The following is a 56,170-nucleotide window of genomic DNA, read 5'->3' as shown; positions in this document are numbered from 1 at the left end:
CTTCGTGATGGAGACGCCGGACCAGGCGCGCGCGATGGCGCGCGACGCCGACGCGAAGATCAATAAGGGCGAGGGCGGTCCGCTGGCCGGCATTCCCCTGGGGATCAAGGACCTGTTCGCGACCAAGGACGTCCGCACCACGGCCTGCTCGAAGATTCTCGGCAATTTCGTACCGACCTACGAATCGACAGTGACCTCGCAGCTGTGGCGCGACGGCGCGGTCATGCTCGGCAAGCTCAACAATGACGAGTTCGCGATGGGCTCGTCGAACGAGACCTCGTGCTTCGGCCCGGTCGGCAACCCGTGGCGCCGCGAGGGCTCCAACACGACCCTGGTGCCGGGCGGCTCGTCCGGCGGCTCCGCCTCGGCGGTGGCGGCGCTGCTCTGCATGGGCGCGACAGCGACCGACACCGGAGGCTCGATCCGCCAGCCGGCGGCGTTCACCGCCACCGTCGGCATCAAGCCGACCTATGGACGCTGCTCGCGCTGGGGCATCGTCGCCTTCGCCTCGTCGCTCGACCAAGCCGGTCCGATCGCGCGCACCACGCGTGACGCCGCGATCCTGTTGCGCTCGATGGCCGGCCACGATCCGAAAGACACCACCTCGGTCGACATCCCCGTGCCGGACTACGAGGCCGCGATCGGGAAGTCCGTGAAGGGCATGAAGATCGGCATCCCCAAGGAGTATCGTCTCGACGGCATGCCGGCCGAGATCGAGAGGCTGTGGAGCGAGGGTGCGGCCTGGCTGAAGGCGGCCGGCGCCGAGCTGGTCGAGGTGTCGCTGCCGCACACCAAATACGCCCTGCCGGCCTATTACATCGTGGCGCCGGCGGAGGCGTCCTCGAACCTCGCCCGCTACGACGGCGTCCGCTATGGGCTGCGCGTGCCCGGCAAGTCCATCGGCGAGATGTACGAGAACACCCGCGCCGAGGGCTTTGGGCCTGAGGTGCGCCGCCGCGTCATGATCGGCACCTATGTGCTGTCGGCCGGCTATTACGACGCCTATTATCTGCGGGCGCAGAAGGTCCGCACGCTGATCAAGAAGGACTTCGAGGACTGCTTCGCCAGGGGCGTCAACGCGATTCTCACGCCCGCGACGCCGTCGGCGGCGTTCGGTATCGGCGAGAAGGGCGGCGCCGATCCGGTCGAGATGTATCTCAACGACATCTTCACGGTGACGGTGAACATGGCGGGGCTTCCCGGCATCGCGGTGCCCGCCGGCAAGGATGCGCAGGGGCTGCCGCTGGGCTTGCAACTGATCGGCCGTCCGTTCGACGAGGAGACGTTGTTCTCGCTTGGCGAGGTCATCGAGCAGGCGGCGGGACGCTTCACGCCCGTTCGGTGGTGGTAGGCTTCACCGTATTCAAGGACAGCCTCGCGGGCGACGCGCCCGCGGCCGGCCTGACGCCGGTGCTTGCCGGCCTGTGGTGGCTCGCGAAGGGCGACTGGGACCGGGCGCACAGGATCGTTCAGGACGAGACTGGCCGCGACGCGGCCTGGGTCCACGCACATCTGCATCGCGTCGAGGGCGATCTCGGCAACGCCGCCTATTGGTACCGCCAGGCGGGCCAGCCCGTGGCGACCGATGCATTGGATATCGAATTTGAGCGGATCGTCTCCGCGCTGATGGGGAGTTCAGAGCCATGACGGCAACCAGCGGCAAGCTGATCAAGGGCGCCACCGGCGACTGGGAGGTCGTGATCGGCATGGAGGTCCATGCCCAGGTCACCTCGAAGTCGAAACTGTTCTCGGGCGCCTCCACCGCGTTCGGCGGCGATCCCAACAGCCACGTCTCGCTGGTGGATGCCGCGATGCCGGGCATGCTGCCCGTCATCAACGAGGAGTGCGTGCGCCAGGCCGTACGCACCGGGCTCGGCCTCAACGCGCAGATCAACCTGCGCTCGGTGTTCGACCGCAAGAACTATTTTTATCCGGACTCGCCGCAGGGCTACCAGATCAGCCAGTACAAGTCGCCTGTCGTGGGCGAGGGCGAGATCACGGTCGAGCTCGACGGCGCCAGGACCGCGACCATCGGCATCGAGCGGCTGCATCTGGAGCAGGACGCCGGCAAGCTGCTGCACGACCAGTCGCCCAGCCTGTCGCATGTCGACCTCAACCGCTGCGGCGTCGCGCTGATGGAGATCGTGTCCAAGCCGGATATCCGCGACGCCGAGCAGGCCAAGGCCTATGTCAGCAAGCTGCGCTCGATCCTGCGCTATCTCGGCACTTGCGACGGCGACATGGAGAAGGGGTCCCTGCGCGCCGACGTGAACGTTTCCGTGCGCAAGCCGGGTGGACCGCTCGGCACCCGCTGCGAGATCAAGAACATGAACTCGATCAACTTCATCGGCCAGGCGATCGAGTACGAGGCGCGGCGCCAGATCGAGATCATCGAGGATGGCGGGGTGATCGAGCAGGAGACCCGGCTCTACGACCCCAACAAGGGCGAGACGCGGTCGATGCGCTCCAAGGAGGAGGCACACGACTACCGTTATTTCCCGGATCCGGACCTGCTGCCGCTCGAGTTCTCGCAGTCCTTCGTCGACGAGCTGAAGGCCGATCTGCCGGAACTGCCCGATCAGAAGCGGGCGCGCTTCGTCGCCGATGTCGGCCTGTCGCCTTACGACGCCAGCGTGCTGGTGGCCGAGCGCGAGAGCGCGGCGTTCTATGAGAGCGTGCTGGCGGCGCTGTCCGACCGGGCGCGCGACGGCAAGCTCGCCGCCAACTGGGTGATCAACGAGCTGTTCGGTCGGCTGAACAAGGAGGGGCGCGACATTGCGTCCTCGCCGGTGTCGGCGGCGCAGCTCGCCGCGATCGTCGCGCTGATCGGCGAGGGCACCATCTCCGGCAAGATCGCAAAGGACCTGTTCGAGATCGTCTGGAGCGAGGGCGGCGATCCCCGCGCGCTGGTCGAGAGCCGCGGCATGAAGCAGGTCACCGATCTCGGCGCGATCGAGAAGGTGGTCGACGAGATCATCGCCGCCAATCCGGACAAGGTCGCGCAGGCCAAAGCGAAGCCGCAGCTGGCCGGCTGGTTCGTCGGTCAGGTGATGAAGTCGTCGGGCGGCAAGGCCAATCCGCAGACGGTCAACGATCTCTTGAAGAGCAAGCTCGGCATCTGAAACGACGATCGCTCGTCTTCGTTCCTGCGGCGCGCACATGGTGCGCGCCGTTTTGTTTGGCGCTCGCGTCCGGCGAATCGCCGCCTGCGATTCGCAAAAAAGCCACCTTTGCCGAGCGTTCGAACGCGCACGGCGGTGTGTGCAATGAAAATTTTTTCGTTGCCAATTTTTGCGACTCGGAGTCCGCGCGCCGGCCCCTCGATGTGAGTCTGCGCGTCGCCATACTCACGCGATCGCTCTCGTCTCATCTCGCTGCAGTTCAGGAAAATGCTTGCAGCATAGGCTTTTCCTGCAATCGCGATGAGTAGCAAGCGCGCCGTCGCGCGTGGGCGCGTCGGCATTTTCGATATCGATCGTCGCGTTGCTTCGCGCGTTGCGTCGGATGAACACGCGCGCGCCTGTCAACACTTCCTTAAGCCGGAAGCTGTTTTTTTTCACTCGTTGGTGTATCGATGAGGAGTGCATCTCGATTCCCGAGTGCACGCATCGACTAAGCCAACTCATATCGGAGGGCAACATGGCCAAGAAAGCGAAGAAGGCGAAGAAGGCAGTGAAGAAGGTCGCGAAGACCGCGGCGAAGAAGACTGCCAAGAAGACCAAGAAGGTCGCCAAGAAGAAGTAACTCTCGCAGTCCTCTGCGAGATCCAGTCCGGCAGATCGATGCCGGCACGTCGTTGGAACGCAGGAGCGCCCGGCTCTCACCGAGCCAGGAAGTTTCTCCTCAAACTCCAACAGACGATAGAGGGTGTCGGCGAGACATCAGGTCAACGGTCGGATCGAACTCAAGGCGGCTTTGCTGCCGCGGGCCGGTCCGGCAGAAGAAACGGGATTTCTTCGTTCGGTGCAGATCGCTGTTCGGTCTGCAATCTCACGAGCGGCCGATCGCCAGAGTGAGATCTGATCCTGACGTGTTCGCCGACGCCCTCGATCCCCCGAGCATCACGCCTCGGGCGACAGCGTCTTCCTGATCTCCTCATCACTGAACGCATCACCGCCGGCCGCCGCCAAGTGAGTCGAAGCGCTGGAGCCGTCGTGCGCGCTCGCGCCTTGGCGAGCGGATCCCCCAGCCATTCACGCCACGCGCTCATGGTCCGCGCGCATCACGCGCGCCGCGCCATCGCGCGCCCGCGGCTTTCCGGGATGGTTAGAGGTTTGCCAAACAGAACGGTAAACCGGTCTTTGCCGGGTCGGAAAATCCAAGGCGATTCAATGCATTGCGGCGCGGCCCGGAAAATCCGGGGGGCCGCGTTCAGGGCTCGTTCAGCACGATGTTTAAACTGCCTTTCAAACTTGATCGGTCATCCTTCGCGCATAAGCCGCGAGACGGCACGGGGACTAACCAGGCGTTGAACAGTTGGACGGGGGCTGTGCTCGGTTGACGGGCCGCCTCCTCGAGTGAAGGAGAGCGACGATGTTTCAGGGACAACTCAATCTCGATGACGTGACGACCGCGGAGCTGGGCGCCAATGGCGACGTGCTGTTCGAGCTCGGCATGCTCTATGCGAGCGGCCGCGACGGCGTGGTCGATCTGATCGCCGCGCACAAATGGTTCAACCTCGCCGCCCTCAGGGGCCGGGTCGACGCGGTGGCGATGCGCCGCGAGGTCGCCGAGCAGATGTCGGACGCCGAAATCGCGGCTGCGCAGCGCGAGGCGCGGGCCTGGATGAGCGCGCGCTGATCATTGCCATGCTGCGCGGCCGTTCCGGCGCTGCGCCTCGGTCTTGCATTCGTGCCGCGAACAAGTCTCGTCGCGCGGCCATAAATCTCCTATCTGTCGTCGCATGGACGCAGGCAGCGGGATCGATGGCATGGGTCAGGCGCAGCGGCGACAAGCGAGACGGCAGGAACTGATCGACTGCCATGACTGCGGGAACGGCGTGTCCTTCAGTGCGACCGCGTGTCCGCATTGCGGGTCGACCGAGCCCGCTGGGCCGGCGGTGCAAAACCGGCGCGAGTTGAAGCGGCTGCGGGTCGAGGCTCACAATGACCGGCGTCTCATCGTGGTGACGGCGCTATGCGCAGGTCTCGGCACCTTATACGGAGCGGTGATGGGAGCAGGGGGCGCGGCGTCGTGGTGGTCGGCGCTCGGCTACGGCTTCGTCGGCACTGTCATCGGCGTGCCCGCTGCCTTCGTGATCAACATCAGCCGCAGCCTGTTCGATTGAGCCGCGCAGGCTCGCGCTGCAGCGGTGATCGCGGCGGGGCCCATGTTCATCGATGCCCGGCAGGCGCAGGCGCGGCCCGGGGCGTCGATGCTCGTCATTGGCAGGGAAGAAGGGAGCGGTCCGTCGCGCCAGCGGGCGTCTGGCGGAGACGGAGGGATTCGAACCCTCGATAGGGCTTTACAACCCTATAACGGTTTAGCAAACCGCCGCCTTCAGCCACTCGGCCACGTCTCCGGCTAGGGTCGGTATGCCCGACGACGCGCTGAGCCGCAAGCGGCAGATTGCATGCGGTTTCGAAATCCTCACAGGCCAGCCGCTTTGGGGCGGCGCCGTGCTCCGCGGTGCTGTCCGGAGAGGCTCTCTTCCTGTGGAGCGTCATCATGGAGCGCATCCGAAAGCGGAGAGCGGCTGTCACCCGGCGATGCGTGATGGGTCCCGATCGGCGCGAATCTCGCCGAGCGCAGGGCAGGATTCGACCTTGGCCGGCGCCTGACTTGCGGCCGGTTCCTGGCGGGCGAGTGCGAGGCGCGGAGGTCACCCAAGATTGCGTTGTTGCAAAATCATAACATCATCAGCAGCTTAGGTGTTCCCGTAGAACCACGCTTTCGTGCCTTTTGTGCAACACCGCTCCGAAAAGGCGCCTCCCGGGCGCCGCAATGATGGTTCCTTTGTTGCGTGTGCAAAGGCCTTCGGTAATTCTGCTCACACGACGAAGGGGGGCATCCCGACGTCGTCCCGTTTAGGTCGTTCGCTCAAGTCCCTCGCGTTCATGCGGGTGTGTCCGATAGCGCGACGCGGCTGAGCGACGGGTCGAAGAGGGATAACGGGTCCAACCCCAAGGGTGTCTCACACCCGGCGGGAGGCGGAACCTTCCCTGACTGAGCAACTTGGAGGTTTAACACTATGAACATGATCAAGAGCCTTGTCCTGGGCTCGGCGGCCGCTCTCGTCGCCATGTCTGGGGCTCAGGCAGCTGACCTTCCGATCAAGGCCAAGGCGGTCGAGTATGTGAAGGTCTGCTCGCTTTACGGCGCCGGCTTCTATTACATCCCCGGCACCGACACCTGCATCAAGCTCGGCGGCTATCTGCGCGCCGAAGCGTCGTTCGCCTCGAACGGCCAGTTCAACAACGCTGTGAACGGTTCGGCTGGCGCCAACAACCGCCTCAGCAACTACTACTACAGCCGCGCTCGTCAGGACCTCAACATCGACACGCGCACCGCGACCGAGTACGGCGTGGTCCGCACCTATGCCGACCTGACCTTCACCTGGACCACCGGCAACACCGCGGGCTCCGCTCCGTCGGCCTACACCGGTGACGGCGTCGCCGGCGGCACGCTCGGCGTCTACTACGCCTTCATCCAGTTCGCCGGCTTCACCCTGGGTAAGGCTGTGTCGCAGTTCGACACGCCCTGGACCAACTATCCGGGCAACAACTTCGACGGCCTGTGGGGCGGCGGCGGCACCGTGACCGGTGTCAACCAGTTCACCTACACCGCCGACTTCGGCTCGGGCATCACGGCTGCGATCTCCGCTCAGGATCAGACCGCCTACACCCAGACCAACATCTGGAACACGGCTGGCTTGACCGCTGCGAACGCCGCGACCGTCATCGGTTCGTACGGCACCGCCAGCTACGGCGGCAACGTCGCTCCGGACATCGTCGGCATGGTCCGCGTCGACCAGGCTTGGGGTCTGTTCCAGGCGTCGTTCGCGGCGCATGACAACCACACCGCCTACTACGGCGCGAGCGAAGCCACCGGTCACCCGGCTGACAAGTGGGGCTGGGCTGCCCAGCTGGCCTTGTCGATCAAGAACATCCCGACCGGCCCCGGCGACACCATCAACATCCAGGGCGTCTACACCAACGGCGCAAGCCGCTACAACGCTCAGAGCCTGGTGCCCACGTCGTACGCCATTTACGGAGGCGGCAACACGCTCGGCTTCGCCAACCTGGGTGACTCGGTCTTCACGACCAATGGCGACCAGCAGCTGACCACCACCTATGGCTTCCGTGGTGCCTATACCCACAACTGGAGCCCGACCTGGAACTCGGCGATCTACGGTTCGTGGGCTGCCGTGTCCTACAACAACACCGCCAAGGGTCTGATCTGCGGCAGCGCCGCGATTACGACGCTGGCTGGTCCGGGCTTCACCTGCAATCCGGACTTCAACATCTCCTCGCTGGGTGTCATCACCCGCTGGACCCCGGTCAAGAACCTGACCTTCTCGGCCGACGTTGCCTGGACCAACCTGGACCAGAAGCATTCTGGTAACATCGTGATCCCGGCCACGATCGCCTCGGTCGCGAAGCCGGCTGGTACCTACCAGCTCAAGGACCAGAACTCGGTGTCCTTGCTGCTCCGCGCTCAGCGCAACTTCTGATCCTGATCGACAGATTGGGTTCAATGACCCCCGGCAGGCAACTGCCGGGGGTTTTTGTTTGCCTCGGGAAGACAGCGGATGGTCCAGTCCGTGTGCCTCATTGGTGCATCGCCATAGCCGGGGCGGGACCTCGCTTCGTTGCGCGTGTGCCGTCGCTCTCGATAGCTGTGCAACTGCGCTCGGCAGGTCGGCCCGCTGTGCGACTGGCGAACGCAGGATCGGGCGCTGATTCTGAAAGTTGTTTTCGGAGGGCTTTGCCCGGCTCGCCGCGCGGGACGTTCGGGGGGGCGAGGGCAGTTCCCGGCCGGACAGTCCGTGGCCGACGAACGGGAAAATCGTTATCGAACGGCTGCTTATAAGAAAATTGTCGATTCCGAAGATTTGGTATTGAAATTAGATGAGTTGATAAGATAATTTTGTAAGCGTGCAGCTTAGGGATGAGTGTGCGCAGGCTAGATGAAACTGTTCAAGGTTGACCTCCGAAACCCTCGACGATGCCCCGTCGGGGGTTTCTTCATTGCAGAGCGATTTTTTCGCGTCCTGGTGCCGCGCCGAAAACCGTGACCCAGCCCACCATTGAGTACGGATAGGGACCAGCGTGGCCGGATCCCCAGAGCTTCCATCATCTAAACTGTATTTGGCCACCTTCCGAAAGCACGGCATTTGGCAGACGGGCGCAAAAAAGTCTCGGCCTGACTTGACCGCAAATTCGCGGTTCATCACAGTCTAACGAACAGATGACGGACACAAAACGTCACGGGTCGAGGAAGCGGTGCAAGATGAGGTCGGAAGGCTTTCTGAAGGCGTTGGGACCGTGGTCTGAAAGAGAAGAGCTCTCCGACGCGTTCGAGCGGTTGCTGGACACGACGCCGAAAGGTGAGGGAGAACTCGCCGAGTGCCTGGCGGTTGTCCAGCGCATTTGCCACGGCGACGAGGAGTCCTGGTATCGGGAATGGGTGCGGTCTGCTGAAATGATGCGGATGGCCGCGCTTGCCGTCGCCGACGCAGGGGCGCTCGAAGCGGGGCGGCGGAAATGGCTTCGTGCGATCGAATATTACGATGTCGCCGCATCTCCGATCGGAACCTGTGTCATGCGGCGGCAAGCCATTGCGGCCGGCATCCGCGCATGCGCATCGGACTATCTCGGGCTCGCCGTCTCCCAAGGCGAGGTTGTCACGATTTCCTGGCGGGACGACTATCCGCTCGAAGCCTACTTCCTGCCGGCATCCGATAGGGACGGGCCGGTGCCGACCGTCATTTGCGTTTGCGAGCCCGGGCAACGCAAGGAGAGGTCGTTGCTCAGGCTTGCCGGGCATGCCGCGGAGCGCGGGCTGTCCTTGCTCGTCGTCGATCTGCTCGGACCCGGCCCCGACAGCCGATTCGACGAGATCGTCGGGCATCATGACCTCGAGTCTGCGATCGGCAGCGTGATGGACTATGCTTGCGATCGCGACGATGTGGATGACCACAGGATCGCGATCCTGGCCGACGATTGGTGCTCGTCCTTCGTGGCTCGCGGCATCGCGTGTGATCCGCGCTATGCGGCGGCCGTTTGCGATGCCGGCCTATGGGACATTCACGAGCGTGTCTGTCTTTCGCATCGGCTGACGCCTGACGAGCGGGCCGGCCTGCCGGGTGCCAGTGACTGCCGCGTCGCGCGGCAGATCATGTGTCCGCTCCTCGTCGCGCTGCCGAAAGCAGGATGGCTGCGTGCCGACATCGCCTCGCGTCTGGTCGCTCAGATGAAGCGCGAGCATCTCGACGTCACGCTCGAGGTCGTTGCCAGCCATCAGGGATGCGCGGCTGACAACGCGCAGGCCAACGCTGCCGTCTTCGACTGGATTGCGGCCCGTCTCGCCTCCTCGCCGCAACTGCGGAGTTGACGGCTTCAAGGCTAAGATCCCTCAAGGCTGAGATTCCCGAGGCGCGGCCGGTCGACCGCGGCTTGACGACTCAGCCATGAGTTCGCGTGCCTGATCAGACCCCGAGCGACACGCGGGCGCTGGCTTTTTCGAAGCGCTCCTTGAGGGCAGCGAGCTTGTCCGTGAAGATGGACAGCTCGCGTGCATCAAACTCTTCGAAGATGAATCCGAAGATCTGCGCCTGATGCACTTCGAGCTCGGCAAAATGCTCCAAGGTCTTGGCCGACAGCGACATCCTGACCACGCGCGCATCGTCCGCGGCGGGCTTGCGCTGCACGAAGCTCTTCTTCTCGAGCAGCTTGGACTGAGTCGTGACAAAGGACGGGTCGACGTGCAGCCGCTTGGCCGCTGCATTCACGGCGACACCCTCACCCTGATCGAGCTCGGCGATCGCCATGAGGATCATCCATTGCGGTCCGCTGATACCGATGCGCTTGGCCCAGAAGTACCTCAACTCCTCAAGATGGACGTTGATGGTGACGATCTCTCGGGCGAAGCGCAGAACGGCGTCGCGATTCTTTGGCAGACGTTCGGCCATCTGCTCTTGCTCGGCCGCTTCCACAGGTGCGGCAGACATATTCTGGGAAGGCGGCATTGCTCAACACAGTTCATAATCGAAGTCCGACCCTAATGAAAAAAAATCCGTAGCAAAATCACTTATCTAGGAGGTGGTCGGTCAGGCCCCTCGCGGTGCACAACAAGCTGCCTCGGTGTTGCCCTCAAGACACATTTCGGCTTCATTCAATTACCTGACTGCATAAACTATTTTGATTACCGAATGAGCGAAGGCATAGTTCCTGACGACGGTGGGGGGTTACTCGATCGTCCCGTGACAGGTGGTTCGCTTAAGTCCCTCGCGTGATGCGGGTGTGTCCGATGGCGCGAAGCGGCTGAAGCGGTTTTTCGGGAGCGGAGGAAGCGGGTCGTCCTGGGGGATTTTGATCCGGTTCTTCTCAAAAGAGCAACTTGGAGGTTTAAATGAAGACGGTTAAGAGCCTTGTCCTCGGCTCGGCGGCGGCTCTGCTCGCCATGTCCGGGGCTCAGGCGGCCGACCTTCCGATCAAGGCCAAAGCGGTCGAGTATGTGAAGGTTTGCTCCCTGTATGGTGCGGGCTTCTACTACATCCCCGGCACCGACACCTGCATCAAGCTGGGCGGCTATCTGCGCGCTGAAGCCGCGTTCAACACCAACAGCGACTTCAACGGCGCATTCAGTGGTTCGGGCGGTGCCCGCAACCGCCTCAGCAACTACTACACCTCTCGCGCTCGTCAGGATCTCAACATCGACACGCGCACCGCGACCGAGTACGGCGTGGTCCGCACCTTCGCCGACCTGACCTTCTCTTGGACCTCTGGTGGCTTCGCCGGCTCGGCTCCGTCTGCCTACGGCGCGACGGACAACGGCATCGCCCAGGGCTCGCTCGGCGTGTACTACGCCTTCATCCAGTTCGCCGGCTTCACCATGGGTAAGGCCGTGTCGCAGTTCGACACGCCGTGGCAGAACTATCCCGGCAACAACTTCGACGGTCTCGCCGGCGGCGGCGGCACGGTCACCGGCGTCAACCAGTTCACCTACACGGCGGACTTCGGTTCGGGCATCACGGCCTCGATTTCGGCTCAGGAGGCGACGGCCTACTCCCAGAACAACCTCTGGAACACGACCGGCAATACGGTTGCCAACTACGTGACCGGTGTGTACGGCACCGGGAGCTACGGCGGCAACGTCGCTCCGGACATCGTCGGCATGGTGCGCGTCGATCAGGCCTGGGGTCTGTTCCAGGCGTCGTTCGCGGCGCATGACAACCACACCGCATACTACGGCGCCACCGAAGTCACCGGTCATCCGGCCGACAAGTGGGGCTGGGCGGCCCAGCTGGCCCTGTCCATCAAGAACATCCCGACCGGACCTGGCGACACCATCAACATCCAGGGCGTCTACACCAACGGTGCAAGCCGCTACAACTTCCAGAGCCTGCTGCCGACCACTTACGCGATGTACGGCGGCACCGGCAATCCGGCGGCCTATCAGAGCCTCGCGGTGGCTGGTATCGCTGACTCCGTCTTCGCGACGGGCGGCGACCAGCAGTTGACCACGACCTACGGCTTCCGTGGTGGCTACACCCACAACTGGAACCCATATTGGAACACTGCGGTGTATGGGTCTTGGGCCGCTGTGCGCTACAACAGCACGGCTCAGGGTCTGATCTGCAGCGGTGCCGTGCTGGCTGCTTACGGTGCCGGTTCGACCTGCAACCCGAACTTCGATCTGGCGACCGTCGGCGTGATCACCCGCTGGACTCCGGTCAAGAACCTGACCTTCTCGGCTGACTTCGCCTATACTTGGCTCGACCAGAAGAACTCCGGCACCATCGCTGCGCCGGCGGTTGCCGCGGTGGCCAAGCCGGCCGCTGTTTACGAGTTCAAGGATCAGCAGTCGGCCGTGTTGCTGCTCCGCGCTCAGCGCAACTTCTGATACAGATCGTCTGACGACGGTTTGACCAGCCCCCGGCAGGCAACTGCCGGGGGCTTTTTTTAGGCCGAAGCGTCCAGCGATGCGTCCAAGCGTGAGCATATCGGACTCCGCGACTTTCCTCCGAGAGCGTTTCGTTCGCGTCTTGATATGGCTTTCCCGGCGAGGTGCGCTCGTATTGGCGCGATGAGCGTCGATGCGCGCCATCGGAGTGCGGTTTCGCGTCCGGCTCGTGGCGACTCGGCTCAAAGATCCGTGATGTTGCGATGAAGAGGATCTCATGCGGAGGGTCTTCAGCCGTCGGTTTGCGGCTCTGCTGGAAAATTGAGCGAAGCCGGCCGCGATGCGGGGACAGCAAGGCGGCTTTGGTCTCGAGTGCGGCTTGCCACACGTTCGCAAGAGCGAATGGTTGCTCCTGTCCCGCTTCATTCCTGCCACCACATCGGCACCCCAGCGACGCCGTTGATCGGTCCAGCCTCTCTATATGTGCGGCTTGGCCGACGTCCGGCTCGCCATCGTACCGCCACAGGCGCGGTACGGCCCCGTCACGAGAATGGTCCGATAAAACACCAAAATGGCCCTGCGATCGTTCCGACTGCAACGCTATGCGCGGGCACTGTTGATCGGCTGGTGATGAGCTGACTCGTCGAATGCGGACAATCGTCCCGATTCAGGTCGTGTCCGACGTGAGCAATTTGGAGGTTAGTATGAAGACTGTGAGGAGCCTTGTTCTGGGCTCAGGGGCGGCGTTGCTCGCCATGAGTGGGGCTCAGGCAGCCGACCTTCCGATCAAGGCCAAAGCGGTCGAGTATGTGAGGGTCTGCTCCATGTACGGCGCCGGCTTCTTCTACATCCCCGGAACCGACACCTGCATCAAGCTCGGCGGCTATCTGCGCGCCGAGGCGGGCTTCGGAACGAACACGATCTTCCAGAATGCTGTGAATGGCCCCGCCGGCGCGCGCAATCGCCTCAGCAACTACTACACGACGCGTTCGCGTGCCGACCTGAGTATCGATACGCGCACCGCCACCGAATATGGCGTGGTCCGCACCTTCTTCGACGGCGTGTTCCAGTGGACCGGCGGCAGCACGACCGGTTCCAACCCGTCGACCTACACCGGTGACGCGATCGCCGGCGGCACGCTCGGCGTCTTTTATGCCTTCATCCAGTTCGCCGGCTTCACCATGGGTAAGGCCGTTTCGCAGTTCGACGCGCCTTGGGCCAACTATCCCGGCAACAATTTCGACGGTCTGACCGGCGGCGGAGGCACCATCACCGGCGTCAACCAGTTCACATACACTGCGGACTTTGGCTCTGGCATCACGGCGGCCATCTCGCTCCAGGATGCAACGCAGTACTCGCAATCGCAGATCTGGAACACGGCCGGACAGAACGCTGCCGGCGTGATCACGGGCGCCTATGGTGCATCGAATTTTGGTGGCAATGTCGCACCCGACATCGTCGGCATGGTGCGCGTCGACCAGGCCTGGGGCCTGTTCCAGGCGTCCTTCGCGGCTCACGACAATCATGCCGCCTTCTTCGGCGCCAACGAAACCACCGGGCATCCTGCCGACAAATGGGGCTATGCCGGTCAGCTCGCGCTGTCGATCAAGAACATCCCGACCGGTCCAGGCGACACGCTGAACGTGCAAGGCGTCTACACCAACGGCGCCAGCCGCTACAACTTCCAAAGCCTCTCACCAATCAACTACGCGATGTATGGCGGCACGAACGTGGCCGGCGCTTTCCAGAGCCTTGGCTTCGCCGGCGTGTCCGATTCGGTGTTCGGAGCAAATACCCAGCAGCAGCTGACGACGACCTACGGTGCCCGCGGTGCCTTTACCCACAATTGGGATCCGTTCTGGAACACGGCGGTTTACGGCTCCTGGAGCGCCGTCAGATACAACGCAACGGCGAAGGGCCTGATCTGCAACGGCGCCGGCATGGTTGCGCTCGGCATCGTCGGCGCGAACTGCAACCCGGACTTCAACATCTCGACGTTGGGCGTGATCACGCGCTGGACCCCGGTCAAGAATCTGACCTTCTCGGCGGACGTCGCCTGGACACGGCTGGATCAGAAGTTCGCGGGCGTTGCCAACGCGCCGGTGGCTGCGGCCGTCGCCAAGCCGGCCACGACCTATCAGCTGAAGGACCAGGACTCGGTCTCGCTGCTGCTGCGCGCCCAGCGCAACTGGTGAGTCCGGCGAATGGCGAATAGGGAGTAGCGAATGGCGGTTGACGGATAAGCGAAAGCTCGTTTCGCTACTCGCTACTCGCTACTCGCTACTCGCTACTCGCTACTCGCTACTCGCTACTCGCTACTCGCTACTCGCTACTCGACAACCGCACCGCGGCGCAGATCGGCCTCGATCTGTAGCCGCGAGCCGCCGCCGAAGCGGGCGCGGTAGACCTGCAGGTTCTCCATCACGCGCTGCACGTAGTTGCGGGTCTCCGCAAACGGGATCAGCTCGACCCAGTCCACGGCATCGACCTTGGGATCGCGCGGATCGCCGTAGCGTTCGACCCACTTCCTCACGCTGCCGCGGCCGGCATTGTAGGCCGCGAACGTCATGATGTAGGAACCGCGATAGTCCTCGAGCAGGCCGCCGAGTTCGGCCGCGCCGAGCTGGGCGTTGTAGACCGGGTCGGTCTTCATGCGATTCAGGTCGAAGCTGACGCCGGCACGCTTGCAGACATAGCGGCCCGCATCGGGAGTGACCTGCATCAGTCCATAGGCCTGCGCCGGCGAGACCACGGCCTGGTTGAAGGCGCTCTCCTGGCGGACGATCGAGAAGATCACGCTCTGCTCGACCTCCGGGCCGAGTGACCGGAACGCGGGGATTCCGGTGATGGGATAGGCGTAATGATCGAACGGCAGCCCGCGATTGAGCGCGGCCTTGCCGACCAGCAGCATCGCCCGCGCGTCGCTGTTGCGGCCCGCGATTTCAGCGAGGCCCACCAGCATGTCCGGATCGCCATTGTCACCCATATCGGCGAACATCGGGATCGCGACCGCGCCCTCGTCGAGTTCGTAGAGCAACTGCGCCGCACGGACCACTTCCAGCCGTTCGACGCCGCGTCCGCGGCCGGTCGGCGCAGCGTTGAGGCCGAGCTGCGGCAGCCCGAGCTTGGCCCGCGCCAACTGTCCGTAATAGCTCGTGGACTGCTCGGCCGCCGACACATAGGCCGCGCGCGCCTCCTGCATGCGGCCCAATGCCTCCGCGGCGCGGCCCTGCCAATAGCCGGCCCGCGCCAGCGTCGTCGGGTTGACGCTGCCGACGCCGATGCGGGCGAAGTGCTGGGCCGCGGTCGCCGGGTCTTTCAGGAACCGCAGCGCGATCCAGCCGGCGGTGAATTCCTGCTCGGTCTTGTAGATGTCGCGATTCGGCAGCGCGGCGTCGCGGGCGATCAGATAGGCGCTGCGGTATTCGCCGGTGTCGATCATCTTGCGCGCCAGCAGCCGGCGCTCGATCCACCATTCGTCGAGATTATAGAGCCGGCCCGGATCCTTCGGCGCGCTCAGCATCAGCTGCGCCGCATCCGTGAATTTTTCGTCGCGCCGCAGCAGCTGGATGCGAGCGAACACGTAGCCGGCATCGCCATGCAGCTCGCGCGGCACGGCGTCGAGCAGCGCGCCGCTGTTGGCGGCCTTGCGATAGACCGCGATCCGAGCCTTGGCCAGCGCCACATGGCCCGAGCCGAGCCGCTTGGCCGCGCGCATCGCCGCCTCGTGCTCGCTGCCATAGAGCAGCGTGTCCATTCGCGCCTTGTGGTCGCCGCCGGAGAGCAGGGCGCCGAACTGGTCGAGGATGGTGTTCTCGGTGTCCTCGGACATCGTGTCGTTGCGCCAGGCTTCGCGCACCAGGCGCTCGGCATTGGCGCGGTCGCCGCGATTGAGCATGACACGGGCGAGGGCGAACCGGCCCTTCGCCGACAGGGGCGATTCGTTCTCGAACCACGACCAGACGACGGCGTCGTCACGCTTGTCGTCCCACAACGCAGCTTCGAGGCGGCGGCGCAGGAACGTCTGCGACGGCCAGCTCGGATTGGCCGTGATGAAGGCGCGGTAGCGCTCGACGGTGGCATTGTTGTTGTCGCTGCGCAGGATCACCCATTCGGCGAGCTTTCGGGCCACCGGGTCGGAGATGGCCTGCTCGACCTGGGTGGCGTCATCCGGCTTGCGCTTGCGCACCAGCTCGATCACGTTTTCGAGCGCGTCCTTGTCCGATTGCGAGGTCGACGCCGTCGCGGCGATGGCCGCAGGGGTGATCGATTTGCGGGAGGCGGGAAGGGCGGCCTGCTGGCGCGGCGGCAGGCTCGCCGTCGCGGCCGGCGTGATGTCGCGGGGGGCAGCCCGGGAGGATTCGCCGGAAGTCTTGCCACTGGACGTCTTGTCGCCGGACGTCTTGCTGCCTGACGTCGTGCCGACCTTGGCCTCGGCGCGGGCGTCCGCCTTGGTCCTGGCTTCGACAGTGTCTTTGGTTGCGGTATTCGGCGCCGAGCTGCGCGCGATCGGCCGCGCTTTCGGCAGCGGAACCTTGTCCTTGGCGATGGCGATGTCAGCGCCGAGAGCCAACCCGAGCGTCAGGCCGGCGGCCACAGACACCGAGACGGACATCGACAGGGCAGTCGATCGCAATGCGGCAGCGCGGGCAAAGACGGGCACGGCGTTCCTTTGCGGCAGATGGCTTCGATCCCAGACGACCTTGGTCTATCGAAAAGGTGAACAAATACTAAATATGCAGGGGGCGGTTGCAACCTGCGCCAACACCGCGGCGAAATCACGACCGAAGGGCGGCGGTGCGGCCCTGCGACGCGGTTGGGCCCGGCCCGACGACGGCTCTTGGCAGGCGCAGGCAGGTCGGAGCCGCCGTAGGACAGGCGGGATCGAGGTTCGGCGGGCCGATTCGGTCGGCGCGCCTGCCTGTTGAGAAGGCAGCCGGCATCAGAGCGGGCCTTCCGCCTTGTGTCCAGACCCGTTATGAAGTGCGCTTCGTACTGGGGCAACACGCGTTGGGAGGGAGTTTTCATGGCGGCCAAGACGAATTTCCGAGGCTCTTTCACCGCCTTGGTGACCCCCTTCAAGAACGGATCCGTGGACGAGGCGGCGTTCCGCAGCCTGGTCAACTGGCAGATCGACGAGGGCACCAACGGCCTCGTGCCGGTCGGCACGACCGGCGAGAGCCCGACGCTGAGCCATGACGAGCACAAGCAGGTGGTCGAGTGGTGCATCGCCGAGGCCAAGGGCCGCGTTCCCGTGGTCGCCGGTGCCGGCTCCAATTCGACCAAGGAGGCCGTCGAGCTCGCAGAGCATGCCGAGAAGGCCGGGGCCGATGCGGTCCTGGTGGTGACGCCCTACTACAACAAGCCGACTCAGGAAGGTCTGTATCAGCACTTCAAGGCGATCAACGACGCCATCGGCATCCCGATCATCATCTACAACATCCCGCCGCGCTCGGTGATCGACATGTCGGTCGACACCATGAAGCGGCTGTTCGAGCTGAAGAACATCGCCGGCGTCAAGGACGCTACCGCCAGCATGGTGCGGGTGTCGCAGCAGCGCGCCGCCCTGGGCGAGGACTTCAACCAGCTGTCGGGCGAGGACGCCACCATCATCGGCTACATGGCCCATGGCGGCCATGGCTGCATCTCCGTCACCTCGAACGTCGCGCCGCGGCTGTGTGCGGAATTCCACAAGGCCTGGCAGAAGGGCGACGTGGCGACCGCGCTCCGGATCCACGACAAGCTGATGCCGCTGCATACCAACCTGTTCATCGAGTCCAATCCGGCGCCGGTGAAATACGCGCTGTCGCTGCTCGGCAAGATCGAGGAGAAGCTGCGGCTGCCGATGGTGCCGGTGTCGGAGCCGACGCGGATCGCCGTGCGCGAGGCCATGGTTCACGCTGGCCTGATCAACTGAGCAGGTCGCGCGCGCGAGAATTTTCTCGCAAGTCTGAGGGAGATGCAGGCATGCTGAAGGAATTCCGCGAATTCGCCATGAAGGGCAACGTCGTCGACCTCGCGGTCGGCGTCATCATCGGCGCGGCCTTCGGCGCCATCGTCAACTCGCTGGTCGCCGACGTCATCATGCCGATCATCGGTGCGATCACCGGCGGCCTCGATTTCTCGAACTACTTCATCCCGCTGTCCAAGACGGTCAACGCGGGCAACCTTGCCGATGCGAAGAAGCAGGGCGCCGTGCTGGCCTATGGCAGCTTCCTGACGATCACGCTCAACTTCCTGATCGTCGCCTTCGTGATGTTCATGATCATCCGTCTGATGAACAAGTTGAAGCGGAAGCAGGAGGCAGCACCCGCAGCTCCGACGAAGCCGACAGCCGAGGTCGAGCTGTTGACCGAAATCAGGGATCTCCTGAAGAAAGCCTGACGTGGCAGAGAAGAAAGAGCCCAAGATCACGGTCGCCGCCGAGAACCGCAAGGCGCGGTTCAACTATGCGATCGAGGACACCATCGAGGCCGGCATCGCGCTGACCGGCACCGAGGTGAAGTCGGTGCGCAGCGGCAAGTCGACGATCGCGGAATCCTATGCGGATTCGCGCGACGGCGAGATCTGGCTGATCAACGCCAACATTCCCGAATATCTGCAGGCGAACCGCTTCAATCACGAGCCGAAGCGGCCGCGCAAGCTGCTGCTCCATCGCAAGCAGATCAACAAGCTGATGGGGGCCGTCGACCGCGAGGGCATGACGTTGATCCCGCTGAAGCTCTATTTCAACGAGCGCGGCCGCGCCAAGCTGCTGCTCGCGGTCGCCAAGGGCAAGAAGCTGCACGACAAGCGCGAGAGCGAGAAGAAGCGCGATTGGAGCCGCGAGAAGGGGCGGTTGCTGCGGGCGCGCGGGTAACGAGGTTTTAGGCGCCGCGGCGCTCTCCTCGCCGGGACGCCTAAGCCTCAGGGAAGCATCCGATGAATCAGAAGAACCTGTTGGACGTCGACTGGAGCCTCATCCCGGCACCGACCGACGATGGCGCGGCCGATCATCTGGCCGGGATGACCATTCCGGCGATCGGGCTGCGCGCGACCGACGACACGCTGGTCAAGCTGTCCGAACTGCCGGGGCGCACGGTGGTGTTCGCCTATCCGCGGACCGGCGAGCCGGGCAAGGTGTCTCTGGTCGAGGACTGGGACATGATTCCCGGCGCGCGCGGCTGCACGCCGCAGGCCTGCAGCTTTCGCGACCTGTTCGGCGAACTGAAGGCGGCCGGTGCCGCGCATGTGTACGGCCTGTCGACGCAGAGCAACGCCTATCAGACCGAGATGGCCTCGCGCCTGCACCTGCCGTTTCCCGTGCTGTCCGACGAGACGCTCGAGCTGGCCCATGCGCTGCGCCTGCCGACGATGGAGATTGCGGGGCTGACCATGATCAAGCGCCTGGCGCTGATCGTGGACGATGCGCGCATCACCCACGTCTTCTATCCGGTGTTCCCGCCCGATCGGAATGCAGGCGACGTGCTGGCGTGGCTGAAGCAGAATCGCGCGTCTGCAGCCTAGTTCAACGCCAGGCGGAGTAGGGTGGGCAAAGCGGCCGCCGCAGGCGGCGGCGTGCCCACCGCCGATCGGCGGACTCATTAGCAGGATGGTGGGCATGGCGCCATCGCGATGTCGCGTGGGGAGAAAGCAAGGCAGCGCCTTTGCCCAGCCTACGCGATGACCACCGCAACTACCAACTAATCCAGATCCGCCTTCACCCGCGCGAACACGGCATGAAACATCTCGGTCGTGAGCACGCCGGTGTTCGTATTGTAGCGCGAGCAGTGATAGCTGTCGTACAGCCTGATCCCTCCGGCCTGATGCACGGCGCCGTGGGCGAAGGGGGCCGCGACGGCGCGTAGGCCGAGCAGCTTCAGCAGCGTGTCGTGCGAGATGCGGCCGAGCGCGACGATGCTGCGCAGGCGCGGCATCGCGGCGATGCTGGCGCCCAGGAAGCTGCGGCATTGGTTGATCTCGGCCGGCAGCGGCTTGTTCTGCGGCGGCACGCAGCGCACGGCGTTGCTGATCCGGCAGTCGACCAGCGTGAGACCGTCGTCAGGGCGGGCCTCGAACCGGCCCTTGGCGAAGCCGTAATGCAGCAACGTCCCATACAGCAGTTCGCCGGCATAGTCGCCGGTGAACGGCCGGCCGGTGCGGTTGGCGCCCTGGAGGCCCGGGGCCAGGCCGACGATCAGCAGGCGCGCGCCCGGATCGCCGAACGACGGAACGGGCGCGTTGAACCATGACGGCTCGCGCGCCCGTTGCGTGTTACGGAAATCGACCAGACGAGGACACAGCGGACAGTCGCGATCGGGATCGGTCGGATGCGCTGCTGATGGACGCACGTTCGGATCAGACTTTCGGGCGCCGCTTGCGGCAGCCCTAGTCCTCGAAATCGTCATCGTTGGCGGTGGTCGTGGTCGTCGTCGTGGGGGCGGTGCGTGCGGCCGGCGCGGTCGAGCGCTGCAGGAATTGCGGTGAATGGTGGCGCGGCTCGCGCGGGGCGGGACGTTCGGACGGATCGCGGCCGAGCTTCGACTGCAACTCGACGAGGTCGGTGAAGACGTCGGCCTGACGGCGGAGCTCGTCGGCGATCATCGGCGGCTGGCTCGAGATCGTGGAGATCACGGTGACGCGAACGCCGCGGCGCTGCATCGCTTCCACCAGCGAGCGGAAGTCGCCGTCACCCGAGAACAGCACCATCTGGTCGATGTGCTCGGCGAGCTCCATGGCGTCGACGGCCAGCTCGATGTCCATGTTGCCTTTCACCTTGCGCCGGCCGCTGGCGTCGATGAACTCCTTGGTTGCCTTGGTGACGACCGTGTAGCCGTTGTAGTCGAGCCAGTCGATCAAGGGACGAATCGACGAGTACTCCTGATCCTCGATGATCGCCGTGTAGTAGAACGCACGCAGCAGCGTTCCGCGGCTCTGAAACTCCTTGAGCAGGCGCTTGTAGTCGATGTCGAAGCCGAGAGTCTTGGCTGTGGCGTACAGGTTTGCGCCGTCAATGAAGAGCGCAATTTTGTCGGTCGAAGATGACATTCAGTGTCTCGCGTTAGGTTAGCTTCTGTTTTTTGGCGCGACTCACGTCGTTCGCGCATTCCACTTTCAAGATACTGCCGAGGATACTGCCAAGGCTCGCGCGGTCGGTCTGGTGTGACGATACCGCAAACAGGCGTGATCGGGGCAACAAAGGCGCAGTTGTGAAGGCGCAATGAAGCGTTTTCTTGTCCAAAACCGTGTCGACGGATCGGGAAGGGCTGCCGGAAGGAATCCCGGATTTCGACACTCCTTACCGGTTGTCGAGACCGGCCGCCAGTTTGGCCTTGCGAAAACCGGTTAGTCTCTATAACTAGCCCAGCATAATCAGCATATTAAGCACACAAAGGACCGGAGCGACAATGGCGCGCGTCACCGTGGAAGATTGTATCGACAAGGTCGACAACCGGTTCGACCTGGTGCTCTTGGCCGCGCATCGCGCGCGCATGATCTCGTCGGGATCGCAACTTACGATTGATAGAGATAACGACAAGAATCCCGTCGTGGCACTCCGGGAGATTGCGGATTCGACCATTTCCCCCGAGGATTTGAAGGAGGAACTGGTGCATTCGCTGCAGAAGTTCGTCGAGGTCGACGAACCCGAGCCCGACACGGTGCCGCTGATCGGTTCGGCCGGTGCCAGCGTCGATGCCGACGATACCGAGGTCGCGGTCGAGCGGATGACCGAAGAAGAATTGTTGAAGGGCCTGGAAGGTCTGGCGCCGCCGGAAGAGCAGCCGGAAGAAGACGAGTGAGCCCGCCTGTCGCGCTCCGTCCGATGTGAAGTTAACCTATGAGAATTTGAAGGCCCGGACCGCGTCCGGGCCTTTGCATTTGAACGTGGTTTCGTGATTACCATAGGACCGCGGTAATGGGTTGGCGGTCGCCGGATTCGGCCCAAACGATAAAGGTTTAGACATTTTTCATGGTGGTCTCGCACCACACTCCTCCACAGATGCAGGCGGCGGCCGAATCGGCTGCATTGGCGCCGCCGCCTCCGGCTGAGCGGACACGGCCGCAGAAGCCGCGCTCGCGCATGATGCGGCAGTACGATCTCGTCGAGCGGGTCCGGTCCTACAATCCGGATACGAACGAGGATCTGCTCAACCGCGCCTATGTCTATGCGATGAAGGCGCACGGGTCGCAGACCCGGGCCTCGGGCGATCCCTATTTCACCCATCCGCTCGAAGTGGCGGCCATTCTGACCGACCTCAAGCTCGACGATGCCACCATCGTCGCGGCGTTGCTCCACGATACGATCGAGGACACCGAGGCGACCCGCGCCGAGATCGACCGATTCTTCGGACCGGAGATCGGCGCCCTGGTCGAGGGCCTCACCAAGCTGAAGCGGCTCGAACTCGTCTCGCGCGAGGCCAAGCAGGCCGAGAACCTCCGCAAGCTGCTGCTGGCGATCGCCGACGACGTGCGTGTGCTGCTGGTCAAGCTTGCCGATCGATTGCATAACATGCGCACGCTCGAATTCGTGCCCGAGGCCTCGCGCCGGCGCATCGCCGAGGAGACGCTCGACATCTACGCGCCGCTCGCCGGCCGCATGGGCATGCAGGAGATGCGCGAGGAGCTCGAGGACCTCTCGTTCCGGACGCTCGATCCGCAGGCCTATAGCGTCGTGATGCAGCGGCTGGACGCGCTGGCTGAGCGCAACCGCAACCTGATCGGCGAAATCGAGAGCCAGCTGGCGCGCAAGTTTCGCGACCATGGTCTGACGGCGCGCGTGTTCGGCCGCCGCAAGCGCCCATTCTCGATCTGGACCAAGATGGAGCGCAAATCGATCGGGTTCGAGCAGCTGTCCGACATCTTCGGCTTTCGCGTCATCATGCCGGACCTCGAATCCTGCTATCGGGCGCTGGGCATCGTGCATACCACGTGGCCCGTCGTGCCGGGGCGCTTCAAGGACTACATCTCGACGCCCAAGCAGAACGATTATCGCTCGATACACACGACTGTGATCGGTCCTGGCAAGCAGCGGGTCGAACTGCAGATTCGCACCGAGGAGATGGACCAGATCGCCGAGCTCGGCATCGCCGCCCATGCCTTCTACAAGGACGACATCGGTTCTCCGACGGAGCGGCTCAAGCGCGAATCGAACGCATTCGCATGGCTGCGCCACACCATCGGCATCCTCTCCGAGAGCGCCAATCCGGAGGAATTCCTCGAGCATACCAAGCTCGAGCTGTTTCACGATCAGGTGTTCTGCTTCACGCCCAAGGGCAAGCTGATCGCGCTGCCTCGCCACGCAAATGTGATCGACTTCGCCTACGCCGTCCACACCGACGTCGGCAACAGCGCGGTCGGCTGCAAGATCAACGGCAAGTTCGCGGCCCTCTCGTCCGAGTTGCAGAACGGGGACGAGGTCGAAGTCCTGACCTCGGATGCACAGTCCGCGCCGCCGTCGGCGTGGGAGACGCTCGCCATCACCGGCAAGGCGCGGGCGGCGATCCGGCGCGCCACGCGTACCGCCGTGCGCGATCAATATGCCGGGCTCGGCCGGCGCATCGTCGAACGCCTGTTCGAGCGCACCAAGCTCGAATATGCCGACGACAAGCTCAAGGGCGCGTTGCCGCGCCTGGCGCGGGCCTCGATCGATGACGTGATGGCCGCGGTCGGCCGCGGCGAGATCAAGGCCTCCGACGTCGCGCGTGCGATGTATCCGGACTACAAGGAAGAGCGCGTGGTGCGCTACGGCGCCAAGAAGACCGCCGCGCCGGCAACCGCAACCAAGGCCGCGCCGGCGCCGACCGCCGAGCCCCACCGCGGTCCGTTCGCGATTCCGATCAGCGGCCTGAACTCCGGCCTGCCGGTCAAGTTCGCGCCCAATGGCGGCGCCGTTCCGGGCGACCGCATCGTCGGCATCGTGACGCCGGGCGAAGGGATCACGATCTATCCGATCCAGTCGCCGGCGCTGAAGGATTTCGAGGAGGAGCCGGAGCGCTGGCTCGACGTGCGCTGGGACGTCGACGAGACCACGCCGCAGCGCTTCCCCGCGCGTATCCGGGTCGAGAACGTCAACGAGCCCGGCAGCCTCGCCCAGGTCGCGACCGTGATCGCCGAGCATGACGGCAACATCGACAACATCAGCATGAGCCGCCGCTCGCCCGACTTCACCGAGCTCACGATCGATCTCGAAGTCTACGACCTCAAGCATCTCTCGGCGATCATCAACCAGCTGCGCGCCAAGACCATCGTGGCGAGGGTCGACCGGGTGAATGGCTAATCTGCCGCTTTGGCGGCAGCGTTTGATCTCGTGATGCGCTAAAGCAGCCACGTCACTCTCGAGAGTCCTGCGAGCCGGACCATGTCAGATCCTACGAAGCCCCATCCTCCGAAGTTGCGCCTCGGCGTCAATGTCGACCACATCGCGACGCTGCGGAATGCGCGCGGCGGCCGCCTCCCGGATCCGGTCCGCGCGGCGCTGCTGGCGATCGAGGCGGGGGCCGACGGAATCACCGCGCATCTGCGCGAGGACCGGCGGCACATCCGCGACGACGACATGGCGCGTCTGAAGGCGGAGATCGCCAAGCCGCTCAATTTCGAGATGGCGGCCACCGAAGAGATGGTACGGATCGCGCTCGCGATCCGGCCGCACGCCTGCTGCCTGGTGCCGGAGCGGCGCGAGGAACTGACCACCGAGGGTGGTCTGGACGTGGTCGGCCAGCACAATGCGCTGGCGCCGGCGATCGCCCGGCTCAACGATGCCGGAATCCGGGTGTCGCTGTTCATCGCCGCCGATCCCGCCCAGATCGAGATGGCGGCGCGGCTGCGTGCGCCCGTCATCGAAATCCACACCGGCGGCTGGTGCGATGCCGTCACCGAGGGGCACCATGCCAAGGCGGACGCGGAGTGGCAGCGGATCGTGACCGGCGCCCGGCTGGCCTATGCGGCGGGGCTCGAGGTGCATGCCGGCCATGGCCTCGATTATGCGACCGCCGAGCAGATCGCGGCGCTGCCGGAGATCGTCGAGCTGAACATCGGCTACTTCATGATGGGCGAGGCGCTGTTCGTCGGCCTCGCCGAGAGCGTGCGGACCATGCGCGCGGCGATGGATCGCGGCCGCGCCCGGCTGGGGACATCGGCATGATCATCGGCATCGGCTCCGACCTGATCGACATCCGCCGTGTGGCCGAGGTGCTGGAGCGTCACGGCGAGCGCTTCCTGGAGCGCATCTTCACCGCGGCCGAGCGCGCCAAGGCCGAGCGGCGGTCCAAGAACGAGAAGATGGTCGTCGCCACCTATGCCAAGCGATTCGCCGCCAAGGAGGCCTGCGCCAAGGCGCTGGGCACCGGCATCCGGCACGGGGTGTGGTGGCGGGATATGGGCGTGGTCAATCTGCCGGGGGGGCGGCCGACCCTGCAATTGACGGGCGGGGCGGCCGAGCGGCTGAAGGCGCTGACGCCCGAGGGGCACGAGGCCCGCATCGACCTGTCGATCACCGACGACTGGCCGTTGGCCCAGGCCTTCGTCATCATCTCGGCCGTGCGCCGCGAGCCATCCTGAAACCGCGCCCGCAGAAAAACAAAAAATGTGATAGATTGCAGATAGTTATGTAGTTTTGATGCGGCCATTGATTGCGCGGCCCCGCGCAGTCGTCTAAAACCCGCTGGGATCGAAGCGGCTGCGCCATGGGCGGATTCTGGGTCAAACCGGAGTTGGCCTTAACCACCAGAATCAGGACAGACTTCTCCAGGCCGCGGAACGGTACGTTGTTCGCGGACGGGGGGTGTTATGCAACGGCTGGCGAATCGTCGGATCATTCGCCCAGGGACATTGAAGAGCGATGAGCGTGACCTCCGGAACCAAGACTGAGAGCGGCCTCGGTGAAACCGTTCGGGTCGTCGTTCACGCCCTCCTGATCGCGCTTGTGATCCGCACCTTCCTGTTCCAGCCGTTCAACATCCCCTCCGGCTCGATGAAGGCGACGCTGCTGGTCGGCGACTATCTGTTCGTGTCGAAATATTCGTACGGCTATAGCCACTTCTCCATTCCGCAGTCGCCGAACATCTTTTCCGGACGCGTCTTCGGCTCCGAGCCGAAGCGCGGTGACATCGTGGTGTTCCGGCTGCCGAAGGACACCGAGATCGACTACATCAAGCGTGTGATCGGTCTGCCCGGCGACCGCATCCAGATGCGCGATGGTCTGCTCTACATCAACGACGTGCCCGTGCAGCGCGAGCGGCTGAAGGACTTCGTCGGGGAGGACCCTTGCGGCACGGCCGACTCGATCGCGCGCGTGAAGGCTTGGAAGGAGACGCTGCCGAACGGCGTCAGCTACGAGACCTTGGATTGCTTCGATCACGGGCCCTACGATAATACGGACGTCTACACCGTGCCGCCCGGCAACTTCTTCATGATGGGCGACAACCGCGACAATTCGACGGACAGCCGCGTGCCGCTGGCGGTCGGCTACGTGCCGTTCGAAAACATCATCGGCCGCGCCCAGATGATCTTCTTCTCCATTCGCGAAGGCGAGCACGCCTGGGCGTTCTGGCGCTGGCCCATGTCCATCCGCTGGGACCGTCTGTTCAAAATCGTGCGATGATCGACGATTCACCCGAGATCCAGACGACGCAGGCCGCCACGGCGAGCCAGCAACCCGGCGCGGGCACGCTCGAGGCGGCGCCGAAGGCCGCGTCGCGTCCGAAGCCTGAGATGAAGGCGGAGCCCAAGGTCGAAGCCAAGGCGGAAGCGAAGAACGAAGGCGGCGGCGAATCGATCGCGGCTGCTGAGAATGCGCCGGACCTCGCCGTGCTTGGCGCTGAAGCCGATCCCGAGGGGAAGCCGCGCAAGGCCAAGGGCGGTCGCCGCACCAAGAGCCCGGGGACAGGCGCCGCGAAGAGTGCCAAGGCCGCCGAGAAGGCGGCGAATGCCGCCATCGAGGCGCGCATCGGCCACCGCTTCGCCGATCCCTCGCTGCTCAGCACCGCCTTCACGCATGTGTCCGCGCTGAAATCCTCCAAGAAGCGCGGCGACAGCTATCAGCGGCTCGAATTTCTCGGCGACCATGTCCTCGGCCTGATCGTCTCCGACATGCTTTATCGCTCGTTTCCGAGCGCCGACGAGGGCGAATTGTCGAAGCGGCTGGCCGATCTCGTGCGCAAGGAGAGCTGTGCCGACGTCGCCAAATCGCTCGGGCTGCTCGACGACATCAAGCTCGGCGCGGTCGGAGCAGGGGCCGGAGCGCGGCTGCGCAAATCGGTGCTGGGCGATGTCTGTGAAGCGGTGATCGGCGCGATCTTCCTCGATGGCGGTTACGCCGCTGCGGCGAGCTTCGTCGAGCGCAACTGGACCGAGCGCATGCACAAGCCCCGGCGTCCGCTGCGCGACCCGAAGACGGTGCTGCAGGAATGGGCCCAGGGCAAGGGACTGCCCACGCCGGTCTATCGCGAGGTCGAGCGCACCGGTCCTCATCATGATCCGCAATTCCGCGTCGCCGTCGATCTGCCGGGCCTCGAGCCGGCCGAAGGTGTCGGCGGCTCCAAGCGGGCGGCAGAAAAGGTAGCGGCATCGGTGATGATCGAACGTGAAGGCGTCAGCGGCGGCAGCAATGACGGCTGAGCAACAGGCCGCGCGCGGCGCCGAGACCCGCTGCGGCTTCGTCGCGCTGATCGGCGCGCCGAACGTCGGCAAGTCGACGCTCGTCAATGCGCTGGTCGGCTCCAAGGTCACGATCGTCTCGCGCAAGGTGCAGACGACGCGCGCGCTGATCCGCGGCATCGTCATTGAGGGGGCGTCGCAGATCATCCTGGTCGATACGCCCGGCATCTTCTCGCCCAAGCGCCGGCTCGATCGCGCGATGGTGACGACGGCCTGGAGCGGCGCCCATGACGCCGATCTCGTCTGCGTGCTGCTCGACGCCAAGAAGGGCATCGACGACGAGGCGCAGGCGATCATCGACAGGGCAGCCTCGGTCGCGCACGAAAAGATTCTGATCGTCAACAAAGTCGACCTGGTGCCGCGCGAAAAACTGCTGGCGCTGGTCGCCGCGGCCAACGACAAGCTGCCCTTCGCGCGGACCTTCATGATCTCGGCGATCTCGGGCGACGGCGTCGACGATCTTAGACGGACGCTGGCGGAGATGGTGCCGCCGGGGCCGTTTCACTACCCCGAAGACCAGATGTCGGACGCGCCGATGCGGCACCTTGCGGCCGAGATCACCCGCGAGAAGATCTATTCGCATCTGCATCAGGAGCTGCCGTACCAGTCCACGGTCGAGACCGACAGCTGGACCGAGCGCAAGGACGGCTCGATCCGGATCGAGCAGACGATCTTCGTCGAGCGCGACAGCCAGCGCAAGATCGTGCTCGGCAAGGCCGGCGCGACGATCAAGTCGATCGGCGCGCAGTCGCGCAAGGAGATCGCCGAGATCACCGGCGTGCCTGTGCACCTGTTCCTGTTCGTGAAGGTGCGTGAGAACTGGGGTGACGATCCCGACCGCTATCGGGAAATGGGGCTCGAGTTCCCCAGGGAATGACAATGAGCGTGCCGCGCAACGTGTTGTGGTTCGAAGTGCTGCTCTACATCTCGCTGATGCTGGATGCGCTGTCGGTTGCCGTGTCGGACCGCACGCCGAACCCCGAGATGACCGAGGCCATGCTCACGCAGCAGACGATTTTCAGCGGCGGCGTTATCCTGCTGCTGCTCTATTTCGTCCACCTCGCAGCGCAGCGGCGCAAGAACTGGCCGCGCTGGGTGCTGCTCGGCGCGCTCGTTTTGTCCGACATCGGACTGATCCAGGTCATCAGCCAGAAGGGCATGACCCTCGACGCCGGCATCGAGGTGATTTCCTGCGCGCTGACGACGATGGGATTGTACTACTCGTTCACCGGCGACGCCCGCGGCTGGTTCAACGCGTGACGAAGCGGGTGTAGGGTTGCTGTTGCGCGGCCCGGCTCCGGCCCGCGAATCCGTGGAGACCGTTCACGCGATGGAATGGACCGATGACGGCATCGTGTTGGGGCTGCGGCGACACGGCGAATCCTCCGCCGTGCTCGAGCTCCTGACCCGCGAGCACGGCCGCCATCTCGGTCTCGTCCGCGGCGCCAGCGGCAAGCGCATGCGGCCGGTCCTGCAGCCGGGCAACACCGTGCGCGCGGTCTGGCGTGCCCGGCTCGACGAGCACCTCGGCATGTACGCCATCGATGGACTGACCTTGCGCGCGGCCGAACTGATGTCCGCCTCGCACGGCGTCTATGGCGTCACGCATCTGGCGTCGCTGGCGCGGCTCTTGCCCGAACGCGATCCGCACGAGGACATCTATCTCAGGCTCGAACACGCGCTGGATGATTTCGAGGATGCGGGCGGCGCCGCCGCCCACATCGTACGCTTCGAGCTCGCGATCCTGGCCGAGCTCGGCTTCGGACTCGATCTGGAAGCTTGTGCCGCCACCGGCGAGACCTCCGACCTGATCTACGTCTCGCCCAAATCGGGCAGTGCGGTCTCGCGCACGGCCGGCGCGCCCTGGGCCGACCGGCTGCTGCCGCTGCCGCCGTTCCTGCGCGACGCCGAGCAAGACCACGGCTGGTCCGATCAGGATCTCGTCGACGGCTTCCGTCTGACCGGGCTGTTCCTGCTGCGTCACGTGCTGGAGCCGCGCGGGCAGGGCCATTCCGATGCCCGCGAGGGCTTCATCAATGCGGTGACGCGGGCGCGGGCGCGGCTGGCGCGGGCGTAGGAGAACGATCATGGGACTGCTCGTCGACGGCCAATGGCACGATGTCTGGTACGACACGTCGGCCTCGGGCGGCCGCTTCGTCCGCAAGGATTCGGCCTTCCGCAGCTTCGTCACGCCAGATGGCGCTCCCGGCCCAAGCGGCGCCGGCGGCTTCACGGCGGAGGCCGGTCGCTATCATCTCTATGTCAGCCTCGCTTGCCCATGGGCGCACCGCACCCTGATCATGCGCGCGCTGAAGGGGCTCGATCGCATGATCTCGGTGTCGGTGGTGCACTGGCTGATGCGCGAGCAGGGCTGGACGTTTGCCGACGGACCCGGCGTCGTGGCCGATGCGATCAATCGCGCGGAGTTCTTGCATCAGGTCTACACCGCGGCCGATCCGCGTTACTCTGGGCGCGTCACGGTGCCGGTGCTGTGGGACAAGGCGCAGCGCACCATCGTCAACAACGAGTCCTCGGAAATCATCCGCATGCTGAACTCGGCCTTCAACGGCATAGGCGCGGAGCCCGGCGACTATTATCCGGAGGCGCTGCGCGGCGAGATCGACGCGATCAACGCCCGCGTCTACGACACGGTCAACAACGGCGTCTACAAGAGCGGCTTTGCCACCACGCAGGCGGCCTATGAGGAAGCGGTCGCGCCGCTGTTCGCGACGCTCGACTGGCTGGAGGAGCGGCTGTCGACGCGGCGTTTTCTGCTCGGCGATGCCATGACCGAGGCCGACATCCGGCTGTTCACGACCCTGATCCGCTTCGATGCCGTCTATGTCGGCCACTTCAAGTGCAACATCCGCCGCATCGCCGACTATCCGCATCTTTCGGCCTACACGCGCGACCTCTACCAATGGCCGGGCATAGCAGCGACGGTGAATTTCGAGCACATCAAGCGGCACTATTACGAGAGCCACGTCACCATCAATCCGACCGGCATCGTCCCGGTCGGACCGCTGCAGGATTTCACCGCGCCGCATGGCCGCGAGCGGCTGTAGGGGGCGGGTTCATGTCTGCCGAGCGTGATCTGGACACGCTGCTGCGGACCATGACGCCGGAGCTGCAGGACGGCGTCTTCGTGTTCTGCAGCATCGCCGCCGAGGACGGCTGTCCCGCCACGCTGACGCCGCTGCTGCTGTTCCGCGAGCGCGAAGGGATCACGCTGGTCGTTCGCCGCGAGGAGGCTGAGCGTGCAGGGCTGCCATATCAGTTCGCCTCACGCCTGATCACGCTCTCGGTGCAGTCCGCATTGGACGCGGTCGGCTTCCTGGCCGCCGTCACGACGGAGCTGGCCGCCGCCGGCATCAGCGTCAACGCGGTCTCGGCGTTTCACCACGACCATCTGTTCGTGCCCGAGCATCGGGCCGCTGAGGCGTTGCAGCTGCTGCGCGATCTGTCTGCACCGTCGGTCGTGGACTGAGGCTGACGGTCCAGCTCCGACCGTGCAGCGCCGAAGCTTCGCGCGGTGGACCGATCGATGATCCCGGACAGCGATCGAGGCAAGACAAATTCATTGCATTTTCGACAGCGGCAATCCCACAATGCGTGCAACTTGGGGGAGCGTCGAAGCGAAGCCGGTCGGTCGCGAGCCGTCGGGACGTGGCGTACGGACGAGGGGCGGCCATGCGCGTGATCGATTTGGCGGGACGAAAGCCTGTGCGACTCGATAGCGTTCAGGCCGCGTTGCGCATTCTGCGTCAGCCTGCCCAAGGTCTGTCGATCACGTGGGAATAGGCCTTTCATGCCCAACGGCGCGCAAGCTCTGATACGGACCCTGGTCAATTGCGGCATCCGGGTCTGCTTCACCAATCCCGGCACCTCCGAGATGCATTTCGTCGCCGCGCTGGATTCCGCAGCCGAGATGCGCGCCGTGCTCTGCCTGTTCGAGGGCGTCGCGACGGGCGCCGCGGACGGCTATGCCCGGATGACCGGCATGCCCGCGGCAACCCTGCTGCATCTCGGCTGTGGTCTCGGCAACGGCCTTGCCAACCTGCACAATGCGCGCAAGGGCAAGGTGCCCGTCGTCAACATCGTCGGCGACCACGCCACCTACCACGTCCAGTATGACGCGCAGCTGCAGTCCGATATCGAGACTGTCGCGCGCAACGTCTCCCCGGGCTTCGTCTGGACCTCCCAGGTCACCTCAGAGCTGTGCCGCGACGCGGTCGCCGCTGTGAAGGCGGCGTGCTCCCGGCCCGGGCAGGTCGCCACCCTGATCCTGCCGGCCGATGTCTCCTGGGGCGAGGGCGGCGTGGCCGAGCCAGCGCCGGTGATCGAGCCGCCGCCGGCTGCCGACGACGCCACCGTGCAGGCCGTCGCTGCCACCATCAAGGCCGGCGGCCGCAACGCTCTTCTGCTCGGCGGCACGGCGCTGCACGAGGAGTCGCTGCTGGCGGCCGCGCGCATTGCTGCGACGTCAGGCGTCAAGGTCTATGCGGAAACGTTTCCGACCCGCATGCAGCGCGGCGCGGGCCTGCCGCAGGTCGATCGCATCGCCTATCTCGCCGAGATGGCGCAGGTCCAGCTCAAGGAGATCGACACGCTGATCCTGGTCGACACCAAGGCGCCGGTGTCGTTCTTCGCCTATCCGGGCAAGAAGAGCTATCTGCCGCATGACGGCTGCAAGGTTCTGACCTTGTCGACGCCAGCCGAGGATCCGGCAGGGAGCCTGGCGAAGCTCGTCAAGGCGCTGGAGGCCGAGCGCGCCACGCCGGCGCTGTCGCCGCCCGCGCGGCCCGGACGCCCGCGCGGCAGGAAGCTCACGGCGGAAAAGGTCTGCAAGGCCGTCGGCCATCTGCTCTCCGAGAACGCCATCATCATCGACGAGGCGATCAGCTCCGGCCTGATGCTGTCGAAGTTCACGGCCGGCGCGCCGCGGCATGATCTGATCACCTTGACCGGCGGCGCCATCGGGCAGGGGCTGCCGAACGCGATCGGAGCGGCGATCGCCTGTCCCGACCGGCCGGTGATCGCGCTGATCGGCGACGGCAGCTCGATGTACACGATCCAGTCGCTGTGGACGATGGCGCGCGAGCGGCTCGACGTCACCGCCATCATCTTCAACAACGCGTCCTACTCGGTCCTCAATGTCGAGCTCGAGCGGGTCGGCGCCGAGGAGATCGGACCGAAGGCGAAGGCGCAACTCGACCTGCACGGGCCGGTCTTGAAGTTCGCGCAGATCGCCGACGCCATGGGCGTGCCATCGAGCCGCGCCGCCACGCCCGACGAATTCACCGACGCCCTGGCGCGGGCGCTGACGACGCCGGGACCGCACCTGATCGAAGCGATGGTGCCGCCCGCGCTCCGTGGTCTCAAGCTGAAGCTGCTGCCGCATCTCTTGGGATCGCTCGACCGCCTTCCGTTGTCGGTGGCGCGCATGCTCAAGCGCAAGATCGCACCGTGAGCGTGACGCTGCAATCCGACGTCGTCATTGCCGGCGGCGGTCTCGCCGGCATCGTCACCGCGCTGGAGGCGTTGCGCGCCGGCAGGTCGGTTGTGATCGTCGATCGTGATACGCCGGAGCGGTTCGGCGGGCTGGCGCTGTGGGCATTCGGCGGCATGGCGCTGGTCGGCACGCCGCTGCAGGCCCGGATGAAGATCCCGGACACGCCGGAGATCGCGCTGCGCGATTGGATCAGGTTCGGCGAACTCGATCCATCCGATCACTGGCCGCTGCAATGGGCGCGCACCTACGTCGAGCATTCGCGCAGCCACGTCTATGACTGGCTCTCGTCGCACGGCGTGACCTTCATGCCGGCGGTCAACTGGGTCGAGCGCGGCCTGCAGGGCGACGGCAATGCGCTGCCGCGCTATCACATCGTCTGGGGCACCTCGCAGCGCCTGACCCGCGTAATGATCGCAGCGATGCGCGCGGCTGACACAGGCGGCAGGCTCACGCTGCTGCACCGCCATCGCGTCGTCAGCCTCGGTCGTGGCGGCGGCGCCGTGGCGGGTGTCGTTGCCGTCGACGAGCAGACCGGCACCGAACTCCGCATCGCCGCGCCGGTGGCGGTGCTGGCGATGGGCGGCATCAACGGCGGTCATGAGGAGGCCCGCGCCAATTGGGTGAAGGGCCGACCGCTGCCGGCGGCGATGCTGAACGGCGCGCATCCGTTCGCGGACGGCAAGCTGCATCACCATGCCGCCGAGACGCTTGGCGCCGAGATCACGCATGCCGGCGAGATGTGGAACTACGCCGCCGGCATCCCGCATCCATTCCCGCATTTCGACGGCCATGGCCTGTCGCTGGTGCCGTGCAAATCGGCGCTGTGGCTGAACCACAAGGGCGAGCGCATCGGACCGGAGCCGCTGGTGACCGGCTTCGACACCCACATGCTGTGCCAGCGCGTCGCCGCGCAGGAGAAGCCGTATACGTGGCATCTTCTCAACTGGCGCATCGCCGCCAGGGAGTTCGCCATCTCAGGCGCCGAGCACAATCCGCGCATCCGCGACCGGCAGATGCCGATGTTCCTGAAGGAGACGCTGCTCGGCAACCACCGCCTGGTCAGGCAGATGCAGCGCGAGAGCCGGCATTTCCTGGTCGATGCAACGCTTTCGGGCCTCGCCGCCAAGATGAATGCGCTGACGCAGACCAGCGACGTCAAGCCGGAGGTGCTGCAGGCGACCGCCGATGCCTTCGATGCCAACTTTGAGAACGGCGACAAGCTCCACAATGACGATCAGCTGCGCCGCATCGTTCACGCGCGGCAGTGGGGGCCCGACAAGCTCCGCACCTGCAAGCCGGCACCGTTACAGGCGCCGGGGGCGGGGCCGTACATCGCGATCCACATCCAGCTGATCACCCGCAAGAGCCTCGGCGGCCTCAAGACCGACCTGCAGAGCCGGGTGCTCGATGCCACCGGCGCGCCGATCTCCGGCCTTTACGCGGTGGGCGAGGCCGCCGGCTTCGGCGGCGGCGGCGCCTCGGGCAAGCGCTCGCTCGAGGGCACGTTCCTGCCCGGCTGCATTCTCACGGCACAAGCGGCGGTGCGGGCGATGTGATCCCGCTCGGGACTGTGTCGATCGACGCTGCGTGTGGTGCGGTGGAACCGGCGACGATTTTCTTTGGACGGCTGTCGATCCCGGGCTGATACATTCGTCTTCAAGGCACAGGGAGATGGAGACCCGTCATGAAGATCTATTGGATCAAGGCCCAGGCCCCGCGCCGCGTGCTGGCGCTGGTCAAGCATCTCGGCGTACCGGCCGAGTTCATCGACATCAGCCGCGGCCTGAAGACGCCGGAGTTCGCCGCGCTCAATCCCAACATGAAGGCGCCGGTGCTGGTCGATGGCGACATCGTGCTGTGGGAGTCCACCGCCATCATGGCGCATCTGTGCATCCGCGAGAGTTGCGACATGTGGCCGTCGCGCGATTCCTTGGAGCAAATCGAGGTGCTGCGCTGGTTGGCCTGGACCGACAGTCACTGGAATCCGGCCGTCAGCCCGTTCTATTTCGAGCATATCGTGCGGAAGAATTTTGGCCTCGGCGTGCCCGATCGTGCGTCGCTGGTCGGCAAGGTTGCGCCGCTCAAGACCTTCGCATCCGTGCTCGACGCGCATCTGCGGTCGCACAGCCACATCGCCTGCAACCGGCTGACCATCGCCGATTTCGCGGCGGCTTCGATGGCAACCGACTGGCGCGAGGCGGAGATGCCGCTGGAGTCGTACCCCAACGTCGTCCGTTGGCTCGACGCGCTGATGCGGCTGCCGGCATGGGCCGAGCCGTGGCCGGAGAAGCGCTCCGCCGCAGCCTGAGCCTCAGGGTTCCACGGTGCCGTGGCCGAGCTGCTTGGAGATCTCGGCTGCGCAGGCGCGTAAGCGCGCCGCGAGCGGGGATTGCCAGCCGGCATCGAAGGTGCCGGCCGGCCCCATTGCGGTGATGACCAGCGCGACGTGGCCGGCGTGATCGAACACCGGGGCTGCGAACGCATTGACGCCGGGCAGGGGATCGCCGACGGCGCGCGCCAGGCCTTGCGCGCGCACCTCGGCCAGCATCTCCGTCACTTTCGGGCTCTTCGGTGCGCGCTTCGGATTGTAGCCGACGCCGAGACGGTCGAGGCCCGCGTCGAGCGCGGCCTTCACGGTTTTCGGCGGCAGGAACGCCGCGAAGGCGCGGCCGGTCGCGGTCTCCAGCAGCGCCATGATCGAGCCGACGCGCATCACGATGTGCACGGCATGGCTCGGCTCCTCGAGCCGCACCACGGTCGGGCCATTGGTACCCCACACCGCGAGCGACACGGCGTGATCGATCGCGCCGGCGAGCGCTGCGATCTTCGGCGTCGCGATCCGCACCGCAGATAGCCGGCGCAGGCTGATCAGGCCGAGCTCGAGCGCGAGCGGGCCGATTTCGTAGCGGCCGGTGGTCGCGTCCTGCTCGATCAGGCCGATGCGCGAGAAGCTGACGAGATAGGGATGCGCCTTGGCGGGCGGCAGCCCGGCCTCGCGCGCGAGGTCGCGCAGCATCATCGGCTCGCCGCTGCGCGCCAGCGCCTGCAGCAGCGCGCCGCCCACCTCGATCGACTGGATGCCGCGGCTCTCTCTGCTCATGCCTGCTGCTGTAATTTGCGGGGTCGGCCGTTGCCTACACCGCCAGGAAGCCGCCGTCGACCGGCAGCGTGACGCCGTTGACGTAGGACGCCATGTCCGAGACCAGGAAGGCCACCGGGCCGGCGAGCTCCTCCGGCTGGCCGACGCGGCCGAGCGGGGTGCGGCTCATGAAGCCTGCGAGCCGCTCCGGATCGTTGCGGGTCGATTCCGTCATCGCGGTGGCGATCACGCCGGGCGCGATGGCGTTGACGCGAATGCCGTCGGCGGCGAGCTCGCGCGCCAGCGCCTGGGTCAGCGATTTCACGCCGCCCTTGGACGGCGAATAGCCGAGCGTGTTGCTGATGCCGATGAAGGAGGCGACGGAGGCGATGTTGACGATCGTGCCGCGCGTCTCGCGCAAGGCGGCGAGGAAGGCGTAGGTGACGTTGAACACGCCGTTGAGATTGACGTCGAGCACGCGCTGCCAGTTCTCCGCGGCGCGCGGCGAGTCGATGGTCTCGCGGATGATGATGCCGGCATTGTTGACGAGGATGGAGATGGCGCCGACCTCGGCGCGCAGCTGGGCCGCCAGCGCCTTGCAGCCGGCGGAGTCGGTGACATCCAGCCGATGTGCCCACGCCTTGCGGCCACGGCCGCGGATCTCGGCCGCGCAGCGCTCGGCCCCGTCGATGTCGATGTCGGTGATGACAACATCGGCGCCGCGGCCGGCGAGCCCGAGCGCGATGGCGCGGCCATTGCCGTGCGCCGCGCCCGTGACCAGCGCGAGCTTGCCCGCCAGCATCTGACTGTCGCTCATGCGGCGCTCCTTTGGCCGGCGCGTTCGGCGAGATGCCGGCCGGCAATGTAGCCGAAGGTCAGCGCCGGTCCCAGCGTGATGCCGGCGCCGGGATAGTTGCCGCCCATGATGCTCGCCATGTCGTTGCCGGCAGCGTACAGCCCCTCGATCGGCTGGCCCTGGGCGTCGAGCGCGCGGGCGTGCTCGTCGGTGCGGATGCCGGCATAGGTGCCGAGATCGCCGATTACCATCTTGATCGCGTAGAACGGCCCGTCCGTGATCGGTGCGACGCAGGGGTTCGGCCCGTGCAGCGCATCGCCCTGGTAGCGGTTGTAGGCGCGCGAGCCCTTGCCGAAGGCCGGATCCTGCCCGAGATCAGCGTCGGCGTTGAACGCGGCCACCGTCGCCTCCAGCGACATCGCATCGATGCCGGCGACGCGCGCGAGCTCGGCGAGCGTCGCGCCGCGCTTGAGATAGCCTGTGCTGAGGTGGTGGCCAAGCGGCATCGGGAAGGGCGGTACGCAGCCGAGGCCGTAGCGGCGCAGCGAGCGGTGGTCGGTGACGAGCCACGCCGCGATCTCACGCCCGGGCCTGGCCGTCTTCACCATCGCCTGCACGAAGTCGTGGTAGGAATTGCCCTCATTGGCGAAGCGCACGCCGTCCGCGGTCACCGCGATCACGCCCGGCTTGGCGCGGTCGATGAAGTGCGGCATCACGCCCTTGCTGCCGTCCTTGCGCGTGGTGACGGAGACCGGCACCCACGCCGCCGCATGCGGCAGGCCATCCTCGACGCGGCCGCCGACGGCTTCCGCCAGCCGCAGGCCATCGCCGGTGTTGCCGACCGGGCCGGGAGAGGCATGCTCCCGGCCGGTCGGCGCATGCGGAAACAGCGCCTTGCGCCTTTCGACGTCGTGCGGGAAGCCGCCGCAGGCGAGCACCACGCCGAGCTGCGCATTCACTCGGATGCGCTTGCCCTGCCGCGTCACCACGGCGCCGCGCACGGCATCGCCGTCGCGGATCAGCTCGGCCACCGGCGACGACAGCCACAAGGGAATGCCGAGATCGAACGCCGATTTCGCCAGCCGCCCCGCCAGCGCATTGCCGTTGGTCAGCGTCATGCCGCGGCCATGGCGCAGCACGTCGCGCGCGTGCTTCGACAGCCGCTTGGCGACGTAGAATGCCGACGCCAGCGACTTGGTCGCGCGCATGAAATGGATGATCTCCTTGCCGGAGCCGAGCATCATGCCGAACACCGTGAGCTCGGGCAGGGGCTGGCCGAGATCCTTGATGTGAGGCCCGAGCTCGCGGCCGTCGAACGGCCGCGTGACCATCGAGCGGCCGCCCTGCGTGCCGCCGGGCGCCTCCGCGTGATAGTCCGGGAAGGTCAGCGGCATGTCGAATTTCAGCGCGGTCTTGCTGGTGAAGAAGTCGACCGCCTCGGGGCCCTTGGTCAGGAACGCATCCACCCGCGCTGCATCGAACGCGTTGCCGGCCTCGTGGCGCAGATAGGTGCGCGCCAGCTCAGGGCTCTCGTCGATGCCCCAGGCCTTGGCCAGCGACGTGCCGGGAATCCACAGCCAGCCGCCGGAGCGCGCCGTGGTGCCGCCGAAGCGCGGCTCCTTCTCGGTGACGACGACCTTCAGCCCGGCATGGGCGGCGGTGACCGCCGCCGACAGCCCGGCGCAGCCGGAGCCGACCACCAGCACGTCGCAATCGTAGACGTCGCCATTCTTGTCGGCCCCGCTCATGCGTGCGCTCCTACTTCTTCAGCAGCGGGCATTTGGATTCGGAGACCGGCCGGAACGCATCCTCGCCCTTCACGGTCTTGACGATCTCCAGATAGTCCCACGGCTCCTTCGACTCCGACGGCTTCTTGACGCGGGCGAGATACATGTCGCGGATGACGCGGCCATCCTCGCGCAACTTGCCGCCATGGACGAAGGTATCCTCGATCGGCAGCTCGCGCATCTTGGCCATCACCGCCTTCGGCTCGTCGCTGCCGGCCGCCTTGATCGCCTTGAGATAATGCAGCACGGCGCCGTAGACGCCGGTCTGGATCATCGTCGGCATCACCTTGGTACGCGCATAGAACTTCTTCGACCAGGCGCGCGTGGCCTCGTCCATGTTCCAGTAAGACGCCGTGGTCATGTAGGTGCCCTGTGCGGCATCGAGGCCGATCGCGTGCACGTCGGTGTCGAACATCAACAGGCCGACCAGCTTCTGGCCGCCCTTGACCAGGCCGAACTCGCCGGACTGCTTGATGGCGTTGTCGGTGTCCTGGCCGGCATTGGCGAAGGCGACGACGTCGGCCTTCGAGCTCTGCGCCTGCAGCGCGAAGGAGGAGAAGTCGGCGGTATTGGTCGGATGCTTGACGCCGCCGAGAATGCTGCCGCCGAGCTCCTTGATGAAGCGCGTCGCGTCCTTTTCCAGCTGCTGGCCGAACGCATAGTCCGCCGTGATGAAGTACCAGGACTTGCCGCCCTGGCTGATGACGGCCGAGGTCGTCACCTTTGACAGCGCATAGGTATCGTAGGTGAAGTGCACCGTGTTCGGGCTGCACAACTCGTCGGTCAGCGAGCTCGCGCCGGGGCCTGACAGCAGCGCGATCTTGTTGCGCTCGCGCACCATGTTGTGCACGGCGATCGCGATGCCGGAATTAGGGATGTCGACGACGGCGTCGACCTTGCCGTTGTCGAACCAGTCGCGCACGACGGTCGTGCCGACGTCGGTCTTCATCTGGTGATCGGCGCTGATGATCTCGATCGGCTTGCCGAGCACATTGGGCCCGAACTCCTCCACCGCCATCTTCGCGGCTTCCACCGAGCCCGGTCCGCTGTTGTCGCGGCCCCAGCTGGAAAGGTCGGTCAGCACGCCGATGCGGACCACGTCGTCGGAGACCTGAGCGACAGCGTTGGTCGCGATGAATGACGTCGTTGCCAGAAACGCGCAGGCGAGCAGCTGCCGTCGCATGAAGATCCTCCCCGGTTTGTCCGCTCTATCGGCGGCGATCGCTGGAAGTTAGGCAATGGCGAATGGATTTGTCAATGACGAATGACACAGGCGCAGTGCACAACGACACCTGCGGTGTTGCGAGGCGTCCTGGCCGCAGCGCGACTTGGCCGCTTCTCGCGGTCGTTCCGCGGCAATCGTCAACGCGCGTCCGCGCGTTGACGATTGAACCCGGAATCCGGAGATGATGGCCGCCAGACAAGTTCGAGATTCCGGGTTCAAGGCCTGCGGCCTTGCCTCGGAATGACGGAGTGGGGATGATAGTAAGGAAGTCCGTCCTACACGCGCGGCATGATCTGCAGTTCGAGCAGCGCCAGCCGTTGCATCACGGCGGGATCGCGTTCGCCGGTCTTGGCGGCGCGCAGCACGCATTCGGCGAGCAGGGTGACATGGGTCGAGCTGATCGGCTCGGGCAGGGCCGCGATCGCGCCGTCCAGTGCCTGCGTCATCAGCTGGCAATCGCTCACGCGTTACGCTGGGATAAGCGATGATTTGATGCTCGGTAACGCGCCGTAGGGCAGGGCGGTTCCCGCATGGGCTGCTTCGGAGATGCAGAAAAGCGTATCTCCCATGCGCAAACTGCCCGTCGAGCTAATCTGCCGCAGCTGTCCCGGCTTGTGTCGTCGGGCAAATCAGGCCGATGTTTCCGGCCATCCCGCCTCACTCGGAGGGGCGTTGCGCGCGATCGTCACGACACGCGAGGTGGGGATGCGGTGGCCTGCTGGCTCGCAGCGCGTCGGTTGCGCGCGGACGAACGAGTCCGGCAGGACGGTGAAGTCGCAGCGTCCTGGCGCCCCGATGCTGGCGTCAAGTTCGTGGTCGATGCCTCGTGCATCCCGCGGGCGATGGTGGCTACAAGCCCGGACACCAGGGAGACTGCGTATAAATCGTCAACCCATCGCGCAGGGAAGGCCGGGTCGTCCGGCTGACCCGTGGTACCTGCCGCCTGCATTCTTTCTCGCAGGCGGGCCACGGACCTCAGTCGAGGTCCGGCCTTCCCTGCGCCCTTCGACTGGAGGGCGGTTTGATTTGATAGCTCGGGCGCCGAACGTGCCGCGAGAAGGCAGCCGTATGTCTGTACGCACGTGATGAAGCGATGATGCGCAACAGTCGCCCAGAACTCGTCATGCCCGGGACAAGCCCGGCCATGACGAGCAAGGGGAGATGGCGTCGGCTAAGCGGCGACCGAATGCCGAGAGGCGCCTAACGGTATGGTCGCGTCCTCTAGGGAGCGTTCCAATGGAGGGGGCATGTCGGAGATGTGCAACAACCGCTCCGGTTCGCCGCTGGATACGGCTCATTCCCCGCGGAACCCGGCCGCCCCGTCATTGCGCCGCGCCGCGTCATCGCATAAAGCGTGTTCCCAAATCGTTCACGTCAGCTCAAGCCTTTGGGCTAACCCACTGAAAGCGCAACGCTAATGGGAAAATCACTGATTCCGCCGGAGCCGGCGGAGATCCATGAGGTCGCACTGCGCGAGGCGCTGGAAGAGCGCTATCTCGCTTACGCGCTCTCGACCATCATGCATCGCGCCCTGCCCGACGCGCGTGACGGCCTCAAGCCGGTCCACCGGCGCATCCTCTACGGCATGCGGCTGCTGCGGCTCGATCCCGGCACGGCGTTCAAGAAGTCCGCCAAGATCGTCGGCGACGTGATGGGCTCGTTCCATCCGCATGGCGACCAGGCGATCTACGACGCCATGGTGCGCCTCGCGCAGGATTTCTCCTCGCGCTATCCGCTGGTCGACGGCCAGGGCAATTTCGGCAACATCGACGGCGATAATGCCGCCGCCTACCGCTACACCGAAGCGCGCATGACCGATGTCGCGCGGCTGCTGCTGGAAGGCATCGACGAGGACGGCGTCGAGTTCCGTCCGAACTATGACGGCCAGTCCAAGGAGCCGGTGGTGCTGCCCGGCGGCTTCCCGAACCTGCTCGCCAACGGCGCGCAGGGCATCGCCGTGGGCATGGCGACCTCGATTCCGCCGCACAACGCCGCCGAGCTGTGCGACGCCGCGCTGCATCTGATCGAGAAGCCCGACGCCAAGTCGCGCGCGCTGCTGCGCTGGGTCAAGGGGCCGGACTTCCCGACCGGCGGCACCGTGATCGACTCCAAGGAACAGATCATCGAGGCCTACACCACCGGCCGCGGCTCGTTCCGGGTCCGCGCCAAGTGGAAGCAGGAGGAGGGCAATCGCGGCACCTGGATCGTCGTCATCACCGAGATCCCCTATCTCGTGCAGAAGTCGCGGCTGGTCGAGAAGATCGCCGAGCTGCTCAACGAGAAGAAGCTGCCGCTGGTCGGCGACGTCCGCGACGAATCCGCCGAGGACGTGCGGCTCGTCATCGAGCCGAAGTCGAAGAACGTCGATCCGGCGCTGATGATGGAATCGCTGTTCCGGCTGACCGATCTCGAGAGCAAGATTCCGCTGAACCTCAACGTGCTGATCAAGGGCAAGATTCCGAAGGTGGTCGGCCTCGCCGAAGCCTTGCGCGAATGGCTCGATCATCTGCGCGACGTGCTGCTGCGGCGCTCGAACTATCGCAAGAAGCAGATCGAGAACCGGTTGGAGATTCTCGGCGGCTATCTGATCGCCTACCTCAACATCGACGAGGTGATCCGGATCATCCGCACCGAGGATGAGCCGAAGCCGGTCCTGATGAAGACCTTCAAGCTCACCGAGGTGCAGGCCGAGGCCATCCTCAACATGCGCCTGCGCTCTCTGCGCAAGCTCGAGGAGATGGAGATCCGCACCGAGGACAAGAACCTGCGCAATGAGCTGAAGGGCATCAACGCGCTGCTTGCCTCCGAGGAGGTCCAGTGGGCCAGGGTCGGCGAGCAGGTCAAGACCGTGCGCGACATGTTCGGGCCGAAAACGCCGCTCGGCAAGCGCCGCACCAATTTCGCCGACGCGCCGGAGCACGATCTCGCCGCGATCGAGGAGGCCTTCATCGAGCGCGAGCCGGTCACGGTCGTCGTCTCCGACAAGGGCTGGGTGCGTACGCTGAAAGGCCACGTCGCCGACCTGTCGAACCTGACCTTCAAGACCGACGATCAGTTGGGGCAGGCGTTCTTCGCCGAGAACACCTCCAAGGTGCTGCTGTTTGCCTCCAACGGCAAGTTCTACTCGCTCGACGTCGGCAAGCTGCCGGGCGGACGCGGCCATGGCGAGCCGATCCGCATGTTCATCGATCTCGATCAGGATGCCTCGATCGTCTCGATGTTCGTCAGCAAGGGCGAGCGCAAATTCCTGGTGGCGGCGTCCGATGGCCAGGGCTTCGTGGTCAAGGAGGAGGATTGCGTCAGCAACACCCGCAAGGGCAAGCAGGTGCTGAACGTGACGGCGCCGGCGGAAGCGCGCGCGATCACCACCGTCCAGGGCGATCAGGTCGCGGTCATCGGCTCCAACCACAAGATGGTGGTGTTCGGCCTCGACCAGGTGCCAGAGATGGCGCGCGGCCGCGGCGTGCGGCTACAGAAATACACCAGCGCGCAGTTGTCCGACGTTGCCACCTTCGAGCAGAAGCAGGGGCTGGCCTGGAAGGACTCCGCCGGCCGCGACCAGGGCCTGAGCTGGAAGGACCTGGCCGACTACCGCGGCAACCGCGCCGACGCCGGTCGCATCGCGCAGGGCCTGCCGAAGTCGAACAAGTTCAACCGGCCGATCGAGTAGTGACGTAATAGTATCCGTCCGGCGGCCGTCTATATCAGACAGCGGGCGATCGCGGGTTGCGCGATCGCCGGGGACCCGTCGGATGGCGCACTCGCATTCTCACCATCACGGCCATGACCATTCTCATGATCATGGCCACTCTCATGCCCACAGCCATGCCGGCCACAGCCACGCGCCCGCCGGTTTTGGCGCAGCGTTCGCAATCGGCGTCTCGCTCAACACGGCCTTCGTCATTGCCGAACTCGTGTTCGGCTACGCCGCGCATTCGCTTGCGCTGATCTCGGACGCCGTCCACAATCTGTCCGACGTGATGTCGCTGCTCCTCGCCTGGGGCGCGCTGTGGCTGTCGGGCCGCAGGCCGACCGACCGCCACACCTACGGCTATCGCCGCGCCTCGATCCTGGCCGCGCTGATCAATGCGGGTCTGCTGCTGCTCGTGGTCGGCGGCATCGCGGTCGAGGCCTTCGACCGGCTGCGCAACCCGGGCGAGGTGGCCGGCGCAACCGTACTGTGGGTCGCCGCGCTCGGCATCGTCATCAACGGCGCGACCGCGCTCCTGTTCATGCGCGGCCGCGACAGCGACCTCAACATTCGCGGCGCGTATCTGCACATGGCGGCCGATGCCGCCGTGTCCTTCGGCGTCGTCGTCGCTGCCGCCATCACGATCTGGACCGGCTGGCTGTGGGTCGATCCGGTCGTCAGCCTGATCATTGCGCTGGTGGTGCTGCTGAGCGGCTGGGAACTGGCGCGCGACAGCGTCAACCTCGCGCTCGACGCCGTGCCGCGCGACATCGCGCTGCCGGCGGTGCGCGACTATCTCGCCGCGCTCGACGGCGTCAGCGAGGTGCACGATCTCCACATCTGGGCGATGAGCACCAACGAGACCGCGCTGACGGTGCATCTGGTGCGGCCCGGCGGCAGCGATGACGCGTTCCTGCACCGCGTCTGTGCCGAGCTGTCACAGCGCTTCAACATCCAGCATGCGACCCTGCAGGTCGAGGCCGACGGCAGCATCTGCAAGCTGGCGCCCGCCGACGTGGTGTGAGCTGCGATGCGTCAGCTCCAGCCCGCCAGCCTGAAAAGGACGCCGGCGGCGCAGGCGGCGGCGAGCACCGTCAGCATGCCGAGCTTGAAGCGGATGATCGCGACCGCCGCGGCGACTGCCAGCACGAAGGCCGGGCCATTGATGCTGGACGGCACCGGCGCATCGAAGTCCAGGCCAAAGCCGCTGACCGGAAAGGTCCGGTGAAACAGCGTATGCAGCGCGAACCAGATCGACAGGTTGAGAATCACGCCGACGACAGCGGCCGTAATCGCGCCCAGCGCGCCCGCCAATCCCGTGTTGCCGCGCAGACGCTCGATATAGGGCGCCCCGACGAAGATCCACAGGAAGCACGGCGCGAACGTCACCCAGGTCGCGAGCAGCCCGCCCAGCGTGCCGGCGATCAGCGGCGAGAGCGATCCGGGATCGCGCGCGGCGGCGAGGAAGCCGACGAATTGCAGCACCATGATCAGCGGCCCCGGCGTTGTCTCGGCCATGCCCAGTCCGTCCAGCATCTCCGCGGGCTTGAGCCAGTGATAATGCTCGACCGCCTGCTGTCCGACGTAGGCGAGCACCGCATAGGCGCCGCCGAACGTCACCATCGCCATCTTGCTGAAGAAGAGAGCGATCTGGCTGAACGTATTGGCCGGGCCGAGAGCTACCAGCAGCGCAGCGACCGGCACGAGCCACAGCGCCAGCCAGACCAGCGCGGTGAGGATCGTGCGCTGCGCATTCGGCTTGGCGTGTTCGGGCAGGGCCTCGCCGAGCGCGCTGTCGCCATCGCCATTGCCGCCGGACCCATGGCCGGCTGCCGCGAACTCGGAGCGTCCGGCGCGTGCGCCGAGATAGCCGATCAGGCCGGCGGCGATGATGATCAGCGGAAACGGCACCGCGAAGAGGAAAATCGCGATGAATGCCGCCGCGGCGATGCCGATCATGACGTTGTTGCGCAGCGCACGGCTGCCGACGCGCACCACGGCCTGGATGACGATCGCGAGCACGGCGGCCTTCAGCCCGAAGAACAGCGCCTCGACGAACCAGACGTGGCCGAACGCGACATAGACCCAGCTCAGCGCCATGATCGCAATGACGCCCGGCAGAATGAACAATCCGCCGGCCATCAGGCCGCCGGCCGTGCGGTGCATCAGCCAGCCGATATAGGTCGAGAGCTGCTGCGCCTCCGGGCCCGGCAGCAGCATGCAGTAGTTCAGCGCGTGCAGGAAACGGCTCTCCGACACCCAGCGCTTCTCGTCAACGATGATCCGATGCATGACCGCGATCTGGCCGGCCGGCCCGCCGAACGACAGCAGCGCCACGCGCAGCCAAACCTTGAACGCCTCGGCGAAGCTGACGCCGTGGGCGGCGTCAGCTTCGGTGGAGGCATGTGATGAGACCAGCTCGGTCATGGCTTCACCCTGTTGGTCGGCCAGTTGTGCGATTCGCCGGTCGCGTCGCGGCACCAGCGATAGAACGCATCGTAGAGCGCAAGGCCGGCGTCGAGCTGCGCGAGGTCGTCGTCGTAGATGCGGGACAGGCCGAGCGAGGCGGCGAGCAGGCCCGCCGCCTCCGGGCTGAGGTCGAGCCGCGCGGTGTCGGCCGCGCGCACGATGGTCGCGAGGCGCTGCAGGGCAGGCGTGGTCAGCCCGAATTCCTCGATCATCACGTCGAAGGTGCAGAGCTCGCCGCGGTGGCTCCAGAACGTGGCCTCGACGTCGAAGGCGGCGGCCTTGAAGCGCTCGGCCACCGCCATGACCTCGGATGGCGCGACGAACAGAAACACGGCCTGCGGATCGACGAAGCGGCGGATCAGCCAGGGGCAGGCGATACGGTCGATCTTGGGCCGGGCGCGGGTCACCCAGACGGTTCGCCCGTCGGCGTCTTGCGGCGGCAATCTGGCCACGGGAACGAGCGGCAGGCTTGCGGCCTTCCAGGCCTCGAAACCGCCCTCCAGGTTCTCTGCCGCAGCCTTGGCGATACGTAGCCAAGCCGCAGCGCCATGCGACAGCTTGGCGCCACGCTGGCAGATCACGATCACGGAGCGGCCGGCGAATTCCGCGCTCCACTGCGAAGCCTCCACGGCACGGCGCCGGATCGCGCCGGGAACGAGGCGTGGATCGGCGGCGAAATCCTCGTCGGTGCGGACGTCGATGAGGATCGGGGCCTGCGGGGTTCCGATCAGACGGTTGAGCTTGTCAGGAGAAATCGATGCGAAGGATGACATGATGCGTCCTCGTGTCAAAATGACGGGACGCGATACTTGGGCATGTCGCCTCGTGGGGAGATCGCGAGGTCCCCATATGGATCATTACAGCGGAACCGCTTGGCTCTGTCAATCGCGGCGCACAGCGGTCGCTGCGTCCTGTGGTAACGTGGATGACGCGCCGCGTGGGTCGTGCCGACACGGATGCGGGGGAAGCGAGGAGAACGGTCGATGCCATCACAAGCCGATCATTGGGCACATGATCACGTCTTCCTGGGCGCGCAGCACGAGCGCAACGAGCGCCGCACCTGGGTCGTGGTCGGCCTGACCCTTCTGATGATGGCCGGCGAGATCGCCGCCGGCTCGCTGTTCGGATCGATGGCGTTGCTCGCCGACGGCTGGCACATGGGTACGCATGCGGCGGCGCTCGGCATCGCCGGGCTCGCTTATCTGTTCGCCCGCCGGCACGCCCGCAATCCGTCCTTTACCTTCGGTACCGGCAAGTTCGGCGAGCTCGCCGCCTTTTCCAGCGCGCTCATTCTGCTGATCATCGCCATCCAGGTCGCCTACGAAAGCGTGGTCCGGCTGCTCAACCCACAGCCCATCGCCTACGGCGAGGCGATTGCGGTCGCGGTGCTGGGGCTCCTGGTCAATCTCGCCAGCGCCTGGCTGCTGGCCGATTCGCACCAGCACCACCATCATGGTCACGCCGAGCATCATGATGATCACGGCGGCCATGGTCATCATCACGACCATCATCACCGCCACCACCACGACAACAATCTGCGCGCCGCCTATCTGCACGTGCTGGCGGACGCGGCGACCTCGCTGCTCGCCATCGGCGCACTGCTGATCGGGATGGTTCTCGGCTGGAGCTGGGCCGATGCCGCCGTCGGCGTGGTCGGCAGCGCCGTGATCGCGAGCTGGGCCTACGGCCTGATCCGCGATGCCGGCGCGGTGCTGCTCGACGTCAACGGCGACCGCCGCCTGGAAGCCACGATCCGGGCGCGGCTGGAGGCGGGCGGGGACCGCGTCACCGACCTGCATCTGTGGCAGGTCGGACCGGGTCATCGGGCTGTCGTCGTTTCGATCGTCTCCAGTTCACCTTTGGCCCCCGCGATGTACAAGCAGCGCCTGAGGGACCTGCACGGCCTGAGCCATGTCACCGTCGAGGTGGAGCACGGCTTGCATGTCTGATAAGTGCTTCGTTTTACATTGATGGACTGCTTTGATGACCGTAACGATCTATCACAATCCGGCCTGCGGCACGTCGCGCAACACGCTGGCGATGATCCGCGCCTCGGGCGAGGAGCCCAATGTGATCGAATATCTGAAGACGCCGCCGAGCCGCGAGCAGCTGATCGCGCTGATCAATGCGATGGGCGTCAAGGTGCGTGAGCTGCTGCGCGAGAAGGGCACGCCCTATGCCGCACTGGGGCTGGAGGATCCCAAATGGACCGACGACCAGCTGATCGAGGCGATGCTCGTACATCCCATCCTCATCAACCGGCCGATCGTGGTGACCGGCAAGGGTGCGCGGCTCTGCCGTCCCTCCGAACTCGTGTTCGATCTGCTGGACCATCCCGTCGCGTCGTTCACGAAGGAAGATGGCGAAGTGGTGAGCTCGTCCGCCTGAATGGTTCCGGTAGAGCATAATGTGACGTGTTGGTGAGTTGACCCATGGACACGGCGACCCGTCTTGAAGTGATCAACTGGCTCGTCGCTCAGAGCCTGACCGGCATGCCGGAAAACGAGATCCTGCGCGGTTTCTGCGAGCGGTGCTGCGCGGCCGGGATGGAATTGTCGCGCAGCCTTGCGATCATCGATACGCTGCATCCGATTTTCGAGGGGCGCGGCTTCCGCTGGAACGATTGCGAGACGAACGAAGCCGACAGCTTCGAATATGGCTCCAGCAACGAGGGCGAGGCGGCGCAGAATTGGCGGCGCTCGGTCTTCCATCACATGCTGGAGAACGGCGATGATGAGTTCAGCATCGACCTGATGAATTCCCCGCATCTCGACTTCCCGATCATCGATGATCTGTCCGCCCAGGGGCATCGGCACTACCTCGCCTTCGTACACCGGTTCGGCGACGCGGGCACGCTCGGCCAGATGGACTGCTTCTATTCGAACTGGCTGACGCGCCGCGACGGCGGCTTCACCGACACGCAGATCGGCGCATTGCGGGATCTGATCCCGCTGCTGGCGCTGACGATCAAATCCGCGCAGCAGGTCGACATCGTGCGCACGCTCGGCCGCGTCTATCTCGGCCGTGACGCCTCCGAGCAGGTGCTGCGCGGCCGCATCTCCCGCGGCGTCACCGAGCGCATCAACGCCGTGCTGTGGTTCTCCGACCTGCGCAGTTCGACCGCGATCTCCGAGAGCATCTCGCCGGACGAGATCATCCCGCTGCTCAACGACTATGCGGAAGCCTCGATCGACGCGATCTACGAGAGCGGCGGCGACGTGCTGAAGCTGATCGGCGACGGCGTGCTGGCGATCTTCACCGGCGGCGACATGGAAGCCGCCCGCCGGGCGGCGCTGCGCGCCGAGCATCGCTTCCGCCTCAACATCGCCAAGCTCAATGCGCGGCGCGGAGGTGAGGGCAGGCCGGTGACATCGGCCTATGTCGGGCTGCATGTCGGCGAAGTGTTCTACGGCAACATCGGCAGCGAGGACCGGCTCGACTTCACGGTGGTGGGGCCGGCCGTCAACGAGGTCAGCCGCATCGCCTCGATGTGCCGCTCGGTCGATCGCGAACTCCTGGCCTCCTCGGAGTTTTCGGCGGGGCTCGACGACGAGGGCCGCCGCTATCTGGTGTCGACCGGGCGCTACGCGCTGCGCGGCATCGGCCGCGCGCAGGATCTCTACACGCTCGATCCGGAGATCGCAGCGAGCCTGCCGGCGACCAGGGCCTATGAGAATTACCTCGCGGACGAGATGTCGCACCATTGACCCACGTCAATGCCCGGCAGGTGCGAGTCTGCCCAGCATCCGTCCGCTGGGGAGATCGATCTCATGTACACGCATATCCTGTTGCCGACCGATGGCTCCGACCTGTCCAGGGCCGCGATCAGGCATGGCGTCGCGCTGGCGAAGGCGACCGGCGCCAAGGTCACGGCGCTGGTGGTCTCGACGCCGCTGCATTCGCTGGTCGTCGATCCCCACGCCGCCACCAAGGCGCTGGCGCAATACAAGTCGCTGGTGGCGGACCAGACCGCGAAATATCTGGACCACGTGAAGGAGGACGCGGAGCAGGCCGGCGTCGCCTGCGCCACGCTGTGCGTCGAGCACGACAAGCCCTATGAGGCGATCGTCGAGACGGCCCGCAACGAGCACTGCGATCTGGTGCTGATGGCTTCGCATGGGCTGCGCGGGGTGTCTGCGATTCTCGGCAGCGAGACCCTGAAGGTGCTGACGCATTCGACCGTGCCGATCCTGGTGTACCGCTAGGCCGGCTGCGGCTCCGGCTGATGCGCCATCGCGACGAGCGGCGAGGTGAGAATGACCAGCGCCTGCAGGCCGAAGATGGCGGCGACGAGATAGAGACACGCGTCGGCGCCGTAGCTGCCGCCGACGACGGCGCCGAGCAGCGAGCCCAGCGGGCGGGCGCCGTAGCTCAGGATGTTGATGGCCGAGACGCGCCCGAGCAGGCCCGCCGGCGTCACCGACTGCCGCAGGGTGGTGGTCGAGATCACCCAGAGGATCGGCCCGGCGCCGAGCAGGAAGAAGCTCAGCGCCGCGAGCAGCGGCGAAGGGACGAAGGTCGTGAGCGCCATCAGCAGTGCCGCGGCGAAGCCGGTGACGGGGCCGAGCCCGATCACGGTGCCGAACGGCAGCAGGCGCATGATGCGGGTCGCCAGCAGGGCACCGCAGACCATGCCGATGCCGAACATCGACAGCACCGTGCCGACGCCACCGGCCGACAGGCCGAGCCGGTGCACCGCATAGGGCACGAACACCGCGAGCAGCAGGAAATGCGCCGTGTTGAAGATGAACTGCGTGACGAACACCGGCCGCAGCAGCGGATGATGCAGGACGAAGACCACGCCTTCCCTGATGTCGGCGAGCGGATGGCGGCGCGGGGCGGGTGCGCGGGCCGGTTCGGCGATTCCGGCAAGGCAGAGGGCGGCGACCAGCGACAGCGCCGCAGCACAGCCGAAGGCTGGCGCGCCGCCGATCCAGCCCACCAGCATGCCGCCCAAGGCCGGGCCGCCGGCAAAGGCGATGGTCCGGGCAAGCTCGATCCGCGCATTGGCCGCCGCCAACTGGCTCGGCGCAACCAGCTTGGGCACCAAGGCGGGCGCGGCGACGCTGAAGACCACCGTGCCGCAGACCGCTGCGAAGCCGAGTGCGGCCAGCAGCGGCAGTGTGAGCATGCCGGTTGCGAAGGCGATGAGGATCGCAAGCAGCGCGAGCGCCCGCAAGGTCTCGGCGGCTGCCATCAGGAGCCGTCGCGGCATGCGGTCGGCGAGCAGGCCCGCCGGAATGGCGAACAGCACGAAAGGCGCCGTCAGCGCGGTCTGCAACAGTCCCGTCTCGACCTCGCCGACGCCGAGCACGAGCACGGCGACGATCGGCGCCGCGGCAAGCGCGATCTGCTCGGCCGATTGCGCCGTGAGGTTGGACCAGGCGAGGCGGTGAAAGCCGGCGGGCAGGGCGGACGAGGGCGGCATGATGCGAAATCCGTTGTGACGATGTCCGCCATCATCGCCACGGGGCGTCCTCGCGCCCACCCGCTTTCCGATCGCGATGAAGGCGGACCGCGAGGCCGCGCCGGCTTACGCGGCGCTCGAGACCTCCGTCAGGCCCCATTGCGCCGGCAGGGTGCGAAACGCCAGATGCGTGCCGGCGCTGAGCGCCGCCGTCTTGAAGCCGAACCGGCCCCAGGCGAGCGCCAGCGACTGCTGGGTATGAATCGAGATGTGGCCATTGCGCGGGCCGACATACCACCAGGACATGCCCTGGCTGTCGAAGTCGTCCGGCTGCGTCAACGTCGAATAGAACACCGCGCCGGGCTCGGCCACGTAGCCTGCGATGGCGCCGATCGTGGCCAGCGGATCCGGCACATGCTCGAGCGTCTCGAAGCATGTCACCAGATCGAATTGTCCATCGGGATGCCCGGCGTGCTCGGATACCATCGGATCGTAGGTCACGGCCTCGGCGAAGCCCTGGGCGCGCAGGCTGGTGCAGAACACGTCGTTGCCGCCGCCGAAATCGAGCACCCGCATGTTGGCTTTGTGGGGCGCCCAGAAGCGGGACACGGCTGCCGCATTGTCGGTCGGCCGCTTGACCCGATAATCCGGATCCACGGCTTCATAGCCGTCGTTGTAGATGTGGGTCTTGAACTGCTCGAAGCTCCAGTCGTCGAAGGCATCCGTGAACAGAAAGCCGCAAGTCTCGCAGCGCCGGTAGTAGATCGGAACCCCGGACAGCGGCGCCCGGTGCGCATGCGGGGTCTGGCAGGGCCGGTTCATGTCGACGACCCCGAACAGGTTGGCGGGACCGTCACAGATCTTGCAGGACACGGGGACATTGGAGGTCGGCCGGAGACCGAGGGGGGTAGACAGCATGATCAAATCTCGTCAGTGGGCAGTCTCATCCGGTCGCCGCCGCTGCGCTGGTTCCAGGCGGGCTGCGAATCGGCCGGGACCTACGCTTCCGATGATGGAGCGGTATCGGAATATTTCCAGCGCGGAGTGATCGTTTGCTGACCCTGATGTCGCTTTTGCAAGTAAGTTGCATTAAAGGTCGGTTTCGTTCAAGATGAAGGCATGGACGCTAAATCGACAGACCTTTCGCATCTGCATGCCCTGGTTCCGCCGAGTGACCGCCCGATGAAGGGGGGGTGGCGCGGCGAACGCGGTGAACCGTCGCTTGGCAACATGTTCGCCACGGTGCGGACGGCCACCCAAGGATCGCTCTGGCGAAAGCTGCTGGCTTTTCTCGGCCCCGGGTATCTGGTTGCCGTCGGCTACATGGACCCGGGCAACTGGGCCACGTCGCTCGCCGGCGGTGCCAAGTTCGGCTACGTGCTGCTGTCGGTCGCGTTGCTGTCCAACCTGATGGCCATCGTGCTGCAGTCGTTGTGCACCCGGCTCGGTGTCGCCACCGGCCGCGATCTGGCCCAGGCCTGCCGCGATTCCACGCCGCGCTGGGTTTCGATCCCGCTGTGGCTGTCGGCGGAAATCGCGATCACGGCCACCGATCTCGCCGAGGTCATCGGCACCGCGATCGGTCTCAGCCTGCTGTTCGGGATGCCGCTGTCGATCGGCGTCTGCATCACCGCATTGGACGTCTTTCTGATCCTGGCACTGCAGGCGTTCGGCTTCCGCTGGATCGAGGCCTTCGTGGTCGCGCTGCTCGGAATCATCGCGCTCTGCTTCGCAATCCAGATCGCGATGGCGCAGCCGGACTGGGCCGAGGTGGTCAAGGGCTTCGTGCCGAGCACCCAGCTCATCGCCAATCCCGAGATGCTCTATCTGGCGCTCGGCATTCTCGGCGCGACCGTGATGCCGCACAATCTCTATCTCCACTCCGGCCTGGTGCAGACCCGCGGCTATGGTGACAGTCCGGCCGACAAGCGCGAGGCGATCACGCTCTCGACGATCGATTCCACGATCGCATTGTGCCTGGCGCTGACCATCAACGCCTCGATCCTGATCCTGGCGGCGGCGACGTTCCACCGCACCGGACAACATGATGTGGCCGAGCTCGACCAGGCGCATTCGTTCCTGGCGCCGCTGCTGGGATCGACGATTGCGCCGACGCTGTTCGCGATTGCGCTCCTGTGCTGCGGCCTGAATTCCACGATCACCGCGACCCTCTCGGGGCAGATCGTGATGGAAGGCTTTCTGAATTGGCGGATCGCGCCGTGGCTGCGCCGCCTGATCACGCGCATGATCGCAATCGTGCCGGCCGTCGTGGTCACGATCTGGGCCGGCGAGAAGGCGACCGGGCAGCTCCTGATCCTCAGTCAGGTCGTGCTCAGCCTGCAATTGCCGTTCGCGGTCGTGCCGCTGGTCCTGCTGACGGCAAGCCGCGCCAAGATGGGGCAGTTCGTGGCGCCGCGCTGGTTGACGGCGCTTGCCGCCCTGATCGCGGCCGTGATCATTGCCCTCAACGCCAAGCTGGTGTGGGATCTGGCGACGGGATGAGGAGGGGCGAATGGGGAGTAGCGAATAGGGCACTTTCGATTTCCCTCTTCGCTGCTCCCGATTCGCTATTCGCCCTCTTTCACTCCTGCGGCTCGGGCGCCGTGCCGCCTTCGGCATCGACGCGCAGCCAGCCGGCGGCCGCCAGACGCTGCTGCGGCAGATAGCGGCTCTTGTAGTCCATCTTCTTCGAGTTCTCGATCCAATAGCCGAGATAGACGTAGGGAAGTCCCTGGCGCCGCGCGCGCGCGATGTGGTCGAGGATCATGAAGGTGCCGAGCGAACGCGTGGTCTCGGACGGATCGAAGAACGAATACACCATCGACAGCCCGTCGCTGAGGACGTCGGTCAGGGCAACCGCGACCAGCTCGCCGCCGCGGGCGTTCGGACCATTGCTGAGGTTGCGGCGGCGGTACTCGATGATTCGCGTTTCGACATGGCTGTCCTCGACCATCATGGCGTAATCGAGCACCGTCATGTCGGCCATGCCGCCGTGGCGGTGACGCTGATCGAGATAGCCGCGGAAGATCGAGTATTGCTCGGATGTGGGGACGGCGCTGCGCTGTTCGCCGACCAGATCGGAATTGCGAGCGAGCACTTTGCGGAAGTTGCGCGACGGCCTGAATTCGTTGGCGATCACTCGGACCGACACGCAGGCCCGGCATTGGTCGCAGGCCGGACGATAGGCGATCGACTGGCTGCGTCGGAACCCGCCATGGGTCAGGAGGTCGTTGAGATCGGTCGCCTTGTCGCCGACCAGATGCGTGAACACCTTGCGCTCCTGTCGCCCGGGCAGATACGGGCAGGGCGATGGCGCGGTCAGGTAGAATTGCGGGGTGTCACGCGAATGCTGGGTCAAGGAACGTCGTGAGCCTCCGAGGCGGTCATCAACAGAATTGCGCTCCGAAAGCGGCCGGTCAATCGCTTTTGCTGCATCACCCGTTGCTGCATCACCGGTCGTCTCACCAGGTCCGAGCCGGTTCGGCCAGCTGCGCGCGCACCGACGTGTTGATCACGACGGTGCCGAGCACGAAATCGTGCAGCAGCCGGCGGCGTCCGTTGAACAGCCCGATCAGCAGGACGAAGGGCGACAGCACCGACACGGAGATCCAGAAACACACCGCATGCACGGCACCGAGCACAAAGTACCCCGGCGCGCCGTACCAGGTCCTCACCTGCAGATCCATGACCCGCATGCCGACCGTCGCCGAGTTCGGGCCGCCGATGGTGGCGCCATAATAGACGATGGCCCAGATCACCGAGGCCGGTGAGACCAGCCAGAACAGCGCCCAGCCGAGGCCGAACGTGACCACGCCGAACACGGCAATGAAGATCACGGCCAGGATCACGGGGACCGCAAGCACCAGGAGATCGATGAAGAAGGCGATCATCCGCCGCGTCAGCACGCCGCGAAACAGCTCGGGCTGCTGATACGGATCGTAGGCGTGTGGCCGCAGGCCGGTCCCGTCACTGCCACGATTGCCTGGGCCGGTATATGCCATGAAGGTGCCCTCCCGAATTAGCAACCGAGACATGGGAACAGCGCGCGCGCTTGCAAGGGGCGATCCTTGCAATGCCCGCGGCAAATTTCCGGCGATTTCACGATTTTTTTCGCGAAGAACCGTCGCTGTTGCCTGGCCGTGGCGAGCACCGACGCCGACGGCCCGACGTCGATGCGACGGCCGTTCAGCCGTGACGGCGAAGCCGCTCGGCGGCCTGCGGCGCGAAATAGGTGAGCACGCCATCGGCGCCGGCGCGCTTGAAGGCGAGCAGGCTCTCCATCATCGCCCGGTCGCCGTCGATCCAGCCATTGTTGGCGGCGGCTGCGATCATCGCGTATTCGCCGGACACCTGGTAGGCGAAGGTCGGCATGCCGAAAGTATCCTTCACGCGCCTGACGACGTCGAGATACGGCATGCCCGGCTTCACCATCACCATGTCGGCGCCCTCGGCGATGTCGAGCTCGACCTCGCGCAGCGCCTCGTCGGTGTTGGCGCTGTCCATCT

Annotated in this window: 51 protein-coding genes and 1 tRNA gene (2 of these 52 running past the window's edge); 34 read left to right on the top strand and 18 right to left on the bottom strand. The window is 65.5% G+C overall.

Annotated elements, in window-relative coordinates:
* The 3 genes in view from gatA to gatB are tightly spaced (each overlapping or abutting the next) and all read left to right on the top strand, a layout consistent with a single transcriptional unit that may run on beyond the window.
* Window positions 1-1,351, top strand: partial view of an Asp-tRNA(Asn)/Glu-tRNA(Gln) amidotransferase subunit GatA gene (gene gatA, locus ACQR1B_RS22335; RefSeq protein WP_434833740.1) — the 3' portion only. 125 nt of this gene lie to the left of the window's left edge; only the last 1,351 of its 1,476 coding nucleotides appear in the window; its start codon lies beyond the left edge, outside the window; its stop codon occupies window positions 1,349-1,351.
* Window positions 1,345-1,647, top strand: coding sequence for a hypothetical protein (locus ACQR1B_RS22330; RefSeq protein WP_434833741.1), 303 nt, complete (start codon window positions 1,345-1,347; stop codon window positions 1,645-1,647). Before gatA ends, ACQR1B_RS22330 begins: the two co-directional genes overlap by 7 nt.
* Window positions 1,644-3,122, top strand: coding sequence for an Asp-tRNA(Asn)/Glu-tRNA(Gln) amidotransferase subunit GatB (gene gatB / locus ACQR1B_RS22325; RefSeq protein WP_434833742.1), 1,479 nt, complete (start codon window positions 1,644-1,646; stop codon window positions 3,120-3,122). The genes ACQR1B_RS22330 and gatB overlap by 4 nt, the downstream gene beginning before the upstream one ends.
* Window positions 3,123-3,347: 225 nt before the next feature.
* On the opposite strand, the gene ACQR1B_RS22320 is transcribed toward gatB, so the two are convergent.
* Complete coding sequence (locus ACQR1B_RS22320) at window positions 3,348-3,560, bottom strand: hypothetical protein (protein WP_434833743.1); 213 nt, start codon at window positions 3,558-3,560, stop codon at window positions 3,348-3,350.
* A 973-nt stretch (window positions 3,561-4,533) separates the two neighbouring features.
* On the opposite strand from ACQR1B_RS22320, the gene ACQR1B_RS22315 reads away from it, so the two are divergent.
* Both ACQR1B_RS22315 and ACQR1B_RS22310 read left to right on the top strand, forming a co-directional pair.
* Window positions 4,534-4,800 carry a hypothetical protein gene (locus ACQR1B_RS22315; RefSeq protein WP_434833744.1) on the top strand — a complete coding sequence of 89 codons (267 nt, stop codon included), beginning with the start codon at window positions 4,534-4,536 and terminating at the stop codon, window positions 4,798-4,800.
* Window positions 4,801-4,930: 130 nt separating this feature from the next.
* Complete coding sequence (locus tag ACQR1B_RS22310) at window positions 4,931-5,287, top strand: hypothetical protein (protein ID WP_434833745.1); 357 nt, start codon at window positions 4,931-4,933, stop codon at window positions 5,285-5,287.
* Window positions 5,288-5,427: 140 nt separating this feature from the next.
* Here ACQR1B_RS22310 and ACQR1B_RS22305 read toward each other — a convergent pair.
* A tRNA-Ser gene (locus ACQR1B_RS22305) sits at window positions 5,428-5,521 on the bottom strand.
* A 669-nt stretch (window positions 5,522-6,190) separates the two neighbouring features.
* Between ACQR1B_RS22305 and ACQR1B_RS22300 the strand changes: the two genes are divergently transcribed.
* Window positions 6,191-7,672, top strand: coding sequence for a porin (locus ACQR1B_RS22300; protein ID WP_434833746.1), 1,482 nt, complete (start codon window positions 6,191-6,193; stop codon window positions 7,670-7,672).
* Window positions 7,673-8,451: 779 nt separating this feature from the next.
* Complete coding sequence (locus ACQR1B_RS22295; protein WP_434871305.1) at window positions 8,452-9,555, top strand: alpha/beta hydrolase family protein; 1,104 nt, start codon at window positions 8,452-8,454, stop codon at window positions 9,553-9,555.
* A 94-nt stretch (window positions 9,556-9,649) separates the two neighbouring features.
* Here the strand turns inward: ACQR1B_RS22295 and ACQR1B_RS22290 are convergent, their stop codons facing one another.
* Complete coding sequence (locus ACQR1B_RS22290) at window positions 9,650-10,189, bottom strand: MarR family winged helix-turn-helix transcriptional regulator (protein ID WP_434833748.1); 540 nt, start codon at window positions 10,187-10,189, stop codon at window positions 9,650-9,652.
* Between the two features lie 383 nt (window positions 10,190-10,572).
* On the opposite strand from ACQR1B_RS22290, the gene ACQR1B_RS22285 reads away from it, so the two are divergent.
* Window positions 10,573-12,066: a porin gene (locus ACQR1B_RS22285; RefSeq protein WP_434833749.1), complete on the top strand. Its 1,494-nt coding sequence runs from the start codon at window positions 10,573-10,575 to the stop codon at window positions 12,064-12,066.
* 704 nt (window positions 12,067-12,770) lie between these two features.
* On the top strand, window positions 12,771-14,261 hold the full coding sequence (locus ACQR1B_RS22280; RefSeq protein WP_434833750.1) for a porin: 1,491 nt from the start codon (window positions 12,771-12,773) through the stop codon (window positions 14,259-14,261).
* A gap of 134 nt (window positions 14,262-14,395) precedes the next feature.
* On the opposite strand, the gene ACQR1B_RS22275 is transcribed toward ACQR1B_RS22280, so the two are convergent.
* The gene (locus ACQR1B_RS22275; protein ID WP_434833838.1) at window positions 14,396-16,681 is read right to left on the bottom strand and encodes a lytic transglycosylase domain-containing protein; all 2,286 of its coding nucleotides are present in this window, start codon (window positions 16,679-16,681) and stop codon (window positions 14,396-14,398) included.
* 411 nt (window positions 16,682-17,092) lie between these two features.
* Here ACQR1B_RS22275 and dapA point away from each other — a divergent pair, with 411 nt between their 5' ends.
* The 4 genes from dapA to ACQR1B_RS22255 all read left to right on the top strand — a co-directional run bounded on the left by dapA (window position 17,093) and on the right by ACQR1B_RS22255 (window position 19,572).
* Window positions 17,093-17,983: a 4-hydroxy-tetrahydrodipicolinate synthase gene (gene dapA / locus ACQR1B_RS22270; protein WP_434833751.1), complete on the top strand. Its 891-nt coding sequence runs from the start codon at window positions 17,093-17,095 to the stop codon at window positions 17,981-17,983.
* A 50-nt stretch (window positions 17,984-18,033) separates the two neighbouring features.
* Window positions 18,034-18,450, top strand: coding sequence for a large conductance mechanosensitive channel protein MscL (mscL, locus tag ACQR1B_RS22265; protein ID WP_434833752.1), 417 nt, complete (start codon window positions 18,034-18,036; stop codon window positions 18,448-18,450).
* A gap of 1 nt (window position 18,451) precedes the next feature.
* A complete protein-coding gene (gene smpB, locus ACQR1B_RS22260) occupies window positions 18,452-18,925 on the top strand; it encodes an SsrA-binding protein SmpB (protein WP_434833753.1) in 474 nt (157 codons plus the stop codon).
* Window positions 18,926-18,987: 62 nt separating this feature from the next.
* A complete protein-coding gene (locus tag ACQR1B_RS22255; protein ID WP_434833754.1) occupies window positions 18,988-19,572 on the top strand; it encodes a peroxiredoxin in 585 nt (194 codons plus the stop codon).
* Between the two features lie 176 nt (window positions 19,573-19,748).
* Here ACQR1B_RS22255 and ACQR1B_RS22250 read toward each other — a convergent pair whose 3' ends face one another.
* Together ACQR1B_RS22250 and ACQR1B_RS22245 are read right to left on the bottom strand one after the other, a co-directional pair.
* Window positions 19,749-20,453, bottom strand: coding sequence for a uracil-DNA glycosylase (locus ACQR1B_RS22250; protein WP_434833755.1), 705 nt, complete (start codon window positions 20,451-20,453; stop codon window positions 19,749-19,751).
* The gene (locus tag ACQR1B_RS22245; protein WP_434833756.1) at window positions 20,434-21,093 is read right to left on the bottom strand and encodes an NYN domain-containing protein; all 660 of its coding nucleotides are present in this window, start codon (window positions 21,091-21,093) and stop codon (window positions 20,434-20,436) included. The genes ACQR1B_RS22250 and ACQR1B_RS22245 overlap by 20 nt, the downstream gene beginning before the upstream one ends.
* Window positions 21,094-21,452: 359 nt before the next feature.
* Between ACQR1B_RS22245 and rpoZ the strand changes: the two genes are divergently transcribed.
* The 14 genes from rpoZ to ACQR1B_RS22175 all read left to right on the top strand — a co-directional run bounded on the left by rpoZ (window position 21,453) and on the right by ACQR1B_RS22175 (window position 35,519).
* On the top strand, window positions 21,453-21,845 hold the full coding sequence (gene rpoZ / locus ACQR1B_RS22240) for a DNA-directed RNA polymerase subunit omega (RefSeq protein WP_006612728.1): 393 nt from the start codon (window positions 21,453-21,455) through the stop codon (window positions 21,843-21,845).
* A 170-nt stretch (window positions 21,846-22,015) separates the two neighbouring features.
* A complete protein-coding gene (locus tag ACQR1B_RS22235; protein ID WP_434833757.1) occupies window positions 22,016-24,322 on the top strand; it encodes a RelA/SpoT family protein in 2,307 nt (768 codons plus the stop codon).
* An 81-nt stretch (window positions 24,323-24,403) separates the two neighbouring features.
* The gene (locus ACQR1B_RS22230) at window positions 24,404-25,186 is read left to right on the top strand and encodes a pyridoxine 5'-phosphate synthase (RefSeq protein WP_434833758.1); all 783 of its coding nucleotides are present in this window, start codon (window positions 24,404-24,406) and stop codon (window positions 25,184-25,186) included.
* Window positions 25,183-25,602, top strand: coding sequence for a holo-ACP synthase (acpS, locus tag ACQR1B_RS22225; RefSeq protein ID WP_434833759.1), 420 nt, complete (start codon window positions 25,183-25,185; stop codon window positions 25,600-25,602). Before ACQR1B_RS22230 ends, acpS begins: the two co-directional genes overlap by 4 nt.
* Window positions 25,603-25,882: 280 nt before the next feature.
* Window positions 25,883-26,644, top strand: a complete 762-nt coding sequence (gene lepB / locus ACQR1B_RS22220) for a signal peptidase I (RefSeq protein WP_434833760.1) — start codon at window positions 25,883-25,885, stop codon at window positions 26,642-26,644.
* Window positions 26,641-27,660, top strand: coding sequence for a ribonuclease III (gene rnc, locus ACQR1B_RS22215; protein ID WP_434833761.1), 1,020 nt, complete (start codon window positions 26,641-26,643; stop codon window positions 27,658-27,660). Before lepB ends, rnc begins: the two co-directional genes overlap by 4 nt.
* A complete protein-coding gene (gene era, locus ACQR1B_RS22210) occupies window positions 27,650-28,576 on the top strand; it encodes a GTPase Era (protein WP_434833762.1) in 927 nt (308 codons plus the stop codon). The genes rnc and era overlap by 11 nt, the downstream gene beginning before the upstream one ends.
* Window positions 28,577-28,578: 2 nt before the next feature.
* Window positions 28,579-28,959, top strand: a complete 381-nt coding sequence (locus tag ACQR1B_RS22205; RefSeq protein WP_434833763.1) for a hypothetical protein — start codon at window positions 28,579-28,581, stop codon at window positions 28,957-28,959.
* A 70-nt stretch (window positions 28,960-29,029) separates the two neighbouring features.
* Window positions 29,030-29,776: a DNA repair protein RecO gene (recO, locus tag ACQR1B_RS22200; RefSeq protein WP_434833764.1), complete on the top strand. Its 747-nt coding sequence runs from the start codon at window positions 29,030-29,032 to the stop codon at window positions 29,774-29,776.
* Between the two features lie 10 nt (window positions 29,777-29,786).
* Window positions 29,787-30,764 carry a glutathione S-transferase family protein gene (locus tag ACQR1B_RS22195; protein WP_434833765.1) on the top strand — a complete coding sequence of 326 codons (978 nt, stop codon included), beginning with the start codon at window positions 29,787-29,789 and terminating at the stop codon, window positions 30,762-30,764.
* Between the two features lie 11 nt (window positions 30,765-30,775).
* Window positions 30,776-31,186 carry an ACT domain-containing protein gene (locus ACQR1B_RS22190; RefSeq protein ID WP_434833766.1) on the top strand — a complete coding sequence of 137 codons (411 nt, stop codon included), beginning with the start codon at window positions 30,776-30,778 and terminating at the stop codon, window positions 31,184-31,186.
* Between the two features lie 321 nt (window positions 31,187-31,507).
* Window positions 31,508-33,169 carry an acetolactate synthase large subunit gene (locus ACQR1B_RS22185; RefSeq protein WP_434833767.1) on the top strand — a complete coding sequence of 554 codons (1,662 nt, stop codon included), beginning with the start codon at window positions 31,508-31,510 and terminating at the stop codon, window positions 33,167-33,169.
* Window positions 33,166-34,767, top strand: a complete 1,602-nt coding sequence (locus ACQR1B_RS22180) for an FAD-binding protein (protein WP_434833768.1) — start codon at window positions 33,166-33,168, stop codon at window positions 34,765-34,767. Before ACQR1B_RS22185 ends, ACQR1B_RS22180 begins: the two co-directional genes overlap by 4 nt.
* A 128-nt stretch (window positions 34,768-34,895) precedes the next feature.
* Entirely contained in the window at window positions 34,896-35,519 is a 624-nt protein-coding gene (locus ACQR1B_RS22175) for a glutathione S-transferase family protein (RefSeq protein ID WP_434833769.1), read from the top strand.
* A gap of 3 nt (window positions 35,520-35,522) precedes the next feature.
* On the opposite strand, the gene ACQR1B_RS22170 is transcribed toward ACQR1B_RS22175, so the two are convergent.
* The 5 genes from ACQR1B_RS22170 to ACQR1B_RS22150 all read right to left on the bottom strand — a co-directional run bounded on the left by ACQR1B_RS22170 (window position 35,523) and on the right by ACQR1B_RS22150 (window position 40,544).
* Complete coding sequence (locus tag ACQR1B_RS22170; RefSeq protein ID WP_434833770.1) at window positions 35,523-36,311, bottom strand: IclR family transcriptional regulator; 789 nt, start codon at window positions 36,309-36,311, stop codon at window positions 35,523-35,525.
* A 34-nt stretch (window positions 36,312-36,345) separates the two neighbouring features.
* Window positions 36,346-37,107, bottom strand: a complete 762-nt coding sequence (locus tag ACQR1B_RS22165; RefSeq protein ID WP_434833771.1) for an SDR family NAD(P)-dependent oxidoreductase — start codon at window positions 37,105-37,107, stop codon at window positions 36,346-36,348.
* Window positions 37,104-38,834 carry an FAD-dependent oxidoreductase gene (locus ACQR1B_RS22160; protein WP_434833772.1) on the bottom strand — a complete coding sequence of 577 codons (1,731 nt, stop codon included), beginning with the start codon at window positions 38,832-38,834 and terminating at the stop codon, window positions 37,104-37,106. The genes ACQR1B_RS22165 and ACQR1B_RS22160 overlap by 4 nt, the downstream gene beginning before the upstream one ends.
* A 10-nt stretch (window positions 38,835-38,844) precedes the next feature.
* Entirely contained in the window at window positions 38,845-40,056 is a 1,212-nt protein-coding gene (locus ACQR1B_RS22155) for an ABC transporter substrate-binding protein (RefSeq protein WP_434833773.1), read from the bottom strand.
* Between the two features lie 317 nt (window positions 40,057-40,373).
* Complete coding sequence (locus tag ACQR1B_RS22150; protein WP_434833774.1) at window positions 40,374-40,544, bottom strand: hypothetical protein; 171 nt, start codon at window positions 40,542-40,544, stop codon at window positions 40,374-40,376.
* 971 nt (window positions 40,545-41,515) lie between these two features.
* Here ACQR1B_RS22150 and parC point away from each other — a divergent pair.
* Both parC and ACQR1B_RS22140 read left to right on the top strand, forming a co-directional pair.
* Window positions 41,516-43,768, top strand: coding sequence for a DNA topoisomerase IV subunit A (gene parC, locus ACQR1B_RS22145; protein ID WP_434833775.1), 2,253 nt, complete (start codon window positions 41,516-41,518; stop codon window positions 43,766-43,768).
* 82 nt (window positions 43,769-43,850) lie between these two features.
* Window positions 43,851-44,813 (top strand): cation diffusion facilitator family transporter, encoded by a 963-nt coding sequence (locus tag ACQR1B_RS22140; RefSeq protein WP_434833776.1) that lies wholly within the window; start codon window positions 43,851-43,853, stop codon window positions 44,811-44,813.
* An 11-nt stretch (window positions 44,814-44,824) separates the two neighbouring features.
* Here ACQR1B_RS22140 and chrA read toward each other — a convergent pair whose 3' ends face one another.
* Together chrA and ACQR1B_RS22130 are read right to left on the bottom strand one after the other, a co-directional pair.
* Window positions 44,825-46,216, bottom strand: a complete 1,392-nt coding sequence (gene chrA / locus ACQR1B_RS22135; protein ID WP_434833777.1) for a chromate efflux transporter — start codon at window positions 46,214-46,216, stop codon at window positions 44,825-44,827.
* Window positions 46,213-47,031 (bottom strand): chromate resistance protein ChrB domain-containing protein, encoded by an 819-nt coding sequence (locus ACQR1B_RS22130; protein WP_434833778.1) that lies wholly within the window; start codon window positions 47,029-47,031, stop codon window positions 46,213-46,215. The genes chrA and ACQR1B_RS22130 overlap by 4 nt, the downstream gene beginning before the upstream one ends.
* A gap of 210 nt (window positions 47,032-47,241) precedes the next feature.
* Between ACQR1B_RS22130 and dmeF the strand changes: the two genes are divergently transcribed.
* The 4 genes from dmeF (at window position 47,242) to ACQR1B_RS22110 (ending at window position 50,463) form a co-directional block, all read left to right on the top strand.
* A complete protein-coding gene (dmeF, locus tag ACQR1B_RS22125) occupies window positions 47,242-48,207 on the top strand; it encodes a CDF family Co(II)/Ni(II) efflux transporter DmeF (RefSeq protein WP_434833779.1) in 966 nt (321 codons plus the stop codon).
* A gap of 34 nt (window positions 48,208-48,241) precedes the next feature.
* Window positions 48,242-48,646 (top strand): arsenate reductase (glutaredoxin), encoded by a 405-nt coding sequence (gene arsC / locus ACQR1B_RS22120; RefSeq protein ID WP_434833780.1) that lies wholly within the window; start codon window positions 48,242-48,244, stop codon window positions 48,644-48,646.
* 44 nt (window positions 48,647-48,690) lie between these two features.
* Window positions 48,691-49,965 carry an adenylate/guanylate cyclase domain-containing protein gene (locus ACQR1B_RS22115; protein WP_434833781.1) on the top strand — a complete coding sequence of 425 codons (1,275 nt, stop codon included), beginning with the start codon at window positions 48,691-48,693 and terminating at the stop codon, window positions 49,963-49,965.
* 63 nt (window positions 49,966-50,028) lie between these two features.
* On the top strand, window positions 50,029-50,463 hold the full coding sequence (locus tag ACQR1B_RS22110) for a universal stress protein (RefSeq protein WP_434833782.1): 435 nt from the start codon (window positions 50,029-50,031) through the stop codon (window positions 50,461-50,463).
* Here the strand turns inward: ACQR1B_RS22110 and ACQR1B_RS22105 are convergent.
* Both ACQR1B_RS22105 and ACQR1B_RS22100 read right to left on the bottom strand, forming a co-directional pair.
* Window positions 50,460-51,686, bottom strand: a complete 1,227-nt coding sequence (locus tag ACQR1B_RS22105; protein WP_434833783.1) for an MFS transporter — start codon at window positions 51,684-51,686, stop codon at window positions 50,460-50,462. The genes ACQR1B_RS22110 and ACQR1B_RS22105 overlap by 4 nt on opposite strands.
* A 105-nt stretch (window positions 51,687-51,791) precedes the next feature.
* On the bottom strand, window positions 51,792-52,583 hold the full coding sequence (locus ACQR1B_RS22100) for a class I SAM-dependent methyltransferase (RefSeq protein ID WP_434833784.1): 792 nt from the start codon (window positions 52,581-52,583) through the stop codon (window positions 51,792-51,794).
* A 201-nt stretch (window positions 52,584-52,784) separates the two neighbouring features.
* Between ACQR1B_RS22100 and ACQR1B_RS22095 the strand changes: the two genes are divergently transcribed.
* Window positions 52,785-54,167 (top strand): Nramp family divalent metal transporter, encoded by a 1,383-nt coding sequence (locus ACQR1B_RS22095; protein ID WP_434833785.1) that lies wholly within the window; start codon window positions 52,785-52,787, stop codon window positions 54,165-54,167.
* 79 nt (window positions 54,168-54,246) lie between these two features.
* On the opposite strand, the gene ACQR1B_RS22090 is transcribed toward ACQR1B_RS22095, so the two are convergent.
* The 3 genes from ACQR1B_RS22090 to hemB form a co-directional block, all read right to left on the bottom strand.
* Entirely contained in the window at window positions 54,247-55,023 is a 777-nt protein-coding gene (locus ACQR1B_RS22090; RefSeq protein ID WP_434833786.1) for an arginyltransferase, read from the bottom strand.
* A gap of 103 nt (window positions 55,024-55,126) precedes the next feature.
* The gene (locus ACQR1B_RS22085; RefSeq protein ID WP_434833787.1) at window positions 55,127-55,666 is read right to left on the bottom strand and encodes an RDD family protein; all 540 of its coding nucleotides are present in this window, start codon (window positions 55,664-55,666) and stop codon (window positions 55,127-55,129) included.
* A gap of 184 nt (window positions 55,667-55,850) precedes the next feature.
* On the bottom strand, window positions 55,851-56,170 hold the 3' end of the coding sequence (hemB, locus tag ACQR1B_RS22080) for a porphobilinogen synthase (protein WP_434833788.1). The gene runs 745 nt beyond the window's last position; the window shows 320 of its 1,065 coding nt (coding positions 746-1,065); its start codon lies off the right edge, out of view; its stop codon occupies window positions 55,851-55,853.

The sequence above is a fragment of the Bradyrhizobium oligotrophicum genome (genome assembly GCF_051168495.1).
Classification (GTDB): domain Bacteria; phylum Pseudomonadota; class Alphaproteobacteria; order Rhizobiales; family Xanthobacteraceae; genus Bradyrhizobium; species Bradyrhizobium oligotrophicum_A.
The sequence above is the reverse complement of the archived record's forward strand: the minus strand, read 5'-3'. Positions and strand labels throughout refer to the sequence as shown.

Bases quoted from the DNA above. Each gene is read 5' to 3' on its own strand.
- ACQR1B_RS22110 (WP_434833782.1), top strand. From the start codon at position 50,029: ATGTACACGCATATCCTGTTGCCGACCGATGGCTCCGACCTGTCCAGG.
- ACQR1B_RS22170 (WP_434833770.1), bottom strand. From the start codon at position 36,311: ATGAGCAGAGAGAGCCGCGGCATCCAGTCGATCGAGGTGGGCGGCGCG.
- ACQR1B_RS22255 (WP_434833754.1), top strand. From the start codon at position 18,988: ATGAATCAGAAGAACCTGTTGGACGTCGACTGGAGCCTCATCCCGGCA.
- ACQR1B_RS22105 (WP_434833783.1), bottom strand. From the start codon at position 51,686: ATGCCGCCCTCGTCCGCCCTGCCCGCCGGCTTTCACCGCCTCGCCTGG.
- dapA (WP_434833751.1), top strand. From the start codon at position 17,093: ATGGCGGCCAAGACGAATTTCCGAGGCTCTTTCACCGCCTTGGTGACC.
- era (WP_434833762.1), top strand. From the start codon at position 27,650: ATGACGGCTGAGCAACAGGCCGCGCGCGGCGCCGAGACCCGCTGCGGC.
- ACQR1B_RS22175 (WP_434833769.1), top strand. From the start codon at position 34,896: ATGAAGATCTATTGGATCAAGGCCCAGGCCCCGCGCCGCGTGCTGGCG.
- ACQR1B_RS22310 (WP_434833745.1), top strand. From the start codon at position 4,931: ATGGGTCAGGCGCAGCGGCGACAAGCGAGACGGCAGGAACTGATCGAC.
- ACQR1B_RS22165 (WP_434833771.1), bottom strand. From the start codon at position 37,107: ATGAGCGACAGTCAGATGCTGGCGGGCAAGCTCGCGCTGGTCACGGGC.
- ACQR1B_RS22185 (WP_434833767.1), top strand. From the start codon at position 31,508: ATGCCCAACGGCGCGCAAGCTCTGATACGGACCCTGGTCAATTGCGGC.
- arsC (WP_434833780.1), top strand. From the start codon at position 48,242: ATGACCGTAACGATCTATCACAATCCGGCCTGCGGCACGTCGCGCAAC.
- ACQR1B_RS22160 (WP_434833772.1), bottom strand. From the start codon at position 38,834: ATGAGCGGGGCCGACAAGAATGGCGACGTCTACGATTGCGACGTGCTG.
- dmeF (WP_434833779.1), top strand. From the start codon at position 47,242: ATGCCATCACAAGCCGATCATTGGGCACATGATCACGTCTTCCTGGGC.
- acpS (WP_434833759.1), top strand. From the start codon at position 25,183: ATGATCATCGGCATCGGCTCCGACCTGATCGACATCCGCCGTGTGGCC.
- ACQR1B_RS22230 (WP_434833758.1), top strand. From the start codon at position 24,404: ATGTCAGATCCTACGAAGCCCCATCCTCCGAAGTTGCGCCTCGGCGTC.
- ACQR1B_RS22100 (WP_434833784.1), bottom strand. From the start codon at position 52,583: ATGCTGTCTACCCCCCTCGGTCTCCGGCCGACCTCCAATGTCCCCGTG.
- ACQR1B_RS22250 (WP_434833755.1), bottom strand. From the start codon at position 20,453: ATGACGATTTCGAGGACTAGGGCTGCCGCAAGCGGCGCCCGAAAGTCT.
- recO (WP_434833764.1), top strand. From the start codon at position 29,030: ATGGAATGGACCGATGACGGCATCGTGTTGGGGCTGCGGCGACACGGC.
- ACQR1B_RS22140 (WP_434833776.1), top strand. From the start codon at position 43,851: ATGGCGCACTCGCATTCTCACCATCACGGCCATGACCATTCTCATGAT.
- lepB (WP_434833760.1), top strand. From the start codon at position 25,883: ATGAGCGTGACCTCCGGAACCAAGACTGAGAGCGGCCTCGGTGAAACC.
- ACQR1B_RS22195 (WP_434833765.1), top strand. From the start codon at position 29,787: ATGGGACTGCTCGTCGACGGCCAATGGCACGATGTCTGGTACGACACG.
- ACQR1B_RS22300 (WP_434833746.1), top strand. From the start codon at position 6,191: ATGAACATGATCAAGAGCCTTGTCCTGGGCTCGGCGGCCGCTCTCGTC.
- ACQR1B_RS22235 (WP_434833757.1), top strand. From the start codon at position 22,016: ATGGTGGTCTCGCACCACACTCCTCCACAGATGCAGGCGGCGGCCGAA.
- ACQR1B_RS22285 (WP_434833749.1), top strand. From the start codon at position 10,573: ATGAAGACGGTTAAGAGCCTTGTCCTCGGCTCGGCGGCGGCTCTGCTC.
- parC (WP_434833775.1), top strand. From the start codon at position 41,516: ATGGGAAAATCACTGATTCCGCCGGAGCCGGCGGAGATCCATGAGGTC.
- ACQR1B_RS22095 (WP_434833785.1), top strand. From the start codon at position 52,785: ATGGACGCTAAATCGACAGACCTTTCGCATCTGCATGCCCTGGTTCCG.
- ACQR1B_RS22280 (WP_434833750.1), top strand. From the start codon at position 12,771: ATGAAGACTGTGAGGAGCCTTGTTCTGGGCTCAGGGGCGGCGTTGCTC.
- ACQR1B_RS22290 (WP_434833748.1), bottom strand. From the start codon at position 10,189: ATGCCGCCTTCCCAGAATATGTCTGCCGCACCTGTGGAAGCGGCCGAG.
- ACQR1B_RS22295 (WP_434871305.1), top strand. From the start codon at position 8,452: ATGAGGTCGGAAGGCTTTCTGAAGGCGTTGGGACCGTGGTCTGAAAGA.
- ACQR1B_RS22130 (WP_434833778.1), bottom strand. From the start codon at position 47,031: ATGTCATCCTTCGCATCGATTTCTCCTGACAAGCTCAACCGTCTGATC.
- rnc (WP_434833761.1), top strand. From the start codon at position 26,641: ATGATCGACGATTCACCCGAGATCCAGACGACGCAGGCCGCCACGGCG.
- ACQR1B_RS22115 (WP_434833781.1), top strand. From the start codon at position 48,691: ATGGACACGGCGACCCGTCTTGAAGTGATCAACTGGCTCGTCGCTCAG.
- chrA (WP_434833777.1), bottom strand. From the start codon at position 46,216: ATGACCGAGCTGGTCTCATCACATGCCTCCACCGAAGCTGACGCCGCC.
- ACQR1B_RS22155 (WP_434833773.1), bottom strand. From the start codon at position 40,056: ATGCGACGGCAGCTGCTCGCCTGCGCGTTTCTGGCAACGACGTCATTC.
- gatB (WP_434833742.1), top strand. From the start codon at position 1,644: ATGACGGCAACCAGCGGCAAGCTGATCAAGGGCGCCACCGGCGACTGG.
- ACQR1B_RS22315 (WP_434833744.1), top strand. From the start codon at position 4,534: ATGTTTCAGGGACAACTCAATCTCGATGACGTGACGACCGCGGAGCTG.
- ACQR1B_RS22245 (WP_434833756.1), bottom strand. From the start codon at position 21,093: ATGTCATCTTCGACCGACAAAATTGCGCTCTTCATTGACGGCGCAAAC.
- ACQR1B_RS22085 (WP_434833787.1), bottom strand. From the start codon at position 55,666: ATGGCATATACCGGCCCAGGCAATCGTGGCAGTGACGGGACCGGCCTG.
- ACQR1B_RS22205 (WP_434833763.1), top strand. From the start codon at position 28,579: ATGAGCGTGCCGCGCAACGTGTTGTGGTTCGAAGTGCTGCTCTACATC.
- rpoZ (WP_006612728.1), top strand. From the start codon at position 21,453: ATGGCGCGCGTCACCGTGGAAGATTGTATCGACAAGGTCGACAACCGG.
- mscL (WP_434833752.1), top strand. From the start codon at position 18,034: ATGCTGAAGGAATTCCGCGAATTCGCCATGAAGGGCAACGTCGTCGAC.
- ACQR1B_RS22150 (WP_434833774.1), bottom strand. From the start codon at position 40,544: ATGACGCAGGCACTGGACGGCGCGATCGCGGCCCTGCCCGAGCCGATC.
- ACQR1B_RS22190 (WP_434833766.1), top strand. From the start codon at position 30,776: ATGTCTGCCGAGCGTGATCTGGACACGCTGCTGCGGACCATGACGCCG.
- ACQR1B_RS22275 (WP_434833838.1), bottom strand. From the start codon at position 16,681: ATGTCCGTCTCGGTGTCTGTGGCCGCCGGCCTGACGCTCGGGTTGGCT.